The organism is Pseudomonas sp. Z3-8, from assembly GCF_051131975.1.
In the GTDB taxonomy this organism is placed as follows: Bacteria; Pseudomonadota; Gammaproteobacteria; order Pseudomonadales; family Pseudomonadaceae; genus Aquipseudomonas.
This window is the reverse complement of record NZ_CP071643.1, coordinates 3,392,968-3,450,638: the sequence shown is the minus strand read 5'-3', so window position 1 is coordinate 3,450,638 and position 57,671 is coordinate 3,392,968. Positions and strand designations below refer to the sequence as shown.

Genomic DNA, 57,671 nt, shown 5'->3' with positions numbered 1-57,671 from the left:
ATGAGGCGCTGCTGCGTGACACCCTTGGCGCTCAGTTGCCGGACTACATGCTGCCCAGTCAGTTTGTGCGTCTCGACACGCTGCCGTTGAGCCCGAGCGGCAAGGTCGACCGCAAGGCCCTGCCGGCACCGCAGCAACGTGACAGCCAGCAGGGTGCGCTGTCGGGTGAGTGGGAACTGACCTTGGCCGAGCTCTGGAAGGAGCTGTTGGGATGCACCGAGGTTGGCGCCGACGACAACTTTTTTGCCTTGGGCGGACACTCGCTGCTGGCGGCGCGACTGGTCGCGCGGATCGCCGAACAGCATGGCCGGCGCCTGCCATTGCGCAGCGTGTTCGAGCAACCGCTGCTGCGTGACCTGGCCGCTACGCTGGCCCAGGCAAGCACCGAGGCCGACGGCATCCTGCGTGCTTTCGAAGAGCCCTTGGCACCGTTGCATTTCACCCAGCAACGCTTGTGGTTCCTTGATCGCCTGCAGGGCGATACCCAGGCCTATCACTTGTCCCTGGCCCTGCGCCTGGCTGGCAACTTGCAACCGGCCGTGCTGGAGCAGGCGCTGGCGCAACTGGTTGCTCGTCAACACAGCCTGCAAACGCTGTTCAGCGAAACAGCCGAGGGTGCGCGGCAGCGTGTCGAGGCTCTCGACGTCATGCCGCTGAGCTTCGAGCCACTGGAAAATGATGAGCAATCGAGCGCTTTCACCCAAAAACTGAGCCATGAGGCGCAGCGTCCGTTCGACCTCACCGCGCCGCCGCTGTGGCGCGTGCGTGTGTACCAAGGCCACGACCGCAGCGTGCTGCAAGTGACCCTCCATCACATCATCGCTGATGCACGCTCGCTGGAGATTCTCTTCAACGAACTGCAACTGATCTACCAGGCTTTGCTGGAAGGGCGCGACGCTTGCCTGCCACCGCTGCCGCTGCAATTCTCCGATATCGCGGCCAGTTGGCAGAGCCCGGCCGGGTACGCGCGAATCGAAGCGCAGCTCGGGTATTGGCGTGACGCCCTGGCGGGCGAGCCGCCCGTGCTGAATCTGCCGACCGACATGCCGCGGCCCGCCGAGCAGGGCTACAACGGCCAGCGGCTGCGCTTCAACCTGCCGACCGCGCTGGTCCGGCGCCTGCGCGAAACGGCACAACGCCACGGCCTGACCGCTTTCGCGCCGTTGCTGGCGGCCTGGAAAACCTTGTTGGCCAGGCACTCGGGACAGCGCGAAATCTGGGTCGGCCTGCCGGTCGCCCATCGCCATCAGGCCCACACGGATAACCTGATCGGTTACTTCGCCACCACCCAGGTCCTGCGTAGCCACATCGACCCGCAACAATCGGTCGAGCAGTTCTGGCAACAATTGCAAGCCACTCACCTGGCGGCGCAACAGCATGCCGACGTGCCGTTCGAGCGCTTGGTGGAAGCGTTGCAGGTGCGCCGCGATCTCAGCCACACGCCGCTGTTCCAGGCGTTGTTCAACCTGATCCAGCGGGATGCCAACGCAGCGCTCGAACAGCGCTTCGCCGGGCTGCCGTCACAGCGCCTGAACGTCGAAAGCGACAGCGCCCTGGTGGACATCGGCCTGCATATCGAACAGCAGGGCGAGGATTGGCAGTGCGTGCTGGAATACAACACCGACCTGTTCCTGGCACATACCGCGCAGCGTTACGCCGATGAGTTCCGTTACCTGCTCGAAGGCATGCTCGAGCAACCCGAGGCGCGCCTCTGGGACATCGACCTGGCGAATGCCGACCATGCGCTCGCCGAGCGGCCGTGGAACCGGCCCGCGCAATCCTTGACCGCCGCAATGGACGTGATTGCCCGCTTCGAACGGCAAGCTGCCCTGACGCCTGAAGCCCTTGCCGTCGATTGCCAGGACCGACAACTGAACTACGCGCAACTCAACGCCATCAGCAATCGACTGGCCCATTGGCTGCGTGCGCGCAATGTCGGCACTGATGATCTGGTTGCCGTTTGCCTGAGTCGCGGCCCGTGGTTGCTGCCAACCCTGTTGGCGATTCACAAGGCGGGCGCGGCGTACCTGCCGCTGGATCCGCAACACCCGAGTGAACGCCTGCGCTTCATCATCGATCACGCGCGTCCAGCCCTGGTGCTCGGCGAAACTCTCTGCGCCGAGGCCTTGGCCGGCGTCGATCACGTCCTGCTCGATCAGTTGCCGCTGGATGCCAGCAGCGACGCCAACCTGACGCTGGCGGTGGACCCGCGGCAGCGCGCGTATGTGATCTACACCTCGGGCTCCACCGGCACACCGAAAGGCGTGCAGGTGACCCGTGGCAACCTGAGCAATCTGTTGGCCGGTCTCGATCGCTTGCTGCCGCTTGGTGCCGAGGATGTCTGGCTCGCCAGCACCACGTACGCCTTCGATATGTGCAAGCCGGAGCTGTTCCTGCCGCTGGTCAACGGCGCCGCGATCCTGCTGGCGCGGCGCGAGCAGGTGGTCGATGGGCACCAGCTGTTCGCGCTGCTGCGTCGGGCCACGGTGTTCCAGGCGACACCGGCCGGTTGGCAGATCCTACTGGAGACCGGCCAGGCTGACTGGCCGCCGTTGCGTGGGCTGATCGGTGGCGAGGCGGTGCCCGGTGAACTGGTGAACGAATTGCGTGGCCGAGGCGTGGCGTTGATCAACGCTTATGGCCCGACGGAAACCACCGTCTGGTCGACCACCCAGGCGTTGCAAGACGTGCCGTCCGGCGTCGCCGACATCGGCGCGCCCTTGCTCAACACACGTTGCTACGTGCTCGACGACATGCTCCGCCCGGTTCCGCTGGGCGCCACTGGCGAACTGTATATCGCCGGCTCCGGGGTCACCCGTGGTTATCAACACGCGCCCGCCATCACGGCGGCGGCGTACTTGCCCGACCCGTATGCCGGCGAACCCGGCAGCCGCATGTACCGCACCGGCGACCTGGTGCGCCGACGCGACGACGGGCGACTGGCCTATGTCGGTCGCGGTGATTTCCAGGTCAAGGTACGCGGGTTCCGCATCGAACCGGGCGAAATCGAATCGCTGCTGCGCCGTTACCCAGGCGTCGAAGAAGCCGTGGTGATGATCGATTCGCGCAGCCAGAGCCTGTTCGCCTGGCTGCAAACGCCGAACCCGGTTGATCAGGCGGCGCTGCGTCGGTATCTCGAAGGTGTGCTGCCGGGCTACATGATTCCGGCCGGCTTCATCGAACAACCGCGCTTTGCCCTCAACGCCAACGGCAAGATCGACCGCAAGGCATTGCCGGCACCGCAGCCCGTGGCGTTCCAGGGCGTGGCACCGCGCAATGAACTGGAACAGCAACTGGCGGACATCTGGCAGAACCTGCTCGAGTTGCCGCAAGTCGGGGTGTTCACCAGCTTCTTCGAGCTGGGCGGGCATTCGTTGTTGGCGATGCGTTTGATGACCCAGGTCGAAAGCCGCTTCGGCGTCAAGCTTGAGCTGCGCAGCCTGTTCCAGAACCCGACGATCGCGGCGCTCGTCGAGCAGATCGAAAAGCCCCAGGGGCCTTCGACCGACGAAGCCCTGGACGAAATGCAGCGCCTGTTATCAGAGATGGAAGAGTAAGGATGAGTACGATGACGCAACAAGCTTTCCTGGAGATTGCGCAGCGGCTGGCATCCTTGCCCGCGGACAAGAAAAAAGTCTTTCGCCAGCGCCTGGCCGAGAAGGGCATCGACAGCTGGCGCCTGCCGATCGTCCCCGCCGTGCTCGGCGAAGGCGAGCACAGGCCGCTGGCGCAGGCGCAGCGGCGCTTCCTGTCGGCTGAAGCCCTGAGCAGCCGGGCCCTCTACAATCTGTGCTCGGTGCTGCGATTCGACGGGCGTCTGGACGGCGAGCGTCTGCAGCAGGCGATGCAGCAAGTCGTCGATCGCCACCAGATCCTGCGCACTCGCTACACCACGGATGCCAACGGGCAAATGCAGCCTCATTGCGCGCCGCAACAGGTCCGCTTGCCAGCCGTCGAGCGGTTGACGTTGGCGGCGTCTGACCAGGCGCAATGGTGCGCCGATGAGTACGCCCGCCAACTTGCCGAACCGTTTGACCTGGCTCAGTCGATGCCTTGGCGCTGGCAAGCGTTCAGTGACGCCCAGGAGCAATCCACCTGGCTGTTTTTCACCATCCATCACGTCGCCTATGACGCCTGGTCGGCCCAGCAACTCACACTTGAACTGGCCGAGGCCTATCGGGCGCTCGCTTCGAACCAGCCTGCCGCACAACCCGAGTTGAGCATTCAATACGCCGATTACGCCGCGTGGGAACGCGAGTGGCTGGACAGCGACACTTGCCGGCAGCACATCGACTTCTGGCGCGACCAACTGGCGGACGCGCCGGCGCCGCTGGCGTTGCCACTGGACCGGCCGCGCCCTGCGGCCACCCAACGTCGCCACAGTGGCGCGATCCTGGCACGGGAGCTCTCGCCGCAACTGACCGCAACGGTGGAGGCGGCCATTCGCAACCAGGGGGTGACGCTGTATATCTACGGCCTGACGGCCTTTACCTGCCTGCTGTCGCGCTACAGCGGCGAGACCGATCTGTGCCTGGGCACGTCGGCGGCCCAACGTGACCGTCCGGAGCTGGTGCCGCTGATCGGCCCGTTGCTCAATACCCTGGTGATCCGCCAGCGTCTGCAGGACAACCCGGACTTCGGCAGCGCCTTGCTGCGGACCCGCGATACGGTCGCGGCCGCATTCGACCATCAGCAGTTGCCCTTTGAAAATATCCTCGAAAGCCTTGAGCGTCCGCGTTCGAGCCCGCTGTTCCAGGTCATGTTCGTTCAGGTTGATCTACCCGAAAGCCGCACCCTGGCCTTGCCCGGTGTGGCGGTCGAGGTGCTCGACCCGCCGCAACGGCATGCGCGTTTCGACTTGACGCTGCGCATGGTACGTAGCGCTGACGCGCGACTGCGCTGCGAGCTGGAGTACAGCGACGAATTGTTTGATGCGGCGACGGTCGAGCAGATGCTCGACGACTTGCTGGCGATTCTGCACGAGGGCTCGGTGCATCCGCAGCGACGCCTGGCGGATCTGCAACTGGTTTCGCCGCCCAGCGAGTTGCATGGCCCCGCCCTGGATACGGCGCCGTTGCCGTTGGACCGGCAAGTGTTGCACTGGGCCAATCAGACGCCGACCGCTGCGGCACTCTGCAGCGTTGGGCGGACCCTTGATTACGCCACGCTCGGCGCCGCCAGTCGGTCGATGGCCGCGCGGCTGGCCGGACAGGGCATCGGGCCCGGGCAGGTGGTTGCTTTGTGCATGCCGCGCTGCGCTGAACAGCTGTTGGCGACCCTGGCTTGTTGGCAGCGTGGCGCGACCTGCCTGTTCCTCGACCCGGCGCAACCGCCGCAGCGCCTCGCGCAGTTACTGCAAGACAGCGGGGCGAGCCTGTGGGTGACGCTGGCGCACGCACCTGAAGCCGGCGTGGGCCTCGCGCATCTGGTGATGAGCGACGCCGACTGGTTGGCCGATGCCAATGCCGGGCAGGGCGAAAGCCTCAGCCAGCCGCAGTTGCCTGCCTACCTGATCTATACCTCGGGCTCGACCGGCCAACCCAAAGGCGTGCTGGTCAGCCATGCCAACCTGGCGCATTACGCGAGCGCAGTCGGCCAGCGCTTGCACGCCTTACCCGGTAGCCGTTGGGCGACCCTGGCGACCGTCGCCGCGGACTTGGGGCTGACCTCGGTATTCGCCGCGCTCGCCGCTGGCGACCCGCTGGTCTTGCCGCCGGTGTCGTTGGCTTTCGATCCACCCGGCTGGGCTGACTTTCTTGATCAGAATCCCGTCGATTGCCTGAAGATCGCGCCTTCGCATCTGCGCGGCTTGCTGGCATTGGACGATGGCCGTCGGGTGTTGCCCAAGGACATACTGATCCTCGGCGGCGAGGGGTTCGATCAGGCCCTGTTCGCCAAGGTGCATGAACTGGCGCCGCAACTGCGTATCTTCAATCACTACGGCCCGTCGGAAACCACGGTTGGGGTGATCTGCGGGGAAATCACCGGGTCCGACGCATTCGAAGCGGGTCAATACTTGCCTTTGGGCCAGCCTTTGTCCGGCTGCGAATTGCGCATCGTCGATAGCAATGACAGAACCGTACCGCTCGGGGTTGCCGGTGAGCTGTTGATTGGCGGGCCCCAGGTTGCCCAGGGCTACCTCGGGCAACCCGGCTTGACGGCGCGCGCGTTCGGTTGCACGGCCCAGGGGCAGCGATTCTATCGCAGCGGTGACCGGGTGCGCCTGGATCGCAACGGGCGGCTGGTATTCCTCGGGCGCCAGGACGATCAGGTCAAGATCCGTGGTTTTCGTGTCGAACCGGGCGAGGTCAGTGCCTGGCTCAACGCCCAACTCCAGGTGCGCGAGGGGGCGGTGCTTGCCTGCGACGTAAAAGGACGCACGCAACTGGTGGCATATTTCACCCCCGGGATCGGCTCTTCGATGACCACCGAAGCCTTGGCGATGCTGCAAGCCGAGGCCAAGCGCCAACTGCCGGAACACATGGTGCCGGCGTATTGGCTGGCCCTGGAGACACTGCCGCTGACCGCCAATGGCAAGCTCGACCGGCGTGCATTGCCCGAGCCCGCACCGGATGAGCCGAGCGCTGACACCGTCGAGCCACCGAGCGGCGCGACCGAACAGCGCCTGGCGCTACTGTGGTGCCAGATTCTCGGTTGCGCGCAAGTCGGGCGCGGGGATGATTTTTTCGCCCTCGGCGGCGACTCGATTCTCAGCCTGCAATTGATCGGCCTGGCTTCACGGGAAGGGCTGAGGCTGCAACCTCGCGATGTCTTGCAGCATCCGACATTGGCGGCCATGGCGCTGTGCATCGATTGCCGCGCCGAGCCCGCCTTGCGCACGGTGCTGACGGCCTTTCGCGAGCTGCTCGGCCAACCCGCGCTGGGCGCGGATGCGGATTTTTTTGCCATGGGCGGCGATTCGATCCTCAGCCTGCAACTGATCGCGCGCTTGCGTCAGGCCGAGCTGCGCCTGATGCCTCGGCAATTGTTGGAGAACCCAACCCCTCGGCAGTTGGCCAAGGCGCTGACGCCGGTCGTGGCGCCTGTCGTCGCGGCGGTCGAGCCGAGTGACGTGGCGAAGCAACCACAGCCGCTGTCCCACGCCCAGCAACGGGTGTGGTTCATGCAGCAGCTCGATCCGGCTGAAACCGCCTACAACGTCACCCAGTTGCTGGCCTTGCGCGGCGATCTGGATGTGCCGCGTCTGCAACGTGCCTGTCACGCGCTGGTCGCCCGTCATGATGCGTTGCGCTGCCGCTTCTTCGAAGAGCAAGGGCAAGTCTGGCAGCGCCTGGACGATACGCCCGCGGTGATCTTCAATGTCCATGACATCGGTGGCCTGACCGGGGCGGAGCAGGATGCGGCCATCGCCAGTGCGGCCAAGCGGGTCTTCGATCTGACGCAGGGGCCCTTGCTGGCGGTCGATGTGTTTTGTGTCGCACCCGCTGACTACCGCTTGCTGTTCAATGTGCATCACATTGCCGTGGACGGTTGGTCCATGGGCCTGCTGGTCGAGGATCTGACGTCGCTCTATCAGGACCGGACGCTGTCTTCGACAAGCGCTCTGCTGCCGTTGATCAATGCGCAGCGGCAGCAGTTGGAAGGGGACCACGGCAAGACGCTGTTGGCTTATTGGCGGCAACGCCTGGAAGGCTTGGGCAACGAGCCTTTGGAACTGCCCGGACAACCCACTCGGCCGGCAGTGCAGGCATACGTCGGAGCGCGGGACGAGTTCGCTTTGCCCGGTACGCTGAGTGCCGCTGTGGAGGCGCGGGCAAGGGCACTAGGCGTCACACCGTTCGTGGTGTATTTCGCTGCGTATCAATTGCTGCTCTGGCGTCATGGCGGACGCAGTGACTTCGCCGTGGGCGTTCCAGTGGCCGGACGCGAGTTGGCAGAGAGCCAGGCGCTGGTCGGCCTGTTCGTCAACACGCTGGCGCACCGGGTGCAGATCGATGCTCGCCAGAGCCTGCAAACGTTCGTCCAGGCCTTGAACGGCAGACTGAGCGAGGACCTGGCCCATCAGGCGCTGCCGTTCGAGCAATTGCTCGACGTGCTGAATGTCGAGCGCAGCCTGGATCGCACGCCGGTGTTCCAGACGATGTTCAACTACCAGGTCGACCACCAGCAGTCCCGCAGCCTGAACCTGCCCGGCGTCAGCGCACAGGCGCTGGCATTGCCGGGCGGGGTGGTGAGCGCCAAGTTCGACCTGACCTTCAACCTGTTCACCCAAGGGCGTGGTGCCGAGGCCAGTACCGGGTTGATCGTCGAATACGCGACCGCGCTGCTGCAACCGGGCACCACCCGGCGGCTGGTGGAGGACTATCAGGGATTGCTCGCCAGCCTGGCGGGTGTTGACCTTCAGACACGCTTGCTGGAAATCCCGCTGCGCTCCGTTGCGACCCTGGCGACTGCCGGTGAGCCGATGCGATTGTCCGGCGAAGCGGATTTCGTGACGCGTTTCGAAGCGCAAGCCGCTGCGCATCCCGAGCGCATCGCGGTGTACTGCGCTGACCGGCAGATAAGCTACGGGACGCTGGATGCCCAGGCCAACCGCCTCGCTCATTGGCTACTGGCCCAAGGCGTGGGCGCCGAATCGATGGTTGCCTTCTGCCTGCCTCGGGATGAGCGGTTGCTGGTGTGCATGCTGGGCATTCAGAAGGCCGGCGCGGCTTACCTGCCGCTCGATCCCGGCCATCCACCGGCTCGCCAGGCGCAAATCCTCAATCGGGCGCAGCCGCATCTGCTGTTCTGCGATTCGCCGAGCGTCGATCTGCCGGCGCTGTTGCGCGTGTGCCCATGGGCGGACCTGCCGCTGGGGCAGTTCGCGGCCCAGGCGCCGGAAGTGGCGGCCAATCTTGGGCAACTGGCCTACACCCTCTATACCTCGGGCTCGACCGGCCAACCGAAGGGCGTGCAGATCAGTCGCGGCAACTTCGCCAACTTCCTGCTGGCCATGGAACAGGCGCTGCCCTTGGCAAATGTGCAGCGCTATCTGGCCTTGACCACGGTCACCTTTGACATCTGTGGCCTGGAGCTGTGCCTGCCGCTGGTGCGTGGCGGTGCGGTCGTCCTCGCCGACGATGACGAGCGCCAGGATCCGCTGCTGCTTGCGCGCTTGATCGAGGAAAAAAATGTCGACCTGATCCAGGCCACACCGGCGACCTGGGCGATGTTGCTGCAAGGCGATCGCCAGGTGCTCAAGGGGCGCGTGGCCCTGGCCGGTGGCGAGGCAGTGTCGGCCGAATTGGCCCACGAGCTGAAGCAGTGCGTGGCGCAACTGATCAACGTCTATGGCCCGACCGAGACCACGGTGTGGTCGACCCAGACGCCGATCGATGCGCTGCAACTGCCCGTCGCGCCGATTGGCCGACCGCTGCTGAACACGCGCTGTCATGTTCTCGACGAACACCTGTGCGAGGTGCCGCCTGGCTGCGTGGGCGAACTCTATATCGCCGGCGACGGCCTGGCCCGCGGTTATGCCGGGCAGCCGGGGCTGACCGCCGAGCGCTTCATTGCCGACCCGTTCGGGGGTAACGGCGGGCGTTTGTATCGCACTGGCGATCTGGCGCGCTGGCAGCCCGACGGCCAGCTGTACTACCTCGGGCGTACCGATGACCAGATAAAGTTGCGCGGGTACCGCATCGAACTGGGAGAAATCGAGGCGGTTCTGCTCAGCCATCCCCAACTGCTGCAGGCGGTCGTGGCCGTGCAAGGCGAGCACCTGACGGCGTTCTGGGTGGCGGAGGCTGAAAACGCACCTGACGAGGCGGCTGTGCGCGACTATCTGCAGACACGTTTGCCGATCTACATGTTGCCGACGCACCTGCAAGCGCTGGAGCGGCTGCCGCTCAACACCAACGGCAAGGTCGATCGCAAGCAGCTGCCGCGCCTGCTCGCGGTGGTCGACAGTGCACCTGCTACTGAGCGCGCCTTGTCGGCGAGCGAGGCCTTGCTGATCCAGATCTGGACCTCGGTGTTGCACCTGCAACACGTGCCGGTTGATGGCCATTTCTTCCAAATGGGCGGGCATTCGCTGATGGCCGCTCAAGTGCGTGGGCGCTTGCGCGAGCAGGGGTTTGACGTGCCATTGCGCTGGCTGTTCGAAACGCCGGTGCTGGCGCAACTGGCTGAGCGAATCGAAGGGCTTGCGGGGCAGCAGGACCTGGCTTCGCTGACGATCTCGCCGGTTGATCATGAGGTCGAGCAACCATTGTCCTCGGCGCAACAGCGGGTCTGGTTGATGCAGCAGATGGACCTTGCCGACAGCAGTTTCAACATGAGCAGTAATGTCCGTTTGCGCGGGCAATTCGACATTCAGGCTCTGGACCGTTCATTGCAGCGGCTGGTAAGCCGCCACGCCATCCTGCGCACCACTTATCACCAGCGGGACGGCGAACCGCGCCAGCGCATCCACTCGCAATCGACAGTGGCCCTAGAAACCGTCGCGTCGACGCAAGCGCAGTGGCCGGTTGAAGCCCGGGACAGGGCACTGCGTCCCTTCGACCTGGTTCGCCAGGCTCCGCTGCGGGTGGTCCTGTATCGCCTCGGCGAACAGGATCATGTGCTGCAAATGATCATGCACCACATTGCCTCCGATGGCTGGTCCGGCGCTATTCTGGTCGATGAGCTGATCGAGGGCTACGAGGCCTATAGCACCGGCGTGCTACCGAGCCAGGAAGCGTTGCCGATCCAGTACGTCGACTACGCCGTATGGCAAGGTTCGGCCGCGGTCCGGTTGCGTCAGCGTGAAGGCCTGGACTTCTGGCGACGGACCCTGGCCGGCATTCCGGCGCAAGTGCCGCTGCCGTTCGATTTCCCGCGTCCGGAGCGTGACAGTGGCGCCGGGGCCGCAGTGGATTTCCAGTTGTCGCCCGCCATGGTCGGTCGGCTTAAGAGGTTCGCCCAGGACAGTGGTACGTCGCCGTTCATGGTGCTGCTGACTTGTTATGCCGCGGTTCTGCAACGCGAGACGCAGGGTCGCGATCTGGTCATCGGTACGGACGTGGCGAACCGCGACCATCCGGCCACCGAATCGCTGATCGGCTTCTTCGTCAACCTGCTGGCCTTGCGTGTCCGCCTGCAACCGGAGTTGAGTTTCCGTGAGCTGGCGCTCCAGGTGCGTGAGGTTTGCCTGCAAGCGTTCGCCTGGCAAGACACGCCGTTCGAACAGGTCGTGGAGTGCCTCGAGCTGCCGCGCGTGGCCAATGTCCACCCGCTGTTGCAGACCTTGTTCGTGCTCGACAACACACCACGCCAGCAGCGTCAGCTGGGCGATCTTCGGGTCGAGCCGCTGGCCGGCGAGCAACACCATTCGAAGTTCGACATGGCTCTGTTCGCCAGCGAAGACTCTGATGCCATCAGCCTGCGCTGGGTGTACCGCACCAGCCTGTTCCGCCAGGCCACCGTCGAGCGCTTGCGCCATGCCTTCGAGTCACTGCTGGAGCTGGCCCTCGGCGCGCCGGACAATCCCATCGATACCTTGATTCCGACTGTAAAGGGAGCCGCTGCAATGTCTACGGACAACCCGCTGCAACGCAAAATGAGCAAATTGGGCAAGATGCGCCAGAGCGGATCGGCGGCGACCCGTGAGCCCATCGAAGCCCGGCCGCTGCGAGAGGAGGCGAAATTTCCCCTGCTGGTCTCGCTGCGTGACCGTGAACTGGCCCCGGCTATCTGGGCCGAAGCCAACCGCGACAAGGTCGAAAACTGGCTGCGCGAGCATGGCGGTATCCTGTTCCGTGGGTTCGACCTGCCGACACCGGCGGATTTCGAGGCGTTCTGCCAGGCGCTGTGCCCGCAGCTGTATGGACAGTACGGCGACCTGCCGAAGAAAGAAGGCGGCAAGAACATCTACAAGTCCACGCCATACCCCAAGGACCGGATGATCCTGTTCCATAACGAGAGTGCGCATCAGCACCGTTGGCCGCGCCGCCAGTGGTTCTACTGCGAGACGCCAGCGACCTCCGGTGGCGCGACGCCGATCGTCGACAGCCGCCAGGTCTACGGCGAACTGCCGGCCTGGTTGCAGGCAAACCTGCGGCGCAAACAGCTGATGTACGTGCGCAATTTCAGCGCCAGCCTGGATGTCAGCTGGCAGCATTTCTTCCAGACCGAGGATCGGGCCGAGGTCGAGCGAATCTGCCGTGAGAGCAACATCGAATTCCAATGGCGCGGCGCCAATGACCTGCACACCCGCCAGGTTTGCCCGGCGGTGATCCTGCATCCATTGACGGGCGAAGAGAGCTTCTTCAACCAGATCCAGCTGTACCACCCGGCGTTTCTCGATGCCGATATCCGCGAGCAGTTCCTGCGCGATGGCGAAGCCGCCATGCCCAGGCAGGTGTTCTACGGTGACGGCTCGGACCTCGAGCCGGCCGCCATCGATGCCATCAATGCCGCCTATGACCGCTGCGCCGTGCGTTTCGATTGGCAACAGGGCGATGTGGTCATGCTCGATAACATGCTGGCGGCGCATGCCCGGGATCCGTTCGAGGGCGAGCGCAAGATTGTCGTGGCCATGGGCGAGATCTATGGTCGTCACCAGGTAATGGCTGCCCCTGCGCAGACCGAAGAGCATTCCGCAGAGTTGACCCCATGATGGATCTTGGACTGACGCTTTCACCGCAACAGAAACAACTGGCCCAGGCCAATCCGCAAGCCTGGCGCTGGGTCCGCATGCGCTTGGCGGGCGTGCCCGAGGGCATCGTCGAGCAACGCTTGCGCGACGCCCTGGCGCAGCATCAGGCGTTGCGCCTGCGTTACGAGCGCCCACTGGGCGCCACCGGCCTGCGCCAGCGGGTTATCGAACCTGATGCACTGCGGCTGGACTGGCGCCAGGGGCGGGCAGCCGACGGTCACGATGGACAGTCGTGGCTGGAGGCGGCCCGGCGTCGTTGCGACGCCGAACAACCCGACATTCTCGCCTGGCAGCTCGACGATCTGTTGCTGTTGGCAGTCCCGGTCTACTCACTGGACCAGCGCAGCCTGATCGGCTTGCAGGAACACTTGCTCGGGCGTGCCGCAGCGCTTGACGACGAGCCCATGCAGTACGCCGACTATGTCGAGTGGATCAACGGCCTGCAACTGGATGAAGACGCCGAGCAGGGCGCGCAGTTCTGGCGCAACCTGGCCTTGCAGGACATTCCCGGCATGCGCCTGGTCGAGCGCTATGGCATCGCCAGCGGACGTCACGCAGTCGTCCGCCAGGAAGTTGAGCAGCGCTTGCCGACGATGCTCACGGCACTGGCCGATCGTGAAGGCGTGGCCGTCGAGCAGTGGGTGCTGGCCGCCTGGGGTTCATTGCTCGGCAGGCTCAACGGGCAGCAGCAGGGACAGTTGGGGTTGCAACACGATCCTCGCGACAACTACGAGGAATTGTCCGGCGCGTATGGGCTGTTCGAGCAGACTTTACCGATGGTCCTGCAAGTGTCCGAACACAGCACTCTGACCAACCTGGCCCGGCAACTGGCCCGGCAACTTGAGAGCGCCGTGGACTGGCAGGAATATGTCGGCCAGGCACAGTTGTTGCCCGAGTGGCGGGCCAGCTTCCAGGCCGGCCTGCGGGTCTCGCCCGTGCCGCAACTGGACATGTCGCAGTGGCTATCTTTCGACACGCCGGTCGAACTGCAACTGCAATTGACGCTCGATGCCCAGGGCCACGGCGAGCTGGCGTTGGTCTACGACCTCGGCCTGTATCGCGAGGGGCAGATGCAGGCGCTGCTCAAGCGTTTTGCCCATTGGCTTGGCCAACTGGTGCAATCGCCCGACGGGCTCATCGCTGACGTTGACGCGCGCCTGCCTGAAGAACGGCTGGCCTCGGCGCAGACTGCTGCCCTTGGACCGGACCTCGATATCATCGCGACCTTGCGCCGCCATGCCCAGGCACAACCGTCGCGTCCGGCGCTGCGGTATGCCGAGCAGGTATTTTCCTACGCTGACCTGGATGCCCTGAGTGATCGTGTTGCCGGCAGCCTGAACGAGGCTGGCGTGGGCCGCGAGCAGGTCGTTGGGCTGTATCTGCCGCGTGGCGCGCAGATGCTGATTGCGATGCTGGCCTGCTTCAAGGTGGGGGCCGCGTATCTGCCGTTGGACCCACAGCAACCACCGCTGCGTCTGGCCGGCATACTCGACGACGCCCAACCGGCGTTGTTGCTGCATCTGGAAGGGCTGTTGCCCGAGACATCGGTGCGGACCCTGTGCTGGACGCAGGCGAGCAATGCACCGGCATTCGCCTCGCCAGTCTCCGGCACAGCGCAGGACCTGGCCTACGTGCTCTATACCTCGGGCACCAGCGGCAAGCCCAAGGGTGTGCAGATCGAACAAGGGCAACTGCGTCACTACGCCACCCAGGTGGTCCACGCGTTGCAATTGCCCGAGGGCGGGCATTACGGGCTGGTGTCCTCGTTGCTCGCAGACCTGGGCAACACCGTGCTGTTCCCGGCGTGGCTGCGGGGCGGCTGCGTGCATGTCCTGGCGCAGACGACCGTGACCGATGCGCGGGCGTTTGCCGATGAGCTTCGGCGCTACCCACTGGACGTGCTCAAGATCGTACCTTCGCACCTTGAAGCGCTGATGGGCGAGCAGGCCGCCGACGTCCTTCCACGCCAGGTCCTGGTGCTGGGCGGAGAGCCGATCGGCGAGGCGCTGTTGACCCGCCTGGCGCAGGCCGCACCGACCTGCCGTGTTTACAATCACTATGGTCCGACCGAGACCACGGTAGGGGTGTTGTGGCGGGCGATCGATCTGGAACAGGGGGTGAGTGGCTGCGCATTGGACCAGGTGTTGGGTGCCAACCGTATCCACCTGCTCGACGAGCGGCAGCGACCGGTACCCTCAGGCCAGGCCGGCGAGTTGTGCATCAGCGGCGCCAGCGTTGGTCGAGGCTATGTCGGCAATGTCGGCGGCAACGCCTTTGCTGTCGAGCCTGCCACTGGTCATCGTCTGTACCGTACGGGCGACCTGGCCATGCGCCAGGCCGATGGGGCCGTGCGCATCCTGGGGCGCAACGATCAGCAGGTGAAAATCCGTGGGTTTCGCCTCGAGTTGGCCGAGGTCGAGCAGGCAATGCTGGCCCAGCCAGGTATCTCGCAGGCTGCTGTGCTGCTGGACGGCGAAGGTGACCACGCCCGATTGCTGGCCTTCGTGGTCACGGAGGAGGCGTATTCGCAAGGAACGGATCAGTTGCGCGCCAGCCTGGCCCGCCAGTTGCCGGACTACATGCTGCCCAGCGCTGTACTGGCGCTGAAGGCCATGCCGTTGAACAGCAATGGCAAGCTCGATCGCAAGAACCTGCTCGAACGCGCCCGGCAGCGTTTGCACAATACCCGCGTGGCACCGGTCGGCGAGCTGGAGGCGGCGATCCTCGCCATCTGGTGCGAAGTATTGGGAGTCGAGGACCTTGGCGTCACCGACAACTTCTTTAATGTCGGTGGGCATTCGCTGGCCGCGATCAAGGTGGTGTCGCTGATTCGTGAACGGTTGGGCCTCGACCTGCCGACCAACCTGCTGTTCGAGCGCCATACCGTGCGTGACCTCGTCCAAGGCCTGGGCGAGATCGGTAGTGGTCCGTGGAAGGTCCTGAACACTGCCGATCCGCATGCCCCGGCGCTGTTGCTGGTGCATGGGGCGCAAGGGCACCTGCAGGCTTACCAGCCGCTGGTGGACAACCTGCGCGACGACGTCGCGGTGTTTGGCCTCGCCGCGCTTGAAAGCGGCTGGGCCGAAGGCGACATGGATGCACTGCTGCGCCGATACGTGGCGAGTATCCCGGCGCAGCTCAAAGAGCGTCCGCTGGTACTGTTGGGCTGGAGCCTGGCCGCGCGCCTGGCCATGTTGCTGGTGCCGCATCTGCAAGCAAGTGGTTTCAGTGTCGCCGGGTTGGTGGTGCTCGATCACGATGCGCAGCGCAGCCTGGCCGGCGAGGGTGATGAAGCCGGCCAGTTGATTGCCGATTTCGCTTTTTATTGCCGCAGCCACGCCCAGCCGCTCGGCGAGTCGCTACGGGAACGGTTGACGGGCCTGTTGGCCGGCCTTGACTATGCCGAGGGTGTCGCCCGGCTACTGGACGACGAACAGGTGCGCGCGCATCTGCAATGGGAATCGGCCGACGCGGAATTGTTGGCGTTGATGGCGCAATATCGCGCGATCAAGACCCGCTTGTACGAGCAGGCCTTGCCGACCGTCGATGTGCCGGTCTGGCTCTGGCGCGGCAATGCCCACGGCGATTTGCGCGCGCCGTGGCAACGCCATGCCTTGCAACAGGTCAGCCAGTGGACATTGGACGTGGGGCATCATGAAATGCTCGGCGAGCCGCGACTGGTCGAAAACCTGCTGCCTTTACTGTTGCAAAACTCTGCCAAGGTGGTGCCGGTCCCATGATGTTATTGAAAGAACTGCTGCATGATGCGCGATGGCGCATCTTCCTTGCGGTGCTGTGCAGTGCCTTGAGCGCGGCCACCAGTATCGGCCTGATCGGCTACATCAACCGTTGCCTGGAACAAGGCCTGGATGACCTCGGTCGGGGCTTGCTGCTGTTCGGTGGCCTGTTGGTGCTGTTGTTCATCAGCGGGGTCATCTCGCAATGGCTGCTGGTGCAGATCGGTCATCGCCTGGTCTACCAGCTGCGCCTGCGGTTGGTGGGCAAGGTGCTGGGCACCGCGCTCGAACGCGTCGAACGGCTGGGCAGCCCACGTATCTACAACGCGCTGACCAAGGATGTGACCACCGTCGCCACGGCGTTCAAGCAACTGCCGATCTCCTTGTACAACGGTCTGCTGCTGTTGGCGGGGCTGGCTTACATGGGCTGGTTGAGCTTGCCGTTCTTTTGCCTGACGCTGGCGGTGATCGCCGCTGGCGTTGGTCTCGATGTGTTGCTGGGGCGCAAGGTCAAGACCTTGATGCAGGCTGTGCGGCAACAGGACGACCAATTGACCGAGCAGTTCGAAGCCACGATCCAGGGGCGCTGCGAGTTGGGCCTGAGCCGCGAGCGCCGGCATCTGCTTTATCAACACAAGCTGGAACCCATCGCGCGCGCCTCGCTGGACGCCTCGGTGCGCGCCGACACCCTCTGGGCGGTGAACCTCAATTGGACGACACTGCTGGTGTTCATGTTGATCGGCACACTGTTTTTCCTAGGCCAGGGGCTGGGGTTGCTGGACCAGCAGGTGGTGGTCGGCTACGTGTTGGCGATCATGTTCCTGCGCACCCCCATCTCGATGATCCTCGACGCCATTCCCGCAGTGATCCGCGGTCATGTCGCGTTGCAGGCCATTGACTCGCTGGCGCTGGGCGAGACGGTGGAATTCAAGACGCCGACGCAAGCGGCGCAGCCGTTTCGCGAACTGCGCCTGGCGGACGTGCATTACCGTTATGCCGGCAAGAACGAGGAGTTTGCATTTGAACTGGGTCCGATCGACCTGACGATTCGCCCTGGCGAGCTGATTTTCATCGTCGGTGGCAATGGCAGCGGCAAGTCGACCCTGGCCAAGCTGCTGACCGGCCTCTACGTGCCCGCTTCCGGGGAGGTGTCACTCAATGGCGTGGTACTGGATGCCACTACCAGTGAGTGGCACCGGGAGCATTTCGCCGCGATCTTCGCCGACTTCTATCTGTTCGCCGATGTGCTGGGCGAGGCAGGAGACCATGCAGGGCTCGAAGCCCGGGTGGACCATTATCTGGAGCGCCTGGGGCTGGCCCACAAGGTCGAATTCGCCGCCGGGCGCCTGTCCACCACTGCCTTGTCCCAGGGCCAGCGCAAACGCCTCGCGTTGCTATTGCTGATGATGGAAGGCCGGGAAGTGTTCCTGCTGGATGAGTGGGCGGCGGACCAGGATCCGGTCTTCCGCCATGTGTTCTACAGCGAGTTGCTGCCCGAGCTGAAGGCCGCCGGCAAAACTGTCATCGCGATCACTCACGATGATCGTTATTTCGATGTGGCGGACCGGGTCTATCGCCTCGACTACGGCCACCTCGTCGATTACGACCGGGCCACGGAGAACCCTTTTCAGCTGGTGAAATGACGGCTGCGCTCAGGCGCCTTGAACCTGGCGCCTGGATTCATCGAGGGGGCAGCTGCTGCAATAGCCAACGCCGGGGAGGCGGTAGCGAATGCAGCAGATGCGCCTCAGGCGCTGCGGCTCGTCCTCGCCGATGTCTTGGTAGCGTACGGGCGCGAACAGCGGGTTGCGGCGGCCGTCGGGACGTAGCCGGGCAGTGAGGATCTCCCTGGCCGGCAGGGTGCTGGAGGCATCAGCCAGCGGGTGCAGCTCGATTCGCGTGGTGACGAATTCGAAGGTGTTGGCGGCGTTGCTCCAGAACAACCGGGGCGATGCCCGGCTGACACTGGCAAGAATCTCGATGACCGGTTCCAGATGGCATTCGACGAGCGTATGGAACCGCTCGAAGGCCGTGCACCGGGGGAGTATCTGACCATCGTCGCGCAAATGCAGGGCCTGGGGCCTGGCGTCATCGCCGAGTTTCAAGCCGACATCAGCCAGGGCGAGCGGCAGCTCGCGTTGCTGGAGCAGGTTGGCGGCCATGACTGGCGCCAGGAAGGTACTGAAATACCACTTGGACCACAGCGACACCAGGGCCAGGCGCTCATCGGTCTTGTAGCGTGCCAGCAGATCGTCGACGAATGCACTGAACGTCTCATGCTGGAAGAACACGGCGGCCGGCAGATCGGTGCGCGGGAGGCTGCGCAGTTGCAGTTTCTCTTCAAAGGCTGCGAGCGGCCCGATGAACAGCGGAGCAAGGCTGGGAATCATTGACTCATCCGTGACCGCGAATCGAGAGAGGTTATCGTTCAGGGGCGAAGTATAAACAGCGTACTGCTGTCTTGCGACTGCTCGCCAGCAATGAAATATGTGCGCAACGTAAGATTTTTATAATATTAATGAGAATCGCTACCATTAGTATTGTATCGTAGCGATCTTTTCCGTCATGCCAGTCAAAGGAGCAAGCAATGAGTTTGGATAGCCCGGATACGCGGTTTCTGGTTGTCGTCAACGAAGAGGAGCAGTACTCGATCTGGCCGGACTACCGCAGCGTGCCCGACGGCTGGCGCACCGTGGACATGCAGGGCAGCAAGGAAGAGTGTCTGGCCCACATCGAGAAAGTCTGGACCGACATGCGCCCGCTGAGCCTGCGTCAGGCCATGCAGGTACAAGGACAGGGCTGATCGCCTACAACCGAGTGGTTACTCAGGGAGTCAAAATGGAAAGTGTCCAGCCCCGTTCATCCTCCAGCGCAACCTTCACGCTGGAGCAGTTTCGCCAGCAAGCGCCGCGTGAACTGAACACCAACCCGTATCTGCAACGCCAGGCGGCCCGGGAGTCGAACGCCCGTTCTTACCCGCGGCGCATTCCGTTGGCCTTGCAAGAAGCCCATGGTCTTTATGTGCGCGATACCCAAGGCCAATTGTTCATGGACTGCCTCGCAGGTGCGGGGACATTGGCGCTGGGCCATAACCATCCGGTGGCCATCGCGGCCATGCGCCAGACACTCGATTCCGGCCTGCCCTTGCACACCCTGGACCTGACGACACCGATCAAGGATCGTTTCGTCGAGGACCTGTTCAACGCCTTGCCGGAAAACTTCGCCCGTCACGCGCGCATCCAGTTCTGCGGACCGACCGGTGCCGATGGCATCGAGGCGGCCTTGAAGCTGGCGCGGATCGCCACCGGGCGCAAACCGATCCTGACGTTCTCCGGCGGTTACCACGGCATGACCCTGGGGACACTGAGCCTGATGGGCAACCTGGGGCCAAAACAGGGGCTGGGCTCGTTGATGGCGGACGTGCAGTTCCTGCCGTACCCCTATGACTACCGCTGTCCGTTCGGCATCGGCGGCGAAGCCGGCATCGATGCCGGGCTGCACTTTATCGAACAACTGTTGAGCGACCCGGAGTCGGGTGTGCTGCCACCGGCAGCGGTGGTCGTGGAAGTCGTGCAGGGCGAGGGTGGGGTGATTCCGGCACCGGTTCGTTGGCTCCAGGGTTTGCGCCAATTGACCCGCAAACACGGCGTGGCACTGATCATCGATGAAGTACAGACCGGCCTGGGGCGTACCGGCAAGCTGTTCGCTTTCCAGCACGCCGACATCGAGCCGGACATTCTGGTCTTGTCCAAAGCTATCGGCGGCGGCCTGCCACTGGCGGTGATGGTGTATCGCGAAGAGCTGGACACCTGGAAACCCGGTGCCCATGCCGGCACGTTCCGTGGCAATCAGATGGCGATGGCAGCGGGCGCCGCGACGTTGCGCCATATCATCAGCGAACACCTGCCAGCGCACGCCGAGGTCATGGGGCAGCGCCTGATGGAACAGTTGCGTCAGTTGCAGGGCGATTACCCTTGCCTGGGCCAGGTGCGTGGTCGTGGCTTGATGGTGGGCGTAGAGGTTGTCAGCGATACGCCGAGCGATGCCCGTGTCCCCGCCGCGGATACGGCACTGGCCCAGGCCATCCAGCGCCAGTGCCTGCGGCTGGGCGTCATCCTCGAGCTGGGCGGGCGCCATGGCGCCGTTGTGCGATTCCTGCCGCCGCTGATCATCCAGGCTGAGGAAATCGATGTGCTGGTCGAGCTGTTCCGGGTGGCCTTGAACAATGCCATCGCCGAGACCAAGGGCAGGGCGTTGCACATCGCGTAAGCTGGTCATTCACTTATCGACCCGTGGCGAGGGAGCTTGCTCCCGCTGGGCTGCGCAGCGGCCCCAAAAATCTTGCGGCTGCTACGCAACCGAGCGGGAGCAAGCTCCCTCGCCACGATCACGCGTCTCTGCTACTTGTAACGCTGCTCAAAAACCGCCAGTTGCTCAGGCTTGATCAACTGGAATGGCACCCAGACTTCCGGTTCAACCGGCTCGCCCTTGATCATCATGAGCGCCGCCTGCACCGCGCTGGTCGCCTGGGCCTTGGGGTCCTGGAATACCGACGCGACCAGCATCCCGCGTTTTATCGCCGCCAGGCCATCAGGCAAACCGTCAATGCCGACAATCGAAATCTCGCCCTTGGCTTTGCCGGCTTGCTGCAAGGCCATGGCCGCACCGATGGCCATCTCGTCATTGTTGGCGACGATGGCATCGAAACGGCTGCCGGCGAGCAGCCAGTTGCTGGTCAGGTCCATCCCTTTGCTGCGCTGCCATTCGGCGCTCTGCTGCTCGACGACCCTGATCTGGGGGAAGTCCTTGAGCACCTGCTTGACCCCTTCGGTGCGGTCATGGGTCGCGTTTTGCGCGAGGTCGCCCATGATGATCGCGAGGTTGCCTTTGCCGCCGAGTTTTTCCGCCAGGTAGCGCATCTGCAGTTGGCCGGCCTCGATGTCGTTGGACGCCACCGTAACTACGCCTTTGGGCAAGGTGCGCTCGTCCGGGTGGCGGTTGACGTAGACCAGCGGCGTCTTGGCTTCGACCGCGGCGCGGGTGATGTTGGCCGTGGCGGAAGTGTCTACCGGCAGGACAATGACCGCATCGACTTTCTGGTTGATGAAGCCCTGGACCTGATTGAGCTGGCGGACCACGTCGCCCTGGGCATCCTCGAACTGGATCTGGACGTTATCCTTCCTGGCGGCCTCGTCCAGGCCGTTACGCACGTAGGTCATGAAGTTGTCGTCAACCCTGGCGATGCTGACGCCGATGCGATAATCGGCGACGGCCCATTGGCTGAACAGCACGAGCAGTGTGGCGAAAAGCACTGTGCAACGACGCATGATGGTTTTCCTTTTGTTGTTATGGAGTGAACGTCATCAAGTGATGGAAATTTTGCCGCGCGTCTGGAGTCCGCGAGGCGCTCACCCATCCAGGGTGAAAGCCTGTCTGAAGCGCTCCAGTGCTGTTTCGCTTTCACCGCTGGCCCAGCCTTCAAGGCCGACGACACCACTGTATCCCATGCCGAACAGCGCCCGGGCAATGGCCGGATAGTGAATTTCACCGGTGCCGGGCTCCATGCGACCCGGAACATCGGCGACCTGGATTTCGCCGATGGCGTCACCGGCGCGCTGGATCAGCTCGATCAGGTTTCCTTCGCCGATTTGCGCGTGATAAAGGTCCAGGTTCATTTTCAGGTGCGGGCTGCCCACGGCTTCGATCAGCGCCAGGGTATCGTCGGCGCGGGCGAACGGTGTGCCGGGATGGTCGACTTCGGTGTTGAGATTTTCCAGCAGGAACACCCGGCCGGCGTCTTCGCCCAGGCGGGCGATCTTTTCCAGGGTCTTGCAGGCGCTCAACCACATGCGTCCGGTGGTACGGGCTACCGGTTTGACCGGCAAGCCCTGATCACCCAGGCCGGTGCCGTGCAGGTTCAGGCTCGGGCAGTTCAACCGGGCTGCGACGGCCAAGGATTCCCCGGCGCTGTCGAGCAGTTGCCGGACGGCCTCGGGATCGGTCAGGTTGCCCGAGATGTAACCGGTCATCGAGGTGAAATCCGCGCCAATCGCCGCGAGGGCCTGGATGTCCTTGCTCGACCAGTTCCATATCTCGACGCTGAAACCCTGCGCGTGGATGCGTTTGACCCGTTCGAGAAAGGGCAGGTCGAGAAAGACCATCTCGGCGCTGACCGCCAGCTTGAAGGGGATGAAACTCATGACGAGGCTCCTTGCACACGTACCGCTTTACCCTGCTGGAAGGACTCGATGCAAGCCCGTGCAATGGCCAGGGCGGCCCGGGCATCTTCACCGCTGGCCAGCGGTTTCTCGCCGCTGCGCACGCAACTGACGAAGTGATTGAGCTCGGCCACGTACGCATCACGCAGCAAGTCGGTGTCCAGGCGTTGGGTATCGGCCTGGACCCCATTGGCCAGATAGCGCAGCAAGTCGGAGTCGTTGACGCTGCCCATGGTCAGCATGCCGGCACTGCCGAACACTTCGCCCCGGACGTCGTAGCCATAGACGGCCTGGAAGTTGGCCTCCGCGGTGGCAATGGCGCCATTGTCGAAACGGATCGTGACCACTGCCGTGTCGAGGAAACCTTTCTCTTTGTAGGCGGGTGCAATCAAGGCATCGGCCATCACGAACACTTCGACCGCCTCGGCGCCCGGATTCAGGTAGCGCAGGGTATCGAAGTCATGGATAAGCGTTTCCAGGAAGATCACCCATTGCGGCGAGGCGGCGGGGTTGTTCAGCGCCGGGTCGCGGGTCAGCGAGCGCAGCAGTTGGGGTGTGCCGATCCGGCCGGCGACCACGTCCAGATGAGCTGTGCGGAAACTCCTGGCGAAGCGCCGGTTGAAACCGACCTGCAGGGTCACCCGCGCATCGGCAGCGGCGGCGATGGCGCGGTCGGCTTCGTCCAGCGTGATCGCCATGGGTTTTTCACAGAACACCCCTTTGCCGGCCCGGGCCGCGCTGATCACCAGCTCGGCATGGCTGCGTGCCGGGGCGGCGATCAGCACGGCGTCGATGTCCGGGTCGTCCAGCAGTTGCTGCGGATCGGCGTAGGTCTTGCGCACATCCAGCTCCGCCGCCAGGCGCGCGGCCTGGCCGGGAGTAGGGTCGGCGATGGCGGCGAGGCAGGCGCCGGGGATGTGCCGGGCGGCGGTCAGGCCGTGAAAACTGCCCATGCGGCCAGCGCCGATAAGACCCAGGCGAATGGTTTTCGAGGTGCTCATGAAATGACTCCCTTTTATTGTTGTTCGCGACGCGTTGGCTGGAACGCCGGTGTCGCTATACAGCAGGGAGCAACTGCTGTGCCAATACTCAACACGCTGAATTTAAAGGTTTATTTCTGCGATCTTGAAGGAGGGATGTTCATTTCGTGGACATGTCTACACTGACATGTCGAGAACCTGAACATAGAGCCGACAATGAATGCACAACCCATGGCCCTGAGCGTTGAAGACCGGGACTATCTGACCGCCCTCGGCCCCGCGTCGTTGAATGGAGGATCAAACGCTGCGCTGGAAGAGGCCTGGCGAGCATGCCTGAACGCCAGCACCGAGCGTCCCGCCGGTGTCAGGCAAGTGATCTGGAATTCCTGGCGGCGCAGCGTCGATGCCGGGCTGGATCCGGAGGACGGCGAGTACCGTTTTGTCGCGCCCGCCGAGCTGACCGCCACGCTGACGGCGAATCGCCTGTTGATCGCCGCCGCCGCACAGGTCATGCGCGGCTTGCTCGCCTACAACCCCAACGGGCATATCAACCTGACCGATGCCGAAGGCACGACCCTGTATTTCTGCGGGCTGGACCTCACGCCCATCGGCAGCCGATTGCTCGAATCGGTGCAGGGCACCAATTGCACCGGGCTGGCGCTGGTCGAGGACCGGCTGGTGTATGTGCTGGCCGAGGAAAATTTCGGCATAGGCCTGCGCCAGCGGCGTATGCATTGTGCCGCCGCGCCTATCCGCGATGCTCATGGCCGGACCCTGGCGATGCTGACCCTGACCGCCGAGCCCGGCTGGTTTCACTTCCATACCCTGGGCACCGTCCAGGCCGCGGCTGAAGCGGTCTCCCGGCAAATGGCGCTGCAGGCACTGCTGGAAGAACAACAGACAGTCCTTGAAGTGCTCAACGAGGGCTTGGTGGTACTCGATGAAACGGGTTGCATCAAGGCCCTCAACCATTACGCCCGGCAATTGTTCCGCGTCGATCGTGACTGGTTGGGCAAGCCGTTCCAGAGCCTGGGGCAGACCGAGCAGAGCGGCGAGATCCTGCGCGGGGATGGCGAAGGGGCAAGGGACCTGGATTGCACCTTCGAGCTGCATGACCGCAGTCATCTGGCCTGCCTGGTGTCTGTCTGCCCTCTGGAGCAGGGCGGTCGTATCGTTTCGCTGCGCGAGAATCGGCGCATCCGTGAGATTACCCGGCGCATCATCGGCACCCAGGCCAGCTACACGTTCGAGATCATCCAGGGTCGTTCACGGGCGATTCAGGACGCCTTGCAACTGGGCCGGATCGCCAGTCGCAGTGACTCGACCACGCTGATTCTCGGTGAGAGTGGCACCGGAAAGGAGCTGTTTGCCCAGGCCATCCATAACGCCAGCGAACGCAGTGGCGGTCCGTTCGTGGCGGTCAATTGCGGGGCCATTCCCCGGGATCTGGTGCAGAGCGAACTGTTCGGCCATGTCGAAGGTGCGTTCACCGGATCGGCTCGCGGTGGCTCGGCGGGCAGATTCGAACTGGCCGATGGCGGGACGATCTTCCTCGACGAGATCGGTGATATGGCCTTTGATGCGCAGGTCAGCCTGCTGCGCGTCCTGCAGGAAGGCGAAGTGACGCGGGTGGGGGCGAAAAAATCGCTGCGGGTCAACGTGCGCATCATTGCCGCCACTCACCGCAACCTGAGCCAGGCCGTCGCCGACGGGGCCTTTCGCGAGGACCTTTATTACCGCCTCAATGTGCTGAGCCTGACGGTGCCGCCGCTGCGGATGCGGCGGGAGGATGTGCCCTTGCTGGCGCGGCATTTCCTCGCGCGGTGTGCCCGGTCGCTGCGAAAGCCGATACGAGACCTGTCACCACAGGCGCTGGAGGTTCTCGATGCCTATCATTGGCCGGGGAACGTCCGTGAGCTGGAAAACGTCATTGAGCGCGCGACCAACCTGGCAACCACCGAACTCATCCAAGCCAATGACCTGGCCCTGGAAGTCAGGCAGGGCGGACGGCCCTCGGCCCGCGAGGCTACTCCGGAACCCAGGGCGGCCGTCGATCTGGATACCCACGAAATGAATGCGATCATCGCCGCCCTGCGGGACACGCGCGGCAATATCCGCCTGGCCGCCCGACAGTTGAATGTGTCCCGGGGCGGGCTGTACAACAAGATGAGCCGGTTCGGGCTCAACGTCGAAGCGTTCCGCTCGGCGCAGGACTGACCCGATCGCCTCGCTGTGCGGTCACCTGCGGTCACGCTCCCGACCCAATGCCACCAGGCACCCGCCAAGCAACAGCGCCGCGCCCGCCACCAGCACGGGCGATGGTCGTCGCGCAGGCTTGCGCCAGCCGCCTTCGATTTTACGCGGCCCGCTGGGCGGGTTGAACAGGTTGCCCGAGGATGAAGCCAACGCCGGACTGCGGTTCAGGGCCAGACGCGTCAACCAACCGGACAGTTGCGGGAACCCGGGCAAGAGGACATGGGCGACTCTCGCCAGTATCGCCGCGCTGCCCACGGTGGTGCTGGGCTTGGGGTTGAGCGCACAGCTGACCATCGCTTCGGCAACCCGCTGCGGGTCGTAGACGGGAGGCGGTGGCTTGAGCGCATGGCCGGTGTAATTGGCGCCGTCGCGAAAGCCCGGCGTGTCGATGACGGCGGGGTAGATGTCGCAGACATGGATGTCCCGGTATTTGCCGAGTTCACCGCGCAAGGCTTCGGACAAGCCGCGCAAGCCGTATTTGCTTGCCGAGTAGGCAGCGGCATAGGGCTGGGCGACCCAACTGCCCAGCGACAGGGTGTTGATCAGGATCCCGCGCTTCTGCGCCTTGAAATAGGGCCATGCCACATAGGCGCCCCGCAGGTAGCCGAGCAGGTCGGTTTGCAGAACCTGTTCATGTACCTCAAGCGGCGTTTGCTCGAAACTGCCCACCGCGCCGACGCCGGCATTGTTGATCCAGATGTCGATGCGGCCGTCACCAAACGCGGCGGCCTCGGCGGCTAGCGCCTGCATCTGTTCGCTGCGGGTGACATCGGTGCACACCGCCAATGCGGCGGCGCCCTGGGCCTGGCATTCGTCGACAACTTCGGCGAGCGCCTCCCGATCACGTGCCGCCAGCACCAGGCGCGCCCGTTGCCGGGCAAACGCCAGGGCGGTGGCACGGCCGATTCCGCTGGACGCTCCGGTGATAACCACGAGTTTTTCCGCCAAGGGATACGACTTTGTCTGAGCGGCGGTAGCGGCGGGGCCCGTGGGCCGGTCGATGTCGGGCTGCAAGGGGGTCAGCTTGAGGCGCACGCCATCGGCCATTATCAGCGTCAGGTCCTCGATGGTGCCGGCCACTCTGCCGGGGTACACCGGCTCGCCCTCGGGGTCGAGCTGGTCGTAGAGGAAGGTCTGGCCTTCCAGCCAGCCCACTGCCGTATTCAATTCAGGGCCCAGGTAATACTTTCCATCAAGGAAAAAACCCGGGAAGTGAGGCGCGCGCTCGATGCTTTCAACGGCGTAACGCTCACCGTGCCGCATGCCGGTTGCTGGGGCAATCATGATCAACACCTCCGTCCTGTTGGTCCTGCGATAGAGAGCAGGGGTCAGGCAGGGGTTCCGTCGAGGTGAGGAAAGGCATTTCGAGTGAACCGCGCTCCACCTCGTTCTGTCACTCGTTGGTCAGGAACGACAAATGATGGAGCCGCCGATGCGACCACTGTATTTCCCCAGCCTGTCTCTCGCTGCCGTGCTGTGCACGGCCTGTTCAAGCCAACCTGCCGCCATGTGGAGTTATGCCGACGCCCGGGACCGGGCCAATCAGCCGCCCGACCAGATGTACCCCGAACTGTTCGAAGCCGTGCAGCGTCAGCAGGTGTTCACCGACCAGAAGCATTTCGTCGATGCGTTGCCCAAGCGTGACCCGGCGAAGATCCGTGCCGATTACCTGGCCCGTCGGGAGGGCGCCGATTTCGATCTCGATGCCTTCATAAAGGACAACTTCATCGAATCCGGCCAGGCTGAAAGTCCTGCCCCCGAACCGGGTGCGCCGATCAAGGAGCACATCGATAATCTCTGGCCCGTGCTCAGCCGAACCTACACCCACGTGCCGCCCTACAGCAGCCTGCTGCCGTTGCCGCAACCGTATGTAGTTCCGGGCGGACGTTTCCGCGAAATGTATTACTGGGACTCGTATTTCACCATGCTCGGTCTGGAGCAAAGCGGCGACAAGGCGCAGGTTCGCCAGATGACCGACAATTTTGCCTACATGATCGACACCTACGGCCATATCCCCAATGGCAACCGCAGCTACTACCTGAGCCGCTCGCAGCCACCGTTCTTTGCTTACATGGTCGAGTTGCAGGCGCACATCGAAGGCGAGCAGGCCTACGGGCGCTACCTTCCCCAGTTGCAAAAGGAATATGCCTACTGGATGGACGGGGCGCAGGCCCTCAAGGCCGGTGAGGCGGTGCAGCATGTCGTCAAGCTCGCCGATGGCAGTGTGCTCAACCGTTATTGGGATGCCAACGCTACGCCTCGGCAGGAGTCATGGCTGCAAGACACGAAGACCGCCGAACAGGCGCCACAGCGACCCAAGGAGGAGGTCTGGCGCGACTTGCGCGCCGGGGCCGAAAGCGGCTGGGATTTCAGCTCCCGCTGGCTGGGGGACGGCAAGAACCTGGCGACCATCCGAACCACGTCGATTGTGCCGGTGGATCTGAACAGCCTGATGTTCCACCTGGAGCGCACCATCGCCAAGGCCTGTGAGACGGTGGCGAACACGCCTTGCGTCCAGGCCTATGGGCAGCGTGCCGAGCAACGCCAGCGCGCCATCGAGACCCACTTGTGGAACGCCGAGGGTGGTTATTACGTGGACTACGACTGGCAGCAGAACCGGCAACGGCCGGGATTGACTGCCGCAACGCTGTTCCCGCTCTACACCGGCCTGGCCTCTGCCGAACGCGCCGATCGTACCGCCGATGCGGTGCGTCGAGGTTTGTTGCGTCCGGGCGGCATCGCCACCACCCAGGTCAATAACGGCCAGCAGTGGGACGAGCCCAATGGCTGGGCGCCGTTGCAATGGGTGGCGGTCGAAGGATTGGACCGCTACGGACAAACGGAACTGGCCCGGGATGTTGGCAACCGCTTTCTGAAGCAGGTCCAAGACCTTTATCTCAAAGAGGACAAATTGGTCGAGAAGTACGACGTGTCCGGACAGGGCGACGGCGGTGGGGGCGGCGAATACGAACTGCAGGACGGTTTCGGCTGGACGAATGGGGTAACACTGAAGCTGATGAATAAATACGGCGGTTGAGCCGGGCGGGATCGATGCTATTCTTCGCAAAATCTGCGAAGAATAGCGCTGCCGTGGGGCTTATGAACACGAGTCGTGATCAGTTTCCATTACCGGAGGACCTGAAGGTCTTTCTCACCGTCGTTCGAAAAAACGGCTTTGCCAGTGCCGCGCAAGCGCTGGGTTATTCACCGGCCTATATCAGCAAGCGCATTTCGGTACTGGAAGCAACGCTCGCCACGCGCTTGCTGCACCGTACCACCCGGCGCATCGCCCTGACCGACGATGGCGAGCGCGTGCGGGTCTGGGCCGAAAAGCTATTGGGGGATTTCGAGGAGTTTGTCGGTGAAATCGCCCAGGCGCGACATCAGCCCAGCGGCGCTCTGCACATCTGCAGCAGTTTCGGTTTTGGTCGCAACCACGTCGCACCGGCCATCGGCAAACTGTCGCAGGCGTACCCCCGGCTCGACATCCGCCTGGACGTATTCGACCGCGTCGTCGATATCGTCGGCGAAGGCTTCGACCTGGAGATCCGCGTCGGTGATGACCTGCCGGACCAACACCTGGGGCGCAAGCTGGCGAGCAATCGGCGGATACTCTGCGCAAGCCCGGAGTATCTGCAACGGCGGGGCATCCCGCATTTGCTGGAAGAGCTTGACGCCCATGATTGCCTGGTGCTCAAAGAGCGCAATAACGCGTTCGGCCTATGGACGCTGACCCGGGATGGCGAGGAGGCAACGGTACGTGTCGGCGGCCCGTTATCATCCAACAGTGGCGAGATCGTTCTGGAGTGGGCGTTGAGCGGCGGCGGGATCCTGCTGCGCTCGATGTGGGACGTCAAGCCGCTGCTGGAGCAGGGGCGGCTGGTCCAGGTGCTGCCAGACTATTCGCAAAGCGCCAATGTCTGGGCCGTATACCCGACCCGGCTCAGCCAGTCGGCCAAATTGCGGGTATGTGTCGAGTTTCTCGAGGAGTGCTTCCGGGATTTGTCGATTGGTCAGACATAGTGGCGTCCTCTGTGGGAGCGAGCCTGCTCGCGAAGGGGCCGGCTCATCCAACATCTTCAGCGGCCGACACGCCGCCTTCGCGAGCAGGCTCGCTCCCACATTGCAATATTCGACAGACACAGACCTCAAGGTATACACGGAACCCCTGTGGGAGCGAGCCTGCTCGCGAAGGGGCCAGCCCATCCAACATCTTCAGCGGCTGACACGCCGCCTTCGCGAGCAGGCTCGCTCCCACATTGGATTTCGACAGGCACAGATTTCACAGCCCACATGGAACCCCTGTGGGAGCGAGCTTGCTCGCGAAGGGGCCAGTCCATCCAACATCTTCAGCGGCTGACACGCCGCCATCGCAAGCAAGCTCGCTCCCACATTGCAATATTCGACAGACACAGATCTCACGGTATACACGGAACCCCTGTGGGAGCGAGCCTGCTCGCGAAGGGGCCGGCTCATCCAACATCTTCAGCGGCTGACACGCCGCCATCGCGAGCAAGCTCGCTCCCACATTGGATTTCGACAGGCGCAGATTTCACAGCCCACATGGAACCCCTGTGGGAGCGAGCTTGCTCGCGATGGGGCCAGCCCATTCAATATCTTCAGTGGCAGGCAGGCCGCCTTCGCGAGCAAGCTCGCTCCCACATTTTAATATCGACAGACACAGACCCCACGGTATACATGGAACCTCTGTGGGAGCGAGCCTGCTCGCGAAGGGGCCAGCTCATCCAACATCTTCAGCGGCTGACACGCCGCCTTCGCGAGCAGGCTCGCTCCCACATTGGATTTTCGACAGGCACAGACCTCACGGTATACACGGAACCCCTGTGGGAGCGAGCCTGCTCGCGAAGGGGCCAGCTCATCCAACATCTTCAGTGGCTGACACGCCGCCTTCGCGAGCAAGCTCGCTCCCTCATTGGATTTCGACAGGCGCAGATTTCTCAGCCCACAGGGGTAGCCTGGACCTACCAAAACCAGGTCAAACCCAACCCCAACCCCTACAACCAGGGATTCTCGGCCAGATGCCGACGCTCGAACCGGCGAATCTGCTCGGCACGCTGGAGCGTTGCGCCAATGGCATCCAACCCCAGCAGCAACGACTCCTTGCGCAGTCTGTCGATCTCGAACGCCATAACGCTGCCGTCCGCCAGCTCAATGCGCTGCTCGGGAAGGTTGACGCTGATAGCGGCCGTATCCGCACGGCCAGCGAGTTCGGCAATTTTTTTCCACTGGACCTCGGCAAGCTCAATCAGCAGCACCCCGTTTCGCTGGCAATTGTCGTAGAAGATCCCGGCGAAGCTTGTGCCAATCAGCGCCCTGATCCCTACCTGCTTCAAGCCCCAAACCGCATGCTCACGGCTTGAGCCACAGCCGAAGTTTTCGCCCACCACCAGGAACGTCGCATCGCGCCAGCCAGGTTGATTGAGCACGAAATCCGGATTGGCAACGCCAGGCTCGCGCCATCTCAGGTCAAAGAACAGGCCCCGGTCCAGCCCCTGGCGGTCAATGCCCTTGAGGAACTGCTTGGGCATGATGACGTCGGTGTCGATGTTGGCGGCCAGCAGCGGGGCGGCGATGCCGGTTACGGTGTCAAAGGGTTGCATCTTCAGGCCTCCGGGAGCAGTGAGCGGACGTCGGTCAGGTGACCGGTTATCGCGGCGGCGGCCACCATGGCCGGACTCATCAGGTGAGTGCGCGCGCCTGCGCCCTGGCGTCCTTCGAAATTGCGATTGGTGCTGGATGCGCAGCGATCGCCTGGTGCAAGCACGTCGTCGTTCATCGCCAGGCACATCGAGCAGCCGGACTGGCGCCATTCGAAACCGGCGTCACGGAAGATCGCAGCCAGTCCTTCCTCTTCTGCCTGGTCGCGCACCGCGGTGGAGCCGGGCACGATCATCGCCCGCACATGGGCCGCGACCCGCTTGCCGCGGACGACCCGTGCCGCGTCGCGCAGGTCTTCGATGCGCGCATTGGTGCAGGAGCCGATGAAGGCATGGCTGATCTGCACTTCGCCAAGGGGCATCCCTGGCGTCAGCCCCATGTAGTCCAGCGCCCGCTGCAGGCCCTGGCGCAGGATCGGGTCGGGCTGCGCCGCCGGATCCGGTACCTGACCGCCAATCGGCGCTGCCTGGTCGGGGCTGGTGCCCCAGGTCACCATCGGCTCCAGCGCAGCGACATCGAGACTCACTTCCCGATCGAATACCGAATCCTCATCGCTGCGCAGGTCTTGCCACTTGGCCACGGCCTGTTCCCACAACTCGCCCCGAGGCGCACGGGGTTTGCTTTGCAGGTAGGTAAAGACCTCGTCATCGGGGGCCATGAACGCGCCTCTCGCACCCGCTTCCACGGCCATGTTGCAGATGGTCATCCGCGCTTCGACGCTCAGTGCGCTGATGACCGGGCCGGTGAATTCAATTGCGTAGCCCGTAGCGCCCGAGGCGCCGATTTTTTCGATCAGCGCCATGATGACGTCCTTGGCGGTGACGCCCGCGCCGAGGGCGCCATCGACCGTGACGCGCAGGGTTTTCAGACGCTTGTAGACCAGCGTCTGGGTGGCCAGCAAATGTTCGATTTCAGAAGTGCCGATGCCGAAACCGAACGCCCCGAGCGCACCGTAGGTGGTGGTATGGCTGTCGCCGGCGGCGATGACCATGCCCGGCAGGATGAAGCCTTGCTCGGGAGCGACGACGTGCTCGATGCCCTGGCGCTTGTCCAGCACATCCAACAGTTCGATGCCGAAGTCTCGGCAGTTTTCGGCGAAGTAGGACACCTGCCGGGCGCCGCTCGCATCCGGCATGGCCGCGATGCGTTGAGGCGTGGTCGGGTTGACGTGGTCAACCACCGCGAGGGTCGCGCTGGGGCGCCAGACGCTGCGGTGGGCTTCGCGCAGGCCGCTGAACGCTTGTGGGCTGGTGTATTCGTTGGCGACCTGACGGTCGATGTACAGCAGCACGTGGCCCTGATCATCCAGCGCGCAAACGGTATGGCTGTCGATATGTTTCTGATAAAGCGTTCTCGGGCTGTTCATTTTCGCGCGCTTCTTGTCCTGGCGGGGCTTGCTGTGAACAGCATATGCCCCGCCCTGAAAGCATCAAGCACGCAAAAGTGAAGGCGTTGCACACGAGTCGTGATCAATCACCCAAGGGGCGGCCATCAACGTCGTCCAGTCCGGGTGCTGACGTCTACCCATACGGCCAGGACCAGAATGCTGCCTTTGACAATCATCTGCCAGTAGCTGTCGACGTCGAGCATCGACATGCCGTTGTCCAGGCTGGTGATGACCAGCGCGCCTAGCAGCGCACCGTAGACCGTCCCGGAGCCGCCGCGCATGGAGGTACCGCCGATGAAACAGGCAGCGATGGCGTCCAGTTCGCCCATGTTGCCGGCCGAGGGGGAGCCGGCCGCCAGGCGCGCGGTGTTGACCATGCCGGCGAGGGCGCACATCACGCCCATGATGCCGAAGATCCAGAGTTTCACTGCTTGCACGTTGATGCCGGACAGGCGGGTGGCTTCCATGTTGCTGCCCACGGAATAGACACGCCGGCCGAACACGGTCTGGCTGGTCACGTAGCTGAACACCCCCAGCAGGACCAACAGCAGCAGCACCGGAACCGGAATCCCGTCGTAGCTGTTCAACGTATAGACGAAACCGGCGAGCACGGCGCCGATCAACACCACCCGCACCACGTCGCGCACCAGTGAATGGGCGGCCAGGCCGTGCAAGGCGCGATTGCGGCGTTGTTTCCAGGTCAGGAACAACGTCAGGGCAAACAGCACCACGCCAAGGCCCGTGCCGACCGCATGGGGCAGATAACCCTGGCCGACATAAACCAGCTCCGGCGATACCGGGGCGATGGTGGTGCCGCCGGTGATGCCCAGCAGAATTCCGCGAAACGCCAGCATGCCGCCCAAGCCGACGATGAACGAGGGGATGCGCAGGTAGGCGGTCATGTAGCCGTTGGCGAGGCCGATGACCAGCCCGCACAGGGCGACCAGGCTCAGGTTCGCCAGTAGCGGAATGTGATAGACCACATCGAGAATCGCCGCGAGCCCACCGAGCAGGCCCAGCAGCGAGCCCACCGACAGGTCGATCTCGCCGCTGATGATCACCAGCACCATGCCGCAGGCCAGGATTCCGGTGATGGACATCTGCCGCAGCAGGTTGGAGAGGTTGCGCGGAGTCAGGAATCCGCCCTCGGTCTGCCAGCTGAAGAACAGCCAGATGACCGCCACGGCAATCACCAGGGCGAGCATTTTGTAGCGGGTGAACACTTGTTTGACCTGATTCATCTACGCGGATTCCGATCATTGTTGTCAGGGGCTTCGGGATGGCTGAGCGCGGCCGCAAGCACCTGCTCCTGGGTCAGTTCACGATTGACGAAATCGCCGCGCAACTGGCCGTCGCCAATCACCAGCACGCGGTCGGATACCCCGAGCACTTCGGCGAGCTCCGAGGACACCATGATGATCGACACGCCTTCGGCCGCCAGCGCGCCCATCAGCTTGTAGATCTCGTACTTGGCACCCACATCCACGCCTCGGGTGGGCTCGTCGAGAATCAACACCCGTGGCTTGGTCAGGAGCATCTTCGCCAACACGGCTTTTTGCTGGTTGCCGCCGGACAGGCTGGTGATCGGCAGGAACGGGCTTGCGGTCTTCAGATGCATGCGCGAGATCTCCCGGTCGATGCTGCCCAGTTCGGCCTCGGCATCGATCCGGGTCATCTTCGAGAAGTTCTCCAGCACCGCCAGGGTGATGTTCTGGCCGACGCCCAGGTCCGGGATGATGCCTTGGCGCTTGCGGTCTTCGGGGACCATGCACAGGCCGGCGCGGATCGATTTGAGCGGTGTGCTGCTGTCGATCCGCTGGCCGTCCAGCCAGACCTCGCCTTCATGGCGTCCGGGGTAGGCGCCGAACAGGGCCGACACCAGTTCCGTGCGGCCGGCGCCCACCAGCCCGGCGATGCCGAGGATTTCCCCGCGCTTGAGCGCAAACGAAATATCGTCGACCCGTTTGCGCCTGGGGTTGTCGACGTCGTAGCAGGTGATGTGGCGCGCCTCGAAAATCACCTCGCCGATCTCGTGGGGTTCGGTGGGGTAGAGGTTGCTCATTTCCCGCCCGACCATCTGCGTGATGATTTTCGGGATATCCATATCGGCCATGGCGGTGGTCGCGATGTGTTTGCCATCGCGGATGACGGAAATGGTGTCGCACACCGCCGCCACTTCATCGAGCTTGTGGGAGATGTACACGCAGGCCACACCCTTGGCCTTGAGGTCGCGGATGATGTCCAGCAGCACCTCGATTTCCGAGCGGGTCAGGGCCGAGGAGGGCTCGTCGAGGATCAGCAGGCGCGCCTGTTTGTTCAGCGCCTTGGCGATCTCGACCAGTTGCTGATAGCCACCGCCGTACTGCGAGACCGGCAGCGAGACGTTCATGTCCGGCACTTTGAGCTCACGCATCAGGGCTTCGGCGCGATGGATCATCGCCGGATAGTTCATGCGCCCGCCGGGCAGGGTCAGCTCGTGGCCCATGAAGATATTTTCGGCCACTGACAGGTCGGGGACCAGCGTCAGTTCCTGATGGATGATGACGATCCCGGCGGCCTCGGTTTCGCTGATCGATTGGGCTTTCAGCGGCTGGCCGTCCCAGAGGATTTCGCCCTCCCAGGTGCCATAGGGGTAGACCGCCGAGAGGACTTTCATCAACGTGGATTTGCCCGCGCCGTTTTCACCGCACAGGCCGACACATTCCCCGGGCCGGACCTTGATGTCGATGCCGTTGAGGGCTTTGACACCGCCAAAGGTCTTGACGATGCCGTTCATTTGCAACAGGTATTCGGACATGGCGAGGGCTCGTAAAAAAAGGGCTCACAGGCAGCGTTGAGGAGCACCACCCAGCCCTGTGGGAGCGAGCTTGCTCGCGATGAGGCCGTCACATCCGACACCAATGTTGACTGTCAGGCCGCCATCGCGAGCAAGCTCGCTCCCACAGGGACTGTTTGGCAAAAAGTCCCCGGGGTGCGCTTTGATCACTGCCCGGCAATCTGCGCCTTGGTGTAGAACCCGTCCTTTTCCAGCAGGTCGATGTTGTCCTTGGTCAGCGCGGTGGGCGTGAGCAGGATGGTGTCGACCTTCTTGTTGCCGTTGTCGTACTGCGAGCTGTAGGTGGGCTTCTCGTTGCGCGCCAGTTGCACCGAGAGCTTGGCGGCTTCGGAAGCGATCAGTTTCAGCGGCTTGTAGACCGTCATGGTCTGCGTGCCGTCGATCACGCGCTTGACCGCCGCCAGGTCGGCGTCTTGGCCCGAGATCGGTACCTTGCCGGCCAGCTTCTGCGCGGCCAGAGCCTGGATGGCGCCGCCGGCGGTGGCGTCGTTGGACGCGACGATGCCATCGATCTTGTTGTTGTTCCGGGTCAGGGCGTTTTCAACGATGCTCAAGGCTTCGGTGGGGTTCCATTCCTTCACCCATTGCTGGCCGACAATCTTGATGTCGCCCTTGTCAATGGCCGGTTGCAGCACCTTCATCTGGCCTTCGCGCAGGATCTTGGCGTTGTTGTCCGTAGGGGCGCCGCCCAGCAGGAAATAGTTACCCTTCGGCGCTGCCTTCAGGACACCGCCGGCCTGCATCTCGCCGACTTTTTCGTTATCGAAGGAAATGTAGGCGTCGATGTCGGCGTTGAGGATCAGCCGGTCATAGGACACCACCTTGATCCCGGCCTTCTTGGCTTCGGCGACGGCGTTGGTCAGCACGGTAGCGTTGAACGGCACGATGACGATCACATCGACACCCCGGGAAATGAGGTTTTCGATCTGGGAAATCTGCTTCTGCTCGTTGGCGTCCGCCGATTGCACGTAGACCTTGGCGTCGAGTTTTTCCGCCGCCGCGACAAAGTAATCACGGTCGCGCGACCAGCGCTCCAGGCGCAGGTCATCAATGGAAAAACCGATTTTCGGGTGGGTCGCGTCGGCCATGGCCGGAAGCGACAGCAGGGCGAGGGCGCCGGCGAGCAGGGTACGTTTGAAGGTTTTCATGGTGGTGCGTCCTTTTATTGTTTTTTGAAAGACACTGCCTGACGATGAACATGATGCCGGTAGAACTGTAGAGACTTGTTCGACGTTCCGGGCGCAGATTTGTCGCGCGAATGTAACAACCTCCCCGCGCCCACGGAGGTTGCCTGTGGTCAGGGGTAAATGAACCGGTTGACGACGTTTTCCAGCATCTCCTGCCGACCGCTGACGGCCTGCGGATTCAGCTCGTTGGTGAACGCATGCTCAGCCAGTGATTCGAGGCTGAAGTCCCCCGCCAGAACCGCCTTGCCGAACGGCTGCTGCCAGCCCGCGTAGCGCTGGTCCTTGAATTTCTGCAGTTGATCGTTCTGCACCATGGCCGCCGCGCGCTCCAGGGACAGGGCGAGCACGTCCATGGCGGCAACATGACCGTGGAACAGATCGACGTCGTCCACGCTCTGGCGGCGGACCTTGGAGTCGAAGTTGAACCCGCCGTTGCCGAAGCCCCCGGCCTTGAGGATTTCATAGGTGGCGAGGGTCATTTCCTCGACGCTGTTGGGAAACTGGTCGGTGTCCCAGCCGTTCTGCGGATCGCCACGGTTGGCATCGATGCTGCCGAAGATTCCCAGGGAGACCGCCGTGGCGATTTCATGATGGAAACTGTGCCCGGCCAGGGTCGCGTGGTTGGCCTCGATGTTGACCTTGATTTCGTTCTCCAGGCCGAACTGTTGCAGGAAGCCGAACACGGTGGCGCTGTCGTAGTCGTATTGGTGCTTGGTCGGCTCCTGGGGCTTGGGCTCGATCAGCAGGTCGCCCTTGAAGCCGATCTTGTGCTTGTGCTCGACCACCATGCGCATGAAGCGGCCCAACTGTTCGCGCTCGCGCGCAAGGTCGGTATTGAGCAGGGTTTCATAGCCTTCACGGCCGCCCCACAATACGTAGTTGGAACCCTTCAAACGTTGAGTGGCGTTCATGGCGCTGAACACCTGGGCGGCGGCGCAGGCGAAGACCTGTGGGTCCGGGTTGCTGGCGGCGCCGGCGGCAAAACGCGGGTTGCTGAAGCAATTGGCGGTGCCCCACAACAGCTTGATTCCGCTTTGTTCCTGATGGCGCTCCAGGTGATCGACCATCTGCGCGAAGTTGTTGCGGTATTCCTTCAGCGATTGTCCTTCCGGCGCGACGTCGGTGTCGTGGAAGCAGTAGTAGTCGATGCCCAGCTTGGAAAAGAACTCGAACGCCGCCTCGGCCTTGCCTATCGCCAGTTCCAGCGGGTCCCCGGCGTGCTGCCACGGGCGCTTGAAGGTCCCGGCGCCGAACACATCGGACCCTGGCCAGACAAACGTATGCCAGTAGCAGACGGCCATGCGCAGGTGCTCGCGCATGGGTTTGCCGAGCACCAGCTTGTTGGCGTCGTAATGGCGGAAGGCGAGCGGCGAGTCGCTGCCGGGGCCTTCATAACGAATCGGCTCGACATCGGGGAAGTACGACATGGGCGGGTTTCCTTTTTATTCTTGGCGGTGTCCCGATACTACCGCCGGCCCGCAGGCTGCTGATTATGAAAATCACCAATCGGCAGTTCGATTTTGAGTATTGAGATTCGCCGTTCGCGCGCCTAGTCTGTGTCCATCGGCCCAGGGTAAAAACAATGAAAATCGTCCCGCCCGTTCACCGCATCGCCCTGCTGTTCAACGGCAGCAAGATCTACGACCGCGGCATCATCAGCGGCATCGGCAACTACCTGAGCAGCACGCGCGCGTCCTGGGACCTGTTTCTCGAGGAGGATTTTCACTGCCGGTTGAAAGGGATCGAGCGCTGGCAGGGCGATGGAATCATCGCCGACTTCGATGACCCGCTGATCGGCGAGGCGCTGGCCGGGATCAAGCTGCCCGTGGTGGCGGTGGGGGGCTCGTATCAGGACGAGCGCGCCTATCCGAAGGGTATTCCATATGTCGCTACGGATAATCACGCGCTGATCAAGTTGGCCTACGCGCATCTGATCGAAGCCGGGTTGACGCAATTCGCCTGTTTCAGCCTGCCCGAAGCCCAGGCCAATCGCTGGGCCCAGGAACGGGAAAAGGCCTTTCGTCAGTTGATGCAGCGCGATGGCCTGCCGGCGCAGGTGTACCGGGGCATGGGCACCAGCGCGCCGCTTTGGGACAGCGCGGTCGAGCAGCAGATCGCCTGGCTGCAGAGCCTGCCCAAACCCATCGGCATCATCGCTGTCAGCGACGCGCGGGCCCGGCAGTTGCTGCAAGCTTGCCTGACAGCCGGGATCGCCGTGCCGGAGCAAGTCGCGTTGATCGGCATCGACAACGACCCGCTGACCCGCAGCCTGACCCGGGTGCCGCTCAGTTCGGTGGTGCAGGGCACCGAAACCATGGGCCGGACCGCCGCGCGCCTGCTTCATCAGATGCTGCACGGCATGCCTTCCACCGGCACCCAGGTGTTGATACCGCCCGAGGCGATCAACGTGCAAGCGTCGAGCCTGCACCAGCCACTGGGCAATCCTTATGTCATGCAGGCTTTGTTGTTCATTCGCCAATACGCCTGCCAGGGCATCAAGACCGCGCAAGTGGCGGCGTATGTCGGCGTGTCGCGTTCATCCCTGGAGTCGCATTTTCGCAAGGAGCGTGGTTGCAGCGTTCACGACGAGATCCTGCGCTTCAAGCTGGCGGCGGCGGCCAGCGGGTTGGAGAACACCGAGCTGGCGATTGCCGATATCGCCCGCGATTGCGGCTTCAAGTCGGCGCAGTACCTGCACACGGTGTTTCGCCGCGAATTCGGTTGTACGCCTCGGGGATTTCGCCAGTCAGTCGGATAGCCAGGTACTCATCACCCGCCGATCCAGTTCCTCCCAGTCTGCCATGCCCAACACCCGGGTAGTGTTCAACCCGCGCAGGTAACCGCGCAGTTGATTGGCCGTGTCCCGCTTGAGCTGGGGGGCGATTTCGGCATTGCTCAACAGCACGCTTTCGTACTGGACCAGGTACTCAGCCACCCGCTCACGGAAGTCCGGCAGTACCGCGTCACGAATCAAGTCAAACGTTCTCATCCGTTCCTCATCATCATCCGGCTTGCAACTATTGCTATGAGTAATAGTGACCATTACCAAATGCAAGTTCTGCTTTGCGGGCAATCATTGGAAAATCAGCGCCATCGAGACGCAGCCCAACGTTTTTATTTTCAGGACCGATCCATGCGCCCTTTATTTCTACTGTCCCTGGCGTTTTCCCCGCTGTTATTGGCGGGATGTGCCTCGGCACCGAACGATCCGACCCTGACCTTGCAGACCAGCAAGACCCCGGCCGAATACGCTGAATGCGTCGTGCCGAAGTTGCAAGGCAGCGCTTTGCACCCGATGGTCTCGCAGAGCCAGCGCAGCTACCGCATCGTCGTGCCGAGCAGGATTTCGGCGGACAACGTGCTGGAAGCCCACAAGGCCGGCAGTGGCGGCAAGGTGTTTGTCTACGAGCGCCACCTGCTGGCGTCCAATCTCCTGCCTTCGAGTTTCGAGCGCGCCGCACAGGAATGCATCTGACCGGCCCGTAAACGCTTTTCTCCGTGCTCCTTTGGTTGGCCGCAACCAACCAATTCCCTTGCCCCGCACCGTCTTCGGTCGCGGGGCTTTTTTTGTCCGGGGACCTCACATACCTTGGTGTGAGAGGATGGCGGACGCAAATCCGCCGCAGATAAAAGGACCGAAATGACCATGCTTCCAGCGTACTCCGCGCCATTCGCCCTGGCGCTTGCAGCCTTTTGCGCGCCGGCGCAGGCCGCGACGTGGCAGATCTGCGATATCCAGCTGCACGTCACCGAAGTGGTGAAACGGCCCACGCCGAAGCTCCAGGCCCAAGTCCTGAAGGCGCGCCCGGCCTCGCCCAGCGTGGAATGCCCGGAAGAGGGCGCGGTGATCAGCTTCATTCCGGAAACCGCCGACGACCAGGCCACGCTGCCACGCCGCAAATGGCCCGGGAAAGGCCAGGCGATCCGGATCAAGTACCGCTATCTGGATGGAATCTGCAAGGGCGACGGCAACGACTATCCTTGCCGTATCGAGCATTATCCGTTTGTGGCTCGATGAGAAAGTCGCTCATCGGACGTCCAGAACTACCGGGGCTGGATTAAAAGCGAATACCAATGATGCTGCCCGTTGGCCTCCGGCTGGGTAGGCTCCACCAAAAAACCACAACGATCGAGCACTTTCACCGAGCCGGCATTTTGTACATAGACTTCGGCGAGCAACCGTTCGAGTCGCCAGTGTGACCGGGTCTGTTCGATCAAGTGCTTCACTGCCAGCGTCGCCAGTCCCTTGCCACAAGCGTGTTGGGCGATTCGATAGCCGACCTGCGCCGTTCGCTCGCTGGTGTCGATGTCCTTGAGGTTCGCTCGCCCGATAATCGCTCCGCCGGCGTCCTCTATGACAAACGGGTGCCAGGTCCCGGCGGCGAAGCCGGACAGGTAATCGCCAATGTGCTCGCTGACCCCCTGCAACGAATAAAACGCCGGGGCGCGCGCATCGATGTGCTGCTCGAACCACTGGCGATTATCCACTTCAAACGCCAGCAATGACTCGGCATCGGCGACTTGCAGGGTACGAATCCTGATGGCTTCCTTGTCCACGTTTCACGTCCTCATCAGTCGGAGCATTCACAACGCCAAGTCCGGGTCGGAATCGCTGTTTTTCTGGCCCACGGGATCGCTGTTGGTCGGGGCCTTCGATTCGGCGTTTCCACGGATGTCCGGCGGCGGCGCCAGTTTTAGCACATCGCTGGTGTATTTCCATTCCTCATAGACACGATCAGGATCATCGTTTAGCCGTGTGCCATAGCTGGGAACGATCTGGTGCAGTTTTTCCTGCCAGGCCGGCGAGGCCACCTTGTCCTTGAAGACCCGCTGCATCACTTCCAGCATGATCGGGGCTGCCGTCGAGGCACCAGGGGATGCGCCAAGCAGGCCGGCAATGCTGCCGTCCTGGGAGGCGACTACTTCGGTGCCCAGTTTGAGCACGCCACCTTTTTCTTCATCGCGCTTGATAACCTGCACGCGCTGGCCGGCTTGCCAGAGGCGCCAGTCTTCCTTCCTGGCCTGGGGAAAATATTCCTGCAAGGCCTTGAACCGATCATCATCGGAAAGCATGAGCTGGCCGGCCAGGTATTCAACCAGCGGGTATTGTTCGATGCCTACTTTGGTCATCGGCCAGATATTGTGCGGGGTCATGCTGGTGAAAAGGTCGAAGTACGAGCCTTCCTTGAGGAATTTGGTGGAGAAGGTCGCAAACGGACCAAAGAGGATGACGCGCTTGCCATCCAGTACGCGGGTGTCCAGGTGCGGCACTGACATCGGTGGCGCGCCGGTGGAAGCGATGCCGTACGCCTTGGCCATGTGTCGCTCGGCAATGCCAGGGTTCTCGGCGACCAGGAACGAGCCGCCGACCGGGAACCCGGCGTAGTCGTCTGCCTCCGGGATGCCCGATTCCTGTAGCAGATGCAGTGCGCCGCCGCCGGCGCCAATGAATACGAATTTGGCGTCGGTGGTGGTCGTTTCGCCGTCCTTGAGGTTCTTGTATTCCACGCGCCAGGTACCGTCGTCATTGCGGGTGATGTCGCGCACCTCGCTGGAAAGCTTCAGGCTGAAGTTGGGCCGGCTCTGCAAGTAGCTGACGTACTGGCGGGTGATTTCGCCAAAATTCACATCGGTGCCGATCGGCGTCCAGGTGGCCGCGAGCTTCTGGTTCGGATCGCGGCCTTCCATCATCAAGGGTACCCACTTCCTGATCTGCTCCGGGTCCTCTGAATACTGCATCGGCCGGAATAACGGGCTCGCTTGCAGCGCCTCGTAGCGTTTTTTCAGGAATTTGATGTTGTCGTCGCCCCAGACAAAACTCATGTGCGGGGTGGAATTGATGAATGAAGGCGGATTCTTCAACACGTTGTTGCGCACCTGCCAGGCCAGGAACTGGCGGGTGATCTGGAAGGCTTCGTTGATCTCGATGGCCTTGGAAATGTTGACGTTGCCCTGGTCATCCATCGGCGTGTAATTGAGCTCCGCCAGTGCCGAATGCCCGGTGCCGGCGTTGTTCCAGCCGTTGGAGCTTTCTTCGGCTACCGCATCCAGGCGTTCGACCATTTCCATCGACCAGCCAGGCTCAAGCTCGTTGAGCCAGATGCCCAGCGTCGAACTCATGATGCCGCCGCCTACCAGCAGCACGTCGACCTTCTTCGTTTCCGCCGCCTGGGCCCCGTTGATGCCTGATAAGAGCGCAGCGCCCAGCAGGACCGCGATAATGATTCTGTTCATAGTTCCATCCTCGGCGACCCGAGGAGTCGCTCGTTGACCAATTGACGCTACCGACCTTGTGTTGACCTGCATGAAGAAAAGACTGTTCAGCAACCTGGCGGCGGAGAGTGACGAAAGGCAGCCTTGCCCTTGGGCAACGTCGAGGGTTTGACGACCCGAGGGAGACGCGGCATATTGTGCTCGGTTGTGTATATTCATGCTCGTTTATGCAGGTTCAGCTGTCATGAGTGCTACCCACGAAGTGTTTCCCGGCGAACGCCAACGCTTGATCAGCGAGCGGCTTGCCCTGTATGGCCGGGTCATCGCGGCTGACCTGGCCATTGAATTCAACGTCTCTGAACATTCGATACGCCGAGACCTGGGCACATTGGCGGCGGCGGGCTTGTGCAAGCGCGTCTATGGCGGCGCGATTCGCCTGCCGGCCGCCGAAGCGCCGATCGATGTGCGGATCCACCAGGATCCAGCGCGCAAGGATAATCTTGGCCAGGCGGCAGCCGCGCTGCTTAGCGCAGGCCAGCATGTATTCCTGGACGCCGGCTCGACCAACCTGGCCATTGCCCGTGCCATCGACCCGGGGCTGCAATTGACGCTCAGCACCAACTCCCCGCTGATCGCGGTGGAACTGATGAAGCTGCCCCGCGCCGAGGTCATCCTGCTCGGCGGTCGCATGAACCGCGTCGCGGGCGGGGCGATCGGTCTGGCCGCCGTCCAGCAATTGCGCCAGTTCAATTTCGACTTGTGCTTTGTCGGGGCCTGCGCCATCGACCCGGACAATGGCGTCACCGCGTTTGGCCTGGACGACGCCGAGTTCAAGCGCGCGGTGGTCGCGGCCAGCGGTCAGGTGGTGGTGGCGGTGACCAACCAGAAGCTGTCCAGCGTCGCTCATTATCAAGTGGCTTCTTGTGAAGAGGTGACCACGCTGGTGGTGGAGCAGGACGCGCCGCAAGAGCGACTCGGCCCCTTTTTCGAGCGAATCTCCAAAGTCGTGAGGGCGGTCGAACAGCAATAACGCAAGGCAAGGGGATTCGACCCATTGTCCGCCAGACGATTTACGTCTAGTTTGCTGGCCCATCATAAGTACAAAAGTCAGGAGTCATCGATGCAACCGATTCGTCTCGGCCTGGTGGGCTACGGCAAGATCGCCCAGGATCAACACGTTCCCGCCATCCAGGCCAACCCCGCGTTCGAACTGGTAGCGGTCGCCACGCAAGGCAAGCCCTGCGCCGGTGTGGAGAATTTCCAGTCCTTGGGCGAGTTGCTGGAAAACGGCCCGCACGTCGATGCAATTGCCTTTTGTACGCCGCCACAAGGACGATTCGGTCTGGTCCGGCAGGCGCTGGCTGCCGGCAAGCATGTGCTGGTGGAGAAACCGCCCTGTGCCACCCTGGGCGAAGCGATGGCGCTGGTGGAGCAGGCGAGCGAGCAAGGCGTCAGCGGCCTGTTCGCCTGGCATTCGCGTTTCGCCCCGGGCATCGAGGTTGCCCGGGACTGGCTCGCCAGTCGCACGCTGCAAAGCGTCCGGATCGATTGGAAGGAAGACGTGCGCAAATGGCACCCCGGCCAGGCGTGGATCTGGCAACCGGGTGGCCTCGGGGTCTTTGATCCGGGCATCAACGCCTTGTCGATCGTCACCCATCTGCTGCCGCTGTCGCTGTTCGTCGAGTCGGCCGAGTTGCGCGTCCCCGACAATTGCCAGTCACCGATTGCCGCGAGCATCAGGATGTCGGATGCCCGCCATCTCGATATCCGCGCCGAATTCGATTTCGACCATGGTCATGATGAGCTCTGGAGCATCGAGATTCGCTGCGCCGAAGGCGTTTTGCGACTGGACAACGGTGGTGCGTTGTTGAGCATCGACGGCGTGCGCCAGTCAGTGTCGGAGGAGGGCGAGTACGCGGCGGTGTACCGGCACTTCCAGCAGTTGATCGGTAACAAGGCCAGTGACATGGACCTGCAACCGCTGCGCCTGGTTGCGGACAGCTTTTTCGTCGGCAGCCGGACCTTGGTAGAGCCGTTCTACGACTGAATGGCGAGCGGGCCCATCTTCATGGGGGATGGGCCCGCGGCCTGCCTATTGATGTATTTCGGCAACCGACATGGTGAAGATCAGCTTCGACTTGCCGGCGTTGGAATACGTGTGTGCCACGTCGGTTTTCGCGACCGCCGAGCTACCGGCGGGGACGACCAGTTCCGTTTCTCCCACCACACATTTCAGTGTGCCTTTTTCTACATGGAACAGCTCAAGCGTGCCTTGAGGGTGTCCGGCCGAGGCGAAGGTTTCGCCGGGAAACATTTCCCAGCGCCACAGCTCGATCATGTTCGGGCCTGGCGTACCGGCCAGCAGGCGCGCGCTGCCTCCCAGCTCTCCGGTCCAGAGCGTGGGAATATCCTGGCTGTCGATGACATGGGCCGAGGGAGCTTCTGCCACGTTGACAATGTCGGCCACCGAAAGGCCCAGCGCCGCGGCGATCTTGCACAAGATGCCAATGCTCGGGTTGGCCGTGCATTTCTCGATTTCCACTACCATCCCTTTGCTCACGCCCGAGCGCCGGGACAGTTCGTCCAGCGTGATTTTCTGAGCCTTGCGCGCCTGCTTGAGCGTGCGCGCAACGGCCAGGCTCACCGCGTGGACGTCCGCGCCAGGGACGGTCGATAGAGGGCTGTTCAGGGGCATCACCAAGGATCGCGATAAATGTGCCAGGGATTCTCGGCGTTTGCCGGGGACGGCGTCAATCGGCTCATCGCACTTTGCTGACTAAAAAGTCGATATATTGACTTTGGCGGCCGGCGGTGACTAGCATGAAAACCGATTTTGAGTTGCTGGAGAATGCTGATGCTGTCGGTACAGCCGTTGATCGACCAAGCCGTTGCCGAGCTGGCGCCGGGATTCAGGGCCCTGAGCATCGTCGCGCAAGCTGCGCCGCTCACCGATCCCGACGTCGCCCGCGCAGCGCTGGAGCGAGCCTGTCAATCGGTGCTGGCGGGCGGGCCGGCCTGGGCGGAGGCCCATTTGCAGCAGTGGGCCCAAACGTTCCGACTGTTCGGTGCAAAGCCGCAACGCACACCTTGTTCAGCCGAAGCGTTGCGCAAGCGGGTGCTGCGCGACGGCGGTTTGCCGAGCCTTGATCCGGTCGTTGACCTCTACAACGCCATCAGTCTCGAATATGCGATCCCGGTGGGCGGGGAAAATATCGAGGCCTACACAGGCTCGCCGCGACTGGTGATTGCCGAGGGTGGCGAACCGTTCGATACGATGAAAGAGGGGGCGCCTGCCCATGAATATCCCGACGCCGGCGAAGTGGTCTGGCGCGACGACCAGGGCGTGACGTGCCGTCGCTGGAACTGGCGCCAGGGCGTCAGGACCCGCTTGGACGCGGAGGCCCGGCAGATGTGGTTCATCCTCGAAAGCTTGCCGGCGATGCCGCTCGAAGCGCTGACCGAAGCGGGCGACAGGCTGATAGAAGGGTTGCAGTCGATGATGCCCGGCGTGCAGATCGAGAGCGTACTGATCGGGCCCGGAAGCTAACGCGCTGGCGAAAGCTCTCGTGGTGAGGGAGCTCGCTCCCGCTGGTCTGCGCAGCAGACCCAACCCAGCCAACGCAGTCATTCAGGCATATCGCATTGACCGGCTGACGACTGCTGCGCAGCCGAGCGGGAGCAAGCTCCCTCGCCACAGGAGGTTGCGCGCGTCATTCAGTCCAGGTCTTGCGCGCTATGCCGCTCCGGCACCTGGCTCGTTTCGTCGCCCCAGGTCCGGTTGACACGCTGTCCGCGCGCCACGGCGGGACGCTTGGCGATTTCCTCCGCCCAACGCTGCACGTGGGTGTATTCGTGGGCCGCCAGGAACTCGGCCGCCGAGTACACGTTGTTCCGCACCAACTGGCCATACCAGGGCCAGACCGCGATGTCGGCAATGGTGTACTGGTCGCCGGCCAGGTAGCGGTTTTCAGCCAGGCGACGATCCAGCACATCCAGTTGCCGCTTGGCTTCCATGGTGAAGCGATTGATCGGGTATTCCAGTTTCTCCGGCGCGTAGGCGTAGAAATGTCCGAAGCCGCCACCCAGGTAAGGCGCCGACCCCATCTGCCAGAACAGCCAGTTCAAGGTTTCGGTGCGCCCGGCCGGATCGCTCGGCAGCAGCGCAGAAAATTTTTCCGCCAGGTACAGCAGGATCGAACCGGACTCGAACACCCGGATCGCAGGTTCGACGCTGCGGTCCAGCAGGGCCGGGATCTTGGAATTCGGATTGACCTCGACGAAACCGCTGGAGAACTGGTCGCCTTCGCCGATGCGAATCAGCCAGGCGTCATATTCCGCGCCGGTGTGCCCGAGCGCCAGTAGCTCTTCGAGCAGGATGGTCACTTTCACGCCATTGGGCGTTGCCAGCGAATAGAGCTGCAACGGATGCTCGCCGATCGGCAGGGTTTTTTCATGGGTCGGCCCGGCGACAGGGCGGTTGATGCTGGCGAAATGGCCGCCCGAGGGGGCTTCGTGCTTCCAGACTTTGGGCGGGACGTAAGACGCTTGGCTCATGGGACGTACCTTATCGTTTGAATGCGCTGATCCTGAAGCGAAGCCATAGCACATTTGCGCTATGGCTCAGGTCGGGGACATGGACTCTAATCTATGGGCGCTCTGTCAGGCAGACAAGGGCCGTCGAAAATAACAGTCGGATCAACAGGGAGCAGTCTTGAACAACCCATCGGCAAGCCATCCTGAAGCGAGTACCCAAGAGCACCGGCGCGTCGCAAGAGGCTTGGCCATGGTGATGATCATGACCGGGGCGTCGGCGGCGTACGCCGCAGACACTTCATCCGCCGATTGCACCAACGAAGCTGACTTCCGGCCCGGGACCGTGGTGCATTCCGAGAGTCGCGACAACCTGTCGCCCGCCACCAGTCGCAGCAAAACCGAGACGCTCGGTCGTGAAGCCTTTGCCGGAGCCGATCCGGTGGTGACCTTGCACACCTCGTACTTGAACAACGCGCCGTTCTTCCTGACCAAGACCTATGCCGAGATCAAGGACGGCAAGATGATTCGGTACGGCGACCGGCATGGCGACGGGGCTTCGTTGGTGACCACCACGTATGAACCACCGCCCGCCACGCCACTGGACCTGCAGCCTGGCCAGACCGTTTCCGTCAGTTATAAGGGCAAGGCCCACAGCGCCGGCGGGACGGTTGAATTCGAGGTTTCCGAAAAGCTGACCTATAACGGCCGGGAGACCATCACGACGGCGCTCGGGACGTTCGACACTTGCAAATTCACCAACGAAATCACCACCGGGGCCGCCGCGAGGCAGGTCGCCGTGGTGCAGAACTGGTTCCCGGTGGAGGGACCTTATCGCGGCCAATCGATCAAGTCGGTCACGCCGGCCTTCAACGGGGTTCCCGAAAGAGTCAGCGAAATTACCCAGATGAAGTATTCCACGCGGTGACGTTGTACTCCAGAGGTTATTTCTTTCGGCAAACAAAGTAAGCAGATACAGACTTTCTTGACGTCAAAAGATAATTCCTGCGTACCGTTTCAGTCTCCGGATGATTCGCCGATAGCCATTTGAGGTCCGGTTGATTTCCAGATTCTGCCGAGGGTAAGTCATGTTTAACACCACATTGAAAAATGAACTGACGGCCAGGACGGCCGAATTGGCAACCTATAAAGGATTGGTCGGCGCGCTGGAACGGTCGATGGCCGTGATCGAGTTCAGCCCCGACGGCAAAGTGCTGCGCACCAACGAAAACTTCCTGAAGACGATGGGATACCGCGAGGACCAACTGGCGGGCCTGTCACATCGCAATTTCTGTACACCCGCGCTGGCCGGCAGTGCTGAATATCGTGAGTTCTGGGACCGGCTGCGGGCCGGTCAGTTCGTTTCCGGGACTTTCCAGCGGGTCAGCGCGCAAGGTCGAAACGTCTGGCTGGAAGCCAGCTATAACCCGGTTCTGGACGAGCACGGTAAAGTCGTGAAAGTAGTCAAATATGCACTCGACGTCACCGCCCGGGTTGCCAGTGATGCGGAGATCCGGGGCCGGCTGGCGGCACTTGATCGGGCCATGGCGGTCATTGAGTTTGACCTGGGCGGCAACATACTGACTGCCAATGACAACTTCCTCCATACGATGAATTACTCCCTGGCGGAGATCAAAGGCAAGCATCACCGGTTGTTTTGCGAAGCGGGCCTGGTCAACAGTTCGGAATATGGCGATTTCTGGCGACGCCTCAATGCCGGTGAGTTTTTCACCGGACAATTCAAGCGGGTGGGCAAGCACGGCAAGGTGGTCTGGCTGGAAGCCAGTTACAACCCGGTGTATGACGCCGAAGGCAAGCTGAGCAAGATCGTCAAGTTCGCCAGTGACATCACCGAACGGGTGGAAAAGTTCGAAGAAGACTCACGCGGCGCGTCCCGTGCGTACCACATCTCTTCCGAGACCGAGAGAGTCGCCGAACAGGGCGCCCAAGTGATCCAGCAGACCGCCAGGGAAATGCGTCAGATCGCCGAAAACATCGGCGCTTCTGCGCGCCTGGTCGGGCAGCTGGGTGCGCGCTCGGAGGAGATCACCGCCATCGTCAACACCATTCGCGGCATCGCCGACCAGACCAACCTGTTGGCGCTCAACGCGGCCATCGAGGCGGCGCGGGCGGGCGACCAGGGCAGAGGCTTCGCGGTGGTGGCCGACGAAGTCCGGCAACTGGCCGGGCGCACCAGTCGCTCCACGTCGGAGATCGCCGAGATGATCGGCCTGATCCTTTCGGAAACCCGCGACGCCGTCGCCAGCATGAGCGTGACTCAGGAAGGCGCATTGCGCGGGGTGACCCTGGCGGACCAGGCCGGATCGGTGATCGTACAGATCAGGGCCGGGACCACGGATGCGTTGGAGGCGGTGAGCATGTTCGCCTCCAAGCTCGATGAATCCGAGGTTATTCCCAAGACGGCGATTGGCTGGGTCGGCTGAGAAGCACTGATTGCCGAGGCCGGGGGGGGACATCCGATAGGACCACCCCTTAGCCATTTGTTGATGCGCTTGAAAGGCGCCTCAATAAACCCGGTAATATTTCACCACGTCGTCGATAAAATAAATCGTCAAGACGGTGCCCTGGGTCTGGCTCTGTCCTTTTCGTTGGCCCGTCACGCTGCCGACGTCGTTGGCGACGCCTTGTGCCTTGGAGATCTGGGCCGAGGTGTCATACATCTTCAGGCTCGTCTCGGTCGAGACATATTTGTGAGCCAGCTTCATGTATTTATCCAGGCCTTCTTCCCTTTTGTCATACGTCCAGTTCGACTCATTGCTGGTGCTGGTTGAATCAAGTTCCTCGCTCACCGGTGCGCCGAACATCTGAGTGATCTGACCTTTGGTGGTCTTGCCCGGAATGATGGTCTGCTTGAGATAAGCAATGTCGTATTTCTGTGCGCCGGGGTTCAAGGCGCCCATCAAGTCACCGGTATTGGTACAGCCGGCGAGTGCCCCAGCCAGTAAGCACAGTGCCATTCCGTTCTTGAGTGTTTTTCCATAATTGAAAGACATAAGACTTACCTTGAGTGGTTTTCAGGACCGTTCCATTTCGCGGACAGGCGAAGTTGACCCAGCATGCGCAACCTGTTGGTTGTTTTTTTCTCGACAGTGCACGAAACGCCATCCACGATCCGTCGACGCGCGCATTAATGCGCGCGCAGTGGCGTGAAGTTTAATTAGCTTGAATGTTAGCCATTAATGGCGTGTTGGCAGCTTAGGCGCAGGGTAATGCTGAAGGCTATAGTACAAGTGTGCTATGGCCTGGCTCGCACGCAGGGCGGATAAAGTCTTATGTCGCGCACGCCTGGTGGGTGCTTCAGGTTCGACATTTACCTGGCCATTTATCAACGCTCGGGTCATTGGCGAATTGAGCGGCGGCAGCCGCGCGGGTAGGGACATCCAGCGCCTTGAGCAAACTTGAGACATGGATCCGGACGGTAAAGGGCGAAATCCCCAGCTCCTTGGCGATTTCCTTGTTGGTCTTGCCGGCGGCGATCAGGCCAAGCACTTGTCTTTGCCGTGCGGTCAGCTGGGAGAGCGCAGTTGATTCGACATCAACAAGTATTGAGTTTTCCGTCTGGTATTTCACGACCACTTCGCCTTCACGAATCGCCATGAGGGCTTCGGCGATGCCGGCGGGGTCGATGTTTTTGCCAATAAACCCGTCAGCCCCCAACGCCATGACCTGGTCAATGACGTCGATGTCTTCGACCATTGAAACCACAATGATCGAAGTGCGTTTGAATTCCTGGCGCAATTGTTTGATGACGTCGAGCGACTTGATGCCCGGAAAGCGCAAATCGAGAATCAGGGAATCCACTTCTGCTCCGGATCTGGCCAGCGACAGTACTTCCTCGAGATTACCCGCCTGTTCGATTATTGCTGTCGGAAGAAGCCTTTCAATGGTTCTTAACATACCCTCGCGAAACAAGGGATGGTCATCCGCTACTATCACTCTGCAGGTCATGCGCAAGATCCTCCTGATCTTCCAGTCCCGCGCATCGTACCTTAAACGTGGGTGTCGGGTTTCAAGTTTGGAACAACCTTTCATGTTGGGAAATGGATTTGAATATGACTGAAAAGAACAGCGAGCTGGACCAGGCCACATTAAGATTGACGGTCGGGGCTTGTGCCTCGCTATATGTCTTTGTCGTTGCGAGTCTTCCCTCCAGCGATTTTGCGACCTATGTACCGATCATGTGGTACATGACCTTTTTCTTCGGCGTCGCGATTCCGTTGCGCATGGCGATCAAGCGCTGGCCGGGACATTTCTTCTGGCGCCGACTGTTCGCCATGACCCTCGACTACGTAAGCCTGGCTTATGCGCTGTTCGTCGGCGGGGAGGGCGCGCTGCCGTTGTACGCTGCCGTGCTGTGGGTCACGCTGGGCAACGGCATGCGTTTCGGTACGCGCTACCTGACGATCGCGACGTTGATTGCCTTGGCCACGTTGGTGGCAATTTTCCTGTTCACGCCGTTCTGGCGCAGTCAGCCTTTCCTGTTCCTGACCTTGATAGTGACGACAATCGTCGTGCCGGCCTATGCCCACGTCCTGCTGACCCGCACTCGCATCGCGTCGGAAGAGGCGATTGCGGCGAATCAGGAAAAATCCCGTTTCCTCGCCCAGGCCAGTCATGACTTGCGCCAGCCGATCCACTCGATCGGCCTGTTCACCGCTTGTTTGCGGGACGCCAGGCTGGGCCGGGAGGAGCTACGGTTGGTGGATAACATCGACCGATCGCTGCATATCGTCTCGCAGCTGTTTCGTTCGATCCTGGACATCTACACCCTCGACAACGGTCAGCTTGAGCCGCAAGCCGAGCCGGTCAACCTTGATGTGCTGCTGCAGGACGTGGTCAAGCAGAACACCGAAGCCGCCCGCTGGGCCGGCGTCGAACTGCGCTTGCGGCCTTGCAGGCATTGGGTCCAGGTCAATGCCGGCCTGTTGGCGACGATGGTGCAGAACCTGATTTCCAACACGCTCAAGTACGCCCCCGGCCAACCGGTGCTAATCGGTGTTCGTCCGCAAGGCAGCGGCCTGTCGATCGTCATCTATGACAAGGGCCGGGGCATTGCCGCCGAGCACCTGCCCGAGGTGTTCAAGGAGTTTTACCGGGTGCGTCATGTGCGCGACAAGGACGTCGAAGGGCTGGGCCTGGGATTGTCGATCGTCAAACGCATCAGTCATCTGATCAACCTGGACATCCGCCTGGATTCGAGGCTCGGCAAGGGCACTCGCGCCATGATCCAGGGCCTGGAAAGGATCGCGCCCGGAACCACCGTGGACCGGCCGGTTGCGCCACAGAACCGTTTGCAGGGTTTGCGGGTGTGTCTGGTGGAAGACGATTCCAACGTCTTGATGGCGACGTCCGCGCTGCTGGAGAAGTGGGGCTGCGTCGTCGAGACCCACAGTGACGGCGTCGGCGTGAGCAGTGACTGCGACATCATCATTGCGGATTTCGACCTGGGTCCCAAAGTGTCTGGCGCCGAATGTATCGCAGCGATTCGTGAGCAGCGCGGCTGGGAGGTGCCGGCGATGATCATGACCGGGCATGAGATCGAACGCATTCGACATGCACTGCACCACATGAACATCTCGATCCTGGCCAAGCCCGTGCGCCCGCCGGAGTTGCGCACGACCCTGCTTGAACTGACGAAGAATTTTGCCTGGAGGATCTAGGCCCTGGCAGGCCAGCGGCCCCGAAGCCACGCGTCATTTCATTTGATGAAACAATGGATTTCAATCCGTGCGTATTCCTGCGCCAGCGCATTGGGCAGAAGATGACTCCACCCGCCCACACACCCAGTCAAAGGGGGTGACGGACGAACCCTGACCGTAGCGCACTGGCCCAGGCAGCAATGTCGCAGGCGCAAGGAGTGATCGATGAACGAAGCCTCGAAAGTAGCCCCTTCGCCCTGGCATGAAGGCGAGTTGGCCTTGCAGCGCACCGTCGGGGCAGTAGAAATGATGGCGGGTGTCGGCCAGCGACAACTGGCGCGTAGCTGGATGCCGGATCAGCACCGCGAGTTTTACGCTCAGTTGCCTTTCGTGGTGCTGGGCGCGGTGGATCGCCAGGGCGATGTCTGGGCGACCCTGCGCACCGGGCAGCCCGGCTTCATGAATTCACCGGACCCGGAAACGTTGCACATCCATTTCGACCCGGAGCCCGAAGACCCGGCCGAGCAAGGTATGGGCGAGGGCGATGCCATCGGCATGCTCGGTATCGAGTTGCACACCCGTCGCCGCAACCGCATGAACGGCGTCGTGCGCCGCCGGCTTGAGCGCGGGCTGGAGATCTCGGTGAGCCAGGCCTATGGCAACTGCCCACGCTACATCAACCTGCGCCAGTACCGTTTCGTCGATGAGCAGCCCGCCGAACCGCGCCAACTGGAGGCGGCCGACCCGTTGGTCCGGCGGCTGGTCACCGCGGCCGATTCGTTTTACATCGCCACCTACGTGGTACGCGACGGCGAGCGGCAAGTCGATGCGTCCCATCGCGGCGGCAAGTCAGGTTTTGTGCGCATGGACGAGGACGGCACGCTGACCATTCCGGATTTTTCCGGAAACCTGTTCTTCAACACGCTGGGCAATATCCTGCTGAACCCGCGTGCGGGCCTGGTCTTCGTTGATTTCCAAACGGGCGATTTGCTGCAGATGAGCGGTTCGGCGCAAGTGTTGCTGGACGATCCGCAGATCGCCGCGTTCCAGGGCGCAGAGCGGCTGTTGCGTTTTACTCCGCAGCGCATTGTCCATCGTCCGGCGGCGCTGCCGTTGCGCTGGAAAGATCAGGACGAGGGTGACTCGCCCAATTCATTGATGACCGGCAGTTGGGAGCAGACCGCCGAGCGCTTGCAGGCCGAGGCCCTGCGCAGCAAATGGCGGGCGCTGCAGGTCACCCGGGTGGTGGACGAAAGCCACGATATTCGATCCTTCTACCTGCAAACCAACGACGGCGTCGGTTTACCCCGGTTCGAAGCCGGGCAGCATCTACCCGTACGGATAACGCTGGAAGGACAGCAAGTGCCGTCGATCCGGACCTATAGCGTGTCCAGCGCACCGTCGGACGATTTTCTGCGCATCAGCGTCAAGCGTGACGGCGCGGTATCTTCGCACCTGCATGAGCAGATCCAGGCGCTCCACCAGATTGACGCCCGGGCGCCTCAGGGCCATTTCACGGTGAATCCGACTGAGCGCCGGCCTTTGGTACTGCTGGCGGCGGGCGTCGGTATCACACCGCTGTTGTCGATGCTGCGCGAAGTGGTCTACCAGGGGAAACGCATCAGCCGGATGCGCCCGGTCTGGCTGGTGCAAAGCGCTCGCCACGTGGCCGACCTGGCCTTTCGCGAGGAGATCGACGAATTGGTAGCCCGTGCCGGTGACAAATTGCGAGTGCTGCGCATGGTCAGCCAGCCGCCCAGCGACGGGACGGTCGGGCAAGGCTACGACGTGGCCGGCAGAATCGAAGTGACGCTGCTCAAGCAACTGTTGCCCCTCGATGATTACGATTACTACCTGTGCGGGCCGGGCAGCTTTACCCAGGCGCTGTACGACGGCTTGCGCAAGCTGCGCATTCCCGATGATCGCATTCACGCCGAAACCTTCGGTCCGTCCACGCTGGTGCGCGACGTCGAAGTCAGCGTACCGGCGCCCGAGCAAGTGCCGGCGGCCACCGAAGCGGTAAAGGTGCTGTTCGCCGGTTCGGCCAAGGAGGCCCGCTGGGAACCGGAAAGCGGGACGCTGCTGGAATTGGCCGAGGCGCGGGGTCTGAATCCGGAGTTCAGTTGCCGCGGTGGATCCTGCGGCACCTGCAAGACCCGCATGACCCAGGGCCAGGTGCATTACCTGACCCAGCCGGCCGAGCCCGTGGCCGCCGGCGAGGTGCTGATCTGCTGCGCCGTACCGGCCCAGGGCAGCGAGCCTTTGGTGCTGGAGGTCTAGCGTGCGGCGCTGGCGCTTGTTCCTTCGCCAGCACATTCAATATCCTCACTGCCTGATACGCCGCCTTCGCGAGCAGGCTCGCTCCCACATGAGTCCTGCGGCGCATACACATCCAACGCCGGGCCCATTCAAGTGTGGGAGCGAGCCTGCTCGCGAAGGGGCCTGTGTGTTCAATACCCAGGACAGTGAGTTTATTCCTCAGCCGGTCTCATATGAAAAATGGTATAGGGCAGGATCAGCGTATCGGCGACGAAGCTGAGGGGTAGATCGATGACTGCGAACGGCGCCAGTGCGCGTGCGATGGTCGCGTTATCTTCGGTCGTCGCCTTGAGCACCTGGAGATCGACGGACACGCCGCAATAAGGATGAATACCGCAAAGCTGCCCGGTGCCAAAGGTTTCGTTGGCCGTCGCGCACCCTGTCAGCAGTGCGATGGTCAAAGCAATTCCCACGATGCGCATGGCGGTCCCTCGTAATTGGTGCGCGACTGTAGCACTGTGATCGGGCTCAAATTGATTTATCCGCCCGACTCAGCGAACTCGCGATGACTCCCGCCGATTTTCAGTACGTCGCGTCTCTCGGCTTTCGTCACGCACCACCAGCCAGATCCCGATGGCGGAAACCGCCATCCCCAGTGCCATCTGCCATGAAAGCGGTTCGTCGAACATCGCCCAGGCCCACAGCATCGTGATCGGTGGGCTCAGGTACAGGACGCTGGCGACGCGGGTGGTGGACGCCCGGCGCAGACACAGCCAATAGAGCCCGTAACCGCCCATTGTCGACAAACCTGCCGTCCACAGCACACTCAGCGCGAACCCGGTACTCGGTATCGGCGCCAGGCTGCCTTGCGTGCCCTCGATCACGGCGAATGCCAGGCCAGAGACGCCACATTGCAGCCAGAGGTTAGGCAGCAGGCCGAGCGATTGCGAGGCAGGCAGCCGCTTTTGCCAGAGGGTCGCGATAGCCAGCGAAAACATTCCCAGCAATGGCAGCCCGTACGCCCACAGTGGCGCGTGGCCCCAAGCCAGCGCGCCGTGGGTGCCAAGCGCAACGCCGATCAGGCCGACCATCAGCCCGGCCCAGACTCGCGGCGCCAAGCGCTGTCCCAGCGCACCGGCGGCCAGCAACGCCAGGCCTATCGGCAACAGATCGGCGAACAACGCCGCCAGCCCGGCCGGCACGCCCAAGGCGATGCCCTGGGTGATGCCAGCCAGGTACCCAGCCATCGCGAGCAGGCCGATGCCGGCGTTTTTCAACAAAGTGACCCGCGAGGCTCGCCGCAACTGCCCGGCGACAAAAGGAAACAGCACCAGTGTGACTACCAGGCAGCGCCAGAACACCACCAGCAATGGCGGCGCGTAATCAATGGAGAATCGCGCACCGACAAACCCGGAGCTCCAGGCCAGGAGCAGGGCGGCCTCCAGCAAAGGCAAGGGGATCAGCCAATAGACGCTGGACGGCAAAGGGCAAGTGATCGATTTGGGCTGGTTCATGGTCACAGGCTACGAAAGCAGCCTAATCTAATAAATCAAAATATCTTGCAGCAGTCGTTCAGGAAAGATGAATCATGCCCGCCATTTTGGATATCGAGCTGATACGGACCTTTCACGCCGTCGCGCGCATCGGCAAATTCAGCGCCGCAGCCGAGCAGCTGCACAAAAGCCCGGCGGCGGTGAGCGTGCATATCCAGCGATTGGAAGCGGTCGCTGGCGGCCGTTTGCTGAACCGCGACAATCAGGCGGTATCCCTGACCGCACTGGGCAAACGCTTGCTGCTTTCCACCACCGAGTTGCTCACCACCCACGATCGGGTGCTGGCCGACCTGCACGGCACGCGGCTGGCGGGTCGCATCACGTTAGGCGTGCCGGACGAGTACGCCGACCACGTCATCCGCGACATCCTGCCGACATTCACCGCAGCCTGGCCTAACGTGATCCTCGAGCTCAGGACGGCCCCCAGTTATGCCCTGCGTGAGCAGGTGCAGCGCGGGAAACTGCAAGCGGCCGTGCTCGCTCAGCCGATGGATCAGCCAAGGGAGGAAACCGAGGTGTTGACTACCACGACGCCG

The 57,671-nt window shown here is 62.5% G+C and carries 40 protein-coding genes and 1 pseudogene (2 of these 41 only partly in view); 21 read left to right on the top strand and 20 right to left on the bottom strand.

Going from position 1 to position 57,671, the window contains the following annotated elements:
* The 4 genes in view from J3P94_RS15650 to J3P94_RS15635 are tightly spaced (at most 11 nt apart) and all read left to right on the top strand, a layout consistent with a single transcriptional unit that may run on beyond the window.
* A protein-coding gene (locus tag J3P94_RS15650) for an amino acid adenylation domain-containing protein (protein WP_434568696.1) crosses the window boundary here: on the top strand, positions 1–3,557 show its final stretch. The gene continues 5,908 nt to the left of window position 1, outside the view; 3,557 of the gene's 9,465 nt are visible here — the last part of the coding sequence; the start codon falls outside the window, past its left edge; it ends in the stop codon at positions 3,555–3,557.
* An 11-nt stretch (positions 3,558–3,568) separates the two neighbouring features.
* Positions 3,569–12,601, top strand: coding sequence for an amino acid adenylation domain-containing protein (locus J3P94_RS15645; protein WP_434568695.1), 9,033 nt, complete (start codon positions 3,569–3,571; stop codon positions 12,599–12,601).
* Positions 12,598–16,380 carry a non-ribosomal peptide synthetase gene (locus tag J3P94_RS15640; RefSeq protein ID WP_434568694.1) on the top strand — a complete coding sequence of 1,261 codons (3,783 nt, stop codon included), beginning with the start codon at positions 12,598–12,600 and terminating at the stop codon, positions 16,378–16,380. Before J3P94_RS15645 ends, J3P94_RS15640 begins: the two co-directional genes overlap by 4 nt.
* Positions 16,377–18,020, top strand: a complete 1,644-nt coding sequence (locus J3P94_RS15635) for a cyclic peptide export ABC transporter (protein ID WP_434568693.1) — start codon at positions 16,377–16,379, stop codon at positions 18,018–18,020. The genes J3P94_RS15640 and J3P94_RS15635 overlap by 4 nt, the downstream gene beginning before the upstream one ends.
* A gap of 9 nt (positions 18,021–18,029) precedes the next feature.
* Here J3P94_RS15635 and fhuF read toward each other — a convergent pair whose 3' ends face one another.
* Positions 18,030–18,767: a siderophore-iron reductase FhuF gene (gene fhuF / locus J3P94_RS15630; RefSeq protein ID WP_434568692.1), complete on the bottom strand. Its 738-nt coding sequence runs from the start codon at positions 18,765–18,767 to the stop codon at positions 18,030–18,032.
* Positions 18,768–18,964: 197 nt separating this feature from the next.
* Between fhuF and J3P94_RS15625 the strand changes: the two genes are divergently transcribed.
* Together J3P94_RS15625 and J3P94_RS15620 are read left to right on the top strand one after the other, a co-directional pair.
* A complete protein-coding gene (locus J3P94_RS15625) occupies positions 18,965–19,180 on the top strand; it encodes an MbtH family protein (protein WP_434568691.1) in 216 nt (71 codons plus the stop codon).
* A gap of 35 nt (positions 19,181–19,215) precedes the next feature.
* On the top strand, positions 19,216–20,646 hold the full coding sequence (locus J3P94_RS15620; protein ID WP_434568690.1) for a diaminobutyrate--2-oxoglutarate transaminase: 1,431 nt from the start codon (positions 19,216–19,218) through the stop codon (positions 20,644–20,646).
* A gap of 131 nt (positions 20,647–20,777) precedes the next feature.
* Here J3P94_RS15620 and J3P94_RS15615 read toward each other — a convergent pair whose 3' ends face one another.
* The 3 genes from J3P94_RS15615 to J3P94_RS15605 form a co-directional block, all read right to left on the bottom strand.
* Positions 20,778–21,704, bottom strand: a complete 927-nt coding sequence (locus J3P94_RS15615) for a sugar ABC transporter substrate-binding protein (protein WP_434568689.1) — start codon at positions 21,702–21,704, stop codon at positions 20,778–20,780.
* 81 nt (positions 21,705–21,785) lie between these two features.
* Entirely contained in the window at positions 21,786–22,577 is a 792-nt protein-coding gene (locus tag J3P94_RS15610; RefSeq protein ID WP_434568688.1) for a TIM barrel protein, read from the bottom strand.
* Positions 22,574–23,596 carry a Gfo/Idh/MocA family oxidoreductase gene (locus tag J3P94_RS15605; RefSeq protein WP_434568687.1) on the bottom strand — a complete coding sequence of 341 codons (1,023 nt, stop codon included), beginning with the start codon at positions 23,594–23,596 and terminating at the stop codon, positions 22,574–22,576. The genes J3P94_RS15610 and J3P94_RS15605 overlap by 4 nt, the downstream gene beginning before the upstream one ends.
* A 195-nt stretch (positions 23,597–23,791) precedes the next feature.
* Between J3P94_RS15605 and J3P94_RS15600 the strand changes: the two genes are divergently transcribed.
* Positions 23,792–25,792: a sigma-54-dependent Fis family transcriptional regulator gene (locus tag J3P94_RS15600; protein WP_434568686.1), complete on the top strand. Its 2,001-nt coding sequence runs from the start codon at positions 23,792–23,794 to the stop codon at positions 25,790–25,792.
* Between the two features lie 21 nt (positions 25,793–25,813).
* Here J3P94_RS15600 and J3P94_RS15595 read toward each other — a convergent pair whose 3' ends face one another.
* Complete coding sequence (locus tag J3P94_RS15595; RefSeq protein WP_434568685.1) at positions 25,814–27,115, bottom strand: SDR family oxidoreductase; 1,302 nt, start codon at positions 27,113–27,115, stop codon at positions 25,814–25,816.
* Positions 27,116–27,263: 148 nt separating this feature from the next.
* Between J3P94_RS15595 and treA the strand changes: the two genes are divergently transcribed.
* On the top strand, positions 27,264–28,868 hold the full coding sequence (treA, locus tag J3P94_RS15590; protein ID WP_434568684.1) for an alpha,alpha-trehalase TreA: 1,605 nt from the start codon (positions 27,264–27,266) through the stop codon (positions 28,866–28,868).
* 62 nt (positions 28,869–28,930) lie between these two features.
* A complete protein-coding gene (locus J3P94_RS15585) occupies positions 28,931–29,854 on the top strand; it encodes a LysR substrate-binding domain-containing protein (RefSeq protein ID WP_434568683.1) in 924 nt (307 codons plus the stop codon).
* Positions 29,855–30,846: 992 nt separating this feature from the next.
* On the opposite strand, the gene leuD is transcribed toward J3P94_RS15585, so the two are convergent.
* The 6 genes from leuD to xylA all read right to left on the bottom strand — a co-directional run bounded on the left by leuD (position 30,847) and on the right by xylA (position 38,347).
* Positions 30,847–31,452: a 3-isopropylmalate dehydratase small subunit gene (leuD, locus tag J3P94_RS15580; RefSeq protein WP_434568682.1), complete on the bottom strand. Its 606-nt coding sequence runs from the start codon at positions 31,450–31,452 to the stop codon at positions 30,847–30,849.
* Positions 31,453–31,454: 2 nt separating this feature from the next.
* Complete coding sequence (leuC, locus tag J3P94_RS15575; RefSeq protein WP_434568681.1) at positions 31,455–32,876, bottom strand: 3-isopropylmalate dehydratase large subunit; 1,422 nt, start codon at positions 32,874–32,876, stop codon at positions 31,455–31,457.
* 125 nt (positions 32,877–33,001) lie between these two features.
* Positions 33,002–34,138: a sugar ABC transporter permease gene (locus J3P94_RS15570; protein WP_434568680.1), complete on the bottom strand. Its 1,137-nt coding sequence runs from the start codon at positions 34,136–34,138 to the stop codon at positions 33,002–33,004.
* Positions 34,135–35,694 carry a D-xylose ABC transporter ATP-binding protein gene (gene xylG, locus J3P94_RS15565; RefSeq protein ID WP_434568679.1) on the bottom strand — a complete coding sequence of 520 codons (1,560 nt, stop codon included), beginning with the start codon at positions 35,692–35,694 and terminating at the stop codon, positions 34,135–34,137. Before xylG ends, J3P94_RS15570 begins: the two co-directional genes overlap by 4 nt.
* Positions 35,695–35,879: 185 nt before the next feature.
* Positions 35,880–36,881, bottom strand: coding sequence for a D-xylose ABC transporter substrate-binding protein (gene xylF, locus J3P94_RS15560; protein ID WP_305494967.1), 1,002 nt, complete (start codon positions 36,879–36,881; stop codon positions 35,880–35,882).
* 149 nt (positions 36,882–37,030) lie between these two features.
* Positions 37,031–38,347 (bottom strand): xylose isomerase, encoded by a 1,317-nt coding sequence (gene xylA / locus J3P94_RS15555; RefSeq protein ID WP_434568678.1) that lies wholly within the window; start codon positions 38,345–38,347, stop codon positions 37,031–37,033.
* A gap of 155 nt (positions 38,348–38,502) precedes the next feature.
* Here xylA and J3P94_RS15550 point away from each other — a divergent pair, with 155 nt between their 5' ends.
* The gene (locus tag J3P94_RS15550) at positions 38,503–39,678 is read left to right on the top strand and encodes a XylR family transcriptional regulator (RefSeq protein WP_434568677.1); all 1,176 of its coding nucleotides are present in this window, start codon (positions 38,503–38,505) and stop codon (positions 39,676–39,678) included.
* Here the strand turns inward: J3P94_RS15550 and J3P94_RS15545 are convergent.
* Positions 39,667–39,909, bottom strand: coding sequence for a hypothetical protein (locus J3P94_RS15545; protein ID WP_434568676.1), 243 nt, complete (start codon positions 39,907–39,909; stop codon positions 39,667–39,669). The genes J3P94_RS15550 and J3P94_RS15545 overlap by 12 nt on opposite strands.
* A gap of 144 nt (positions 39,910–40,053) precedes the next feature.
* Here J3P94_RS15545 and J3P94_RS15540 point away from each other — a divergent pair, with 144 nt between their 5' ends.
* Both J3P94_RS15540 and J3P94_RS15535 read left to right on the top strand, forming a co-directional pair.
* Positions 40,054–40,395: a hypothetical protein gene (locus J3P94_RS15540; protein WP_434568675.1), complete on the top strand. Its 342-nt coding sequence runs from the start codon at positions 40,054–40,056 to the stop codon at positions 40,393–40,395.
* Positions 40,396–40,560: 165 nt separating this feature from the next.
* Positions 40,561–40,938, top strand: a complete 378-nt coding sequence (locus J3P94_RS15535) for a hypothetical protein (RefSeq protein WP_434568674.1) — start codon at positions 40,561–40,563, stop codon at positions 40,936–40,938.
* A gap of 26 nt (positions 40,939–40,964) precedes the next feature.
* On the opposite strand, the gene J3P94_RS15530 is transcribed toward J3P94_RS15535, so the two are convergent.
* The gene (locus J3P94_RS15530; RefSeq protein ID WP_434568673.1) at positions 40,965–41,477 is read right to left on the bottom strand and encodes a GNAT family N-acetyltransferase; all 513 of its coding nucleotides are present in this window, start codon (positions 41,475–41,477) and stop codon (positions 40,965–40,967) included.
* Positions 41,478–41,504: 27 nt separating this feature from the next.
* Entirely contained in the window at positions 41,505–43,154 is a 1,650-nt protein-coding gene (gene mqo, locus J3P94_RS15525; RefSeq protein ID WP_434568672.1) for a malate dehydrogenase (quinone), read from the bottom strand.
* Between the two features lie 223 nt (positions 43,155–43,377).
* Here mqo and J3P94_RS15520 point away from each other — a divergent pair, with 223 nt between their 5' ends.
* Both J3P94_RS15520 and J3P94_RS15515 read left to right on the top strand, forming a co-directional pair.
* Positions 43,378–44,163: a DeoR/GlpR family DNA-binding transcription regulator gene (locus tag J3P94_RS15520; RefSeq protein WP_434568671.1), complete on the top strand. Its 786-nt coding sequence runs from the start codon at positions 43,378–43,380 to the stop codon at positions 44,161–44,163.
* A 90-nt stretch (positions 44,164–44,253) separates the two neighbouring features.
* Complete coding sequence (locus J3P94_RS15515) at positions 44,254–45,180, top strand: Gfo/Idh/MocA family protein (RefSeq protein WP_434568670.1); 927 nt, start codon at positions 44,254–44,256, stop codon at positions 45,178–45,180.
* Between the two features lie 45 nt (positions 45,181–45,225).
* On the opposite strand, the gene J3P94_RS15510 is transcribed toward J3P94_RS15515, so the two are convergent.
* Entirely contained in the window at positions 45,226–45,828 is a 603-nt protein-coding gene (locus J3P94_RS15510) for an XRE family transcriptional regulator (protein WP_434574189.1), read from the bottom strand.
* Between the two features lie 159 nt (positions 45,829–45,987).
* On the opposite strand from J3P94_RS15510, the gene J3P94_RS15505 reads away from it, so the two are divergent.
* A complete protein-coding gene (locus J3P94_RS15505; RefSeq protein WP_434568669.1) occupies positions 45,988–46,680 on the top strand; it encodes a B3/B4 domain-containing protein in 693 nt (230 codons plus the stop codon).
* Between the two features lie 167 nt (positions 46,681–46,847).
* Here J3P94_RS15505 and yghU read toward each other — a convergent pair whose 3' ends face one another.
* On the bottom strand, positions 46,848–47,687 hold the full coding sequence (yghU, locus tag J3P94_RS15500; RefSeq protein WP_434568668.1) for a glutathione-dependent disulfide-bond oxidoreductase: 840 nt from the start codon (positions 47,685–47,687) through the stop codon (positions 46,848–46,850).
* 229 nt (positions 47,688–47,916) lie between these two features.
* On the opposite strand from yghU, the gene J3P94_RS15495 reads away from it, so the two are divergent.
* The 3 genes and pseudogenes from J3P94_RS15495 to J3P94_RS15485 all read left to right on the top strand — a co-directional run bounded on the left by J3P94_RS15495 (position 47,917) and on the right by J3P94_RS15485 (position 50,107).
* On the top strand, positions 47,917–48,591 hold the full coding sequence (locus tag J3P94_RS15495; protein ID WP_434568667.1) for a hypothetical protein: 675 nt from the start codon (positions 47,917–47,919) through the stop codon (positions 48,589–48,591).
* 160 nt (positions 48,592–48,751) lie between these two features.
* Positions 48,752–49,471: pseudogene (locus J3P94_RS15490) on the top strand (PAS domain-containing protein); the annotation flags it as partial.
* Entirely contained in the window at positions 49,460–50,107 is a 648-nt protein-coding gene (locus J3P94_RS15485) for a methyl-accepting chemotaxis protein (protein WP_434574187.1), read from the top strand. The pseudogene J3P94_RS15490 and the gene J3P94_RS15485, both read left to right, overlap by 12 nt.
* 81 nt (positions 50,108–50,188) lie before the next feature.
* Here the strand turns inward: J3P94_RS15485 and J3P94_RS15480 are convergent, their stop codons facing one another.
* Together J3P94_RS15480 and J3P94_RS15475 are read right to left on the bottom strand one after the other, a co-directional pair.
* The gene (locus tag J3P94_RS15480; protein WP_305494945.1) at positions 50,189–50,677 is read right to left on the bottom strand and encodes a hypothetical protein; all 489 of its coding nucleotides are present in this window, start codon (positions 50,675–50,677) and stop codon (positions 50,189–50,191) included.
* A 304-nt stretch (positions 50,678–50,981) separates the two neighbouring features.
* Positions 50,982–51,632, bottom strand: coding sequence for a response regulator (locus tag J3P94_RS15475; RefSeq protein ID WP_434574186.1), 651 nt, complete (start codon positions 51,630–51,632; stop codon positions 50,982–50,984).
* 104 nt (positions 51,633–51,736) lie between these two features.
* Between J3P94_RS15475 and J3P94_RS15470 the strand changes: the two genes are divergently transcribed.
* Together J3P94_RS15470 and J3P94_RS15465 are read left to right on the top strand one after the other, a co-directional pair.
* A complete protein-coding gene (locus J3P94_RS15470) occupies positions 51,737–53,344 on the top strand; it encodes an ATP-binding response regulator (RefSeq protein ID WP_305494943.1) in 1,608 nt (535 codons plus the stop codon).
* Between the two features lie 204 nt (positions 53,345–53,548).
* Positions 53,549–55,603 (top strand): 2Fe-2S iron-sulfur cluster-binding protein, encoded by a 2,055-nt coding sequence (locus J3P94_RS15465; protein ID WP_434568666.1) that lies wholly within the window; start codon positions 53,549–53,551, stop codon positions 55,601–55,603.
* A 191-nt stretch (positions 55,604–55,794) separates the two neighbouring features.
* Here the strand turns inward: J3P94_RS15465 and J3P94_RS15460 are convergent, their stop codons facing one another.
* A complete protein-coding gene (locus J3P94_RS15460; protein WP_434568665.1) occupies positions 55,795–56,064 on the bottom strand; it encodes a YceK/YidQ family lipoprotein in 270 nt (89 codons plus the stop codon).
* Positions 56,065–56,133: 69 nt separating this feature from the next.
* Positions 56,134–57,096 (bottom strand): DMT family transporter, encoded by a 963-nt coding sequence (locus tag J3P94_RS15455; RefSeq protein WP_434568664.1) that lies wholly within the window; start codon positions 57,094–57,096, stop codon positions 56,134–56,136.
* A 74-nt stretch (positions 57,097–57,170) separates the two neighbouring features.
* Here J3P94_RS15455 and J3P94_RS15450 point away from each other — a divergent pair, with 74 nt between their 5' ends.
* Positions 57,171–57,671: the 5' portion of a LysR family transcriptional regulator gene (locus J3P94_RS15450; protein ID WP_434568663.1), read on the top strand. Its footprint extends 354 nt past the window's final position; 501 of the gene's 855 nt are visible here — the first part of the coding sequence; the start codon lies at positions 57,171–57,173; its stop codon lies off the right edge, out of view.

Excerpts from the sequence above, each read along its gene's own strand:
- J3P94_RS15455 (WP_434568664.1), bottom strand. The coding sequence starts at position 57,096 with ATGAACCAGCCCAAATCGATCACTTGCCCTTTGCCGTCCAGCGTCTAT.
- yghU (WP_434568668.1), bottom strand. The coding sequence starts at position 47,687 with ATGAGCCAAGCGTCTTACGTCCCGCCCAAAGTCTGGAAGCACGAAGCC.
- J3P94_RS15605 (WP_434568687.1), bottom strand. The coding sequence starts at position 23,596 with ATGAGCACCTCGAAAACCATTCGCCTGGGTCTTATCGGCGCTGGCCGC.
- J3P94_RS15480 (WP_305494945.1), bottom strand. The coding sequence starts at position 50,677 with ATGTCTTTCAATTATGGAAAAACACTCAAGAACGGAATGGCACTGTGC.
- leuC (WP_434568681.1), bottom strand. The coding sequence starts at position 32,876 with ATGAACAGCCCGAGAACGCTTTATCAGAAACATATCGACAGCCATACC.
- fhuF (WP_434568692.1), bottom strand. The coding sequence starts at position 18,767 with ATGATTCCCAGCCTTGCTCCGCTGTTCATCGGGCCGCTCGCAGCCTTT.
- J3P94_RS15615 (WP_434568689.1), bottom strand. The coding sequence starts at position 21,704 with ATGCGTCGTTGCACAGTGCTTTTCGCCACACTGCTCGTGCTGTTCAGC.
- J3P94_RS15645 (WP_434568695.1), top strand. The coding sequence starts at position 3,569 with ATGACGCAACAAGCTTTCCTGGAGATTGCGCAGCGGCTGGCATCCTTG.
- J3P94_RS15460 (WP_434568665.1), bottom strand. The coding sequence starts at position 56,064 with ATGCGCATCGTGGGAATTGCTTTGACCATCGCACTGCTGACAGGGTGC.
- J3P94_RS15610 (WP_434568688.1), bottom strand. The coding sequence starts at position 22,577 with ATGAGTTTCATCCCCTTCAAGCTGGCGGTCAGCGCCGAGATGGTCTTT.
- J3P94_RS15570 (WP_434568680.1), bottom strand. The coding sequence starts at position 34,138 with ATGAATCAGGTCAAACAAGTGTTCACCCGCTACAAAATGCTCGCCCTG.
- J3P94_RS15505 (WP_434568669.1), top strand. The coding sequence starts at position 45,988 with ATGCTGTCGGTACAGCCGTTGATCGACCAAGCCGTTGCCGAGCTGGCG.
- xylG (WP_434568679.1), bottom strand. The coding sequence starts at position 35,694 with ATGTCCGAATACCTGTTGCAAATGAACGGCATCGTCAAGACCTTTGGC.
- J3P94_RS15545 (WP_434568676.1), bottom strand. The coding sequence starts at position 39,909 with ATGAGAACGTTTGACTTGATTCGTGACGCGGTACTGCCGGACTTCCGT.
- J3P94_RS15595 (WP_434568685.1), bottom strand. The coding sequence starts at position 27,115 with ATGATTGCCCCAGCAACCGGCATGCGGCACGGTGAGCGTTACGCCGTT.
- J3P94_RS15535 (WP_434568674.1), top strand. The coding sequence starts at position 40,561 with ATGACCATGCTTCCAGCGTACTCCGCGCCATTCGCCCTGGCGCTTGCA.
- J3P94_RS15550 (WP_434568677.1), top strand. The coding sequence starts at position 38,503 with ATGAAAATCGTCCCGCCCGTTCACCGCATCGCCCTGCTGTTCAACGGC.
- J3P94_RS15495 (WP_434568667.1), top strand. The coding sequence starts at position 47,917 with ATGGTGATGATCATGACCGGGGCGTCGGCGGCGTACGCCGCAGACACT.
- J3P94_RS15585 (WP_434568683.1), top strand. The coding sequence starts at position 28,931 with ATGAACACGAGTCGTGATCAGTTTCCATTACCGGAGGACCTGAAGGTC.
- xylF (WP_305494967.1), bottom strand. The coding sequence starts at position 36,881 with ATGAAAACCTTCAAACGTACCCTGCTCGCCGGCGCCCTCGCCCTGCTG.
- xylA (WP_434568678.1), bottom strand. The coding sequence starts at position 38,347 with ATGTCGTACTTCCCCGATGTCGAGCCGATTCGTTATGAAGGCCCCGGC.
- J3P94_RS15520 (WP_434568671.1), top strand. The coding sequence starts at position 43,378 with ATGAGTGCTACCCACGAAGTGTTTCCCGGCGAACGCCAACGCTTGATC.
- J3P94_RS15540 (WP_434568675.1), top strand. The coding sequence starts at position 40,054 with ATGCGCCCTTTATTTCTACTGTCCCTGGCGTTTTCCCCGCTGTTATTG.
- J3P94_RS15465 (WP_434568666.1), top strand. The coding sequence starts at position 53,549 with ATGAACGAAGCCTCGAAAGTAGCCCCTTCGCCCTGGCATGAAGGCGAG.
- J3P94_RS15515 (WP_434568670.1), top strand. The coding sequence starts at position 44,254 with ATGCAACCGATTCGTCTCGGCCTGGTGGGCTACGGCAAGATCGCCCAG.
- J3P94_RS15600 (WP_434568686.1), top strand. The coding sequence starts at position 23,792 with ATGAATGCACAACCCATGGCCCTGAGCGTTGAAGACCGGGACTATCTG.
- J3P94_RS15635 (WP_434568693.1), top strand. The coding sequence starts at position 16,377 with ATGATGTTATTGAAAGAACTGCTGCATGATGCGCGATGGCGCATCTTC.
- treA (WP_434568684.1), top strand. The coding sequence starts at position 27,264 with ATGCGACCACTGTATTTCCCCAGCCTGTCTCTCGCTGCCGTGCTGTGC.
- J3P94_RS15640 (WP_434568694.1), top strand. The coding sequence starts at position 12,598 with ATGATGGATCTTGGACTGACGCTTTCACCGCAACAGAAACAACTGGCC.
- leuD (WP_434568682.1), bottom strand. The coding sequence starts at position 31,452 with ATGCAACCCTTTGACACCGTAACCGGCATCGCCGCCCCGCTGCTGGCC.
- J3P94_RS15470 (WP_305494943.1), top strand. The coding sequence starts at position 51,737 with ATGACTGAAAAGAACAGCGAGCTGGACCAGGCCACATTAAGATTGACG.
- J3P94_RS15625 (WP_434568691.1), top strand. The coding sequence starts at position 18,965 with ATGAGTTTGGATAGCCCGGATACGCGGTTTCTGGTTGTCGTCAACGAA.
- J3P94_RS15620 (WP_434568690.1), top strand. The coding sequence starts at position 19,216 with ATGGAAAGTGTCCAGCCCCGTTCATCCTCCAGCGCAACCTTCACGCTG.
- J3P94_RS15475 (WP_434574186.1), bottom strand. The coding sequence starts at position 51,632 with ATGACCTGCAGAGTGATAGTAGCGGATGACCATCCCTTGTTTCGCGAG.
- mqo (WP_434568672.1), bottom strand. The coding sequence starts at position 43,154 with ATGAACAGAATCATTATCGCGGTCCTGCTGGGCGCTGCGCTCTTATCA.
- J3P94_RS15510 (WP_434574189.1), bottom strand. The coding sequence starts at position 45,828 with ATGCCCCTGAACAGCCCTCTATCGACCGTCCCTGGCGCGGACGTCCAC.